Here is a 57,671-nt window from a genome sequence, read left to right on the forward strand (position 1 = left end):
AAATGGTTGTGGTAAAAGGTGAGCTGATATTTCAAAGACCGGGTGCTGATGTCGTGACAGCCGCCGGTTTCTTCGCCGAGGTGGATGAGGTTGGCTTTGGGGTCGTACCAAATTTTGAGACCGGTCCGACGAAACCGCAGGCAAAAGTCCGATTCTTCACGCACGGCACTGCCTTGAAACCGTTCGTCGAACCGGAGGCCGTGGGTGGAAAAGACATCGCGCCGAAAGGACATGTTGCAACCCCGGGCGGTGAGCACCTGCTGGGGTTTGACGGTGTGCACCAGGTCGATGTGGTACCAGGCGATGCCGGGATCCATGGCCTCGGGGGGCAAGGTGTCGATCTGTTTGGCGGAGTTAGACTCGGCCAGCTTCATCCGGTCGAACACGCGCCCGGCTACGGCGCCAACGTCGCTGCGGGTTTGGTAGGTGTGGGCGTGGGCGGCAAGGAAGCCGGGGGGCAGTTCCACATCGTCGTCTAAAAATAGAATGATGTCGCCGTGGCATCGTTCGATAGCGTAGTTGCGGGCGGCGGGGAGGCTGGCCCAGTCAACGGTGTAGAGGCTGACCTGGGGATTGGTCTGGAGGCTGTTGAGAAATTCTACGGTGGCAGGTTTGTGGTTGCGGGTCTGATCGACGACGATGACTTCGAAGGCCGCATAGGTTTGTTCTAGAACATTTTTGATGGTGCTACACAGAACAGCTTCTCGCCCATAGGTGGGAATAACGACGGATATGAATAATTCTGAAACCATAGGGGTTATTAATTAAGCTATTTGGGGTTCTTCCTGGGGGGCTTTCTTTTTACGCGATCGCGATCGCCGTTTCTTTTTCGGTTCCGCCGCTTCCCGTTCCTGCTTATCCAGGGTGGGAATTTTCAGCGTAATGCCAGCGGCCAGCCAGTAATAGACCGACACCGGGTCCACATCCAAAGGATAGTAATAGGGAAAGAAACTAATAAACAGCACAAATACCCACATTGAGGCGGCATAGCCCCGCAGGTTTTTATCCTTCGTTTTGCGATAGGCCTTAAATGTGGCCACCGACAAGGACGCATATAAAATCAACATCGTCAGCAGCCCGAGGGGGCCTAGTTCGTATAGCAGCTTGGGGTGATAGGTTTCCAGCAACCGCACATCCCCAAAAATACGAGCCGCGTTGGTGGCCCGCGCTACCCCATTACCTAAAATTCCCTCCTGGGCGTGGGATACCTCTTCAAATTGTTGCATCACAAAGGCATGGGGTGGGGAGGCGTTCCAACGGTCCTGGAAACTGGCAATGCGCTCCTGCACCACCTCCGGGTTGCGGAGAGATAGCCCCACCAAAATTAGCGCCAACACCACCCCCACCGGCAAAAACCGTTTCAAGTTGGCCACTTGCCCTGTCATCACACTGAGCAACACCACCACCACCGGCACCAAAGATAGGGCAATCCGCTGGCCAGATACCACCGACATGACAAACACCATCACCAGGGACACAATGCCCACCAATCGCCAAATGGGTGAGCGATCGTTAAACGCCGTCCCAAAACTAAAAAAGGTACTGGAAATTAAAAACCATCCCCACTGCCAGGGGGCCACAAACGTACCCGGCAAACGGATTTGCCCCTGGGACGGACTGTATAGCAAGGCCCCTCCCACCAAACAGCGCGATTGCAGCGAGGCCTTAAACAGTTCATCGCCCTGGGCCCCCAGCGATTCAGTGCTGGGGCAGATGCCCGTGAGCAACATAAAATATTGGCAAAAGCCTAACAGGCAGGCCACAATCACCAGGGCCGCCTGGATCCGTAGCAAAAAATATAGATCCTTCGACGTGCGCATCAAATAATAGATGCAGGTGATGACGGGCAAATAGCCCAACAGCACCTTAATGCCCAGCACCCCCATCAAAATGGGTTGATCGCCGCCCCCTTCAAACTGCTGGGGCACATTCACCAGCAGTAGGTTCATAAAAATCATGGTGAGCGCCAGCACCAGTGGAAATTTAATCGCTTCCGGCAACAAAATCGGCAGACGTTTTTTCTGGCACAGTTGCATCACGCCAATGAGCGCCGGCACATAAATGCCATCCTTCGCTAGCTGCAGCAACGAATTGCCCCCGAGCATATAGGTGACGGTGCCGGAAAACGGAATATAGATAATAAAGGCGTAGAAGGCCTCGCGCTGGTACTTAAACGATAGGGCGAGGCAGAGCAGGGCGGCGGTGGCCGCCACCCCCAGGGTGGGGTCCACTAGCAATCCCATAATCAGCCCCACCACAGCGGCCAATACAAATGTGGTGACCGTAAACTGCACTAGCTGGGCCCGGGCCTTGGCCGCCGCCCGTTCATTTCTCCGTTGCTCCTTGGGGCTCAGGGTGGAAACCGCAGTATCGTCTGCTTTTTGGTTTTTCTTTTTAGAGCGCTTCTTAAGCTTTTTAGGCAGCTTTTTGGAGGCCATGGGCGGGTAAAAAAGGGGCAATCGGACGGTGGTGCCCACCTTGGCCACTATTAGAGCGGCCGAGGGGCAAGTCTAATTTACCCAAACCTGACTTGATTCATAGAGAAATCAAGTCGGAATTGCATCAACCTTACAAAAAATTTTTATACCAGCAGATTTCCGTAGGGTCACCCTGGCTAAATGTTCTAGAATGCGGCCCCCGTAGGGGAGACCAAAAACCTATCTTCCTAGGCGGTTGGGAATATCCCGACAGCCCCCTGGCACTGTGGCTCGGGTTTTGCTGCCCCCCCACTGGCACAGGTAGCAGCGTTGGCTTTCCGATAGACGTTGCGCCCCGGATAGGTCCATGCCTTCTACCACGGCTCCGGTAAATTCCCCGGTGTCGTAGTCCGGGGTGTCGGTGCGGGTTCTGGGGGTGGCGGTTTCCGCTGTGCCGTAGAAAAATCGGGTGCCCATGAGGTCGGCCCCCGCCAGGCTGGCGTCGCACAGCACCGTACGGGCCAAATCGGACCGCACCAGGGAGCATTGGGATAGGTCAGACCGGATCAGGTTAATGCCGCTGAGGTCCACCCAGCGCAGGTCGTTACCCGATAGATCCCCAGCCGCCAGCATGACCCCCAAATCAATGACCCGAGTACCATTGAGGCGATCTTCGGCGTAGCCCCCGGACCCATCCAAAATGGGACGCCCCAGTCGCTGGTCCCGCGCTAGGGGGGTGAGTAGCTTAGACCGGGACAAAAACCGCAGCACTTTGGCTTTGCCTTCGCCGTCGATGCTGCCCAAAATGGCGGCGGTGCGGGCCTCGGCAATGATGCGTTCCTGGGGCCAGTCTTCTAGCAGGCCTTCGTCATCCAGCACCAGTTCGGAAATGCCCTGGAAGTAGGCATCGATGGTTTGCTGCTGGGTGATCAGGTTTTGCTGGGTGGTGAGGTCGCGGGAAATTATAAACTGTCGCCAGGCAACATATAGGGCCAGTACGGCGATAAAGATTTGGCCCAGGGCACCGAGGAAATCGCCCAGGGCGCCGATGGCTTCCCATTCCCATTCGCGGGTGGCTCCCCAGCGCATAAAGCTGGCGTTGATGCCGCTGACCTGCATCAGGCCAAAGATGCCTAGCACCAGGCCAGGAATGGCGATGATGAGCGATCGCTGCTCTGGGGATAGGTCGTTGGCGATGGCCCGCATGGTGGGCATGGCCAGCCGAATGGAAATGGCTAGGGCGGCCAAGGACCCAAAGCAAATTAGCCAAAAGCTATTTAACCCCAGGCCGATTAGGGTAATCAGGGTGGATGCGATCGCAATAAACAACGGCACTGGCAGTTTTATTGGGCCACGGGGCGGCGTCAGAGCCATTTCCTCACTGTGGGGTTCCGCCAGGGATGCGAAATCGGGATCTGGGTTGTAGTCCAGGGTAAAACGTTCCGAAGATTGAGGTGATGGAACTGGTGGCATGGCATCAGCAGACGAAGGCTCCGCGGTGGGCGGCTTTTGGGCAAACGGCTCTTGGGCGCTCATACAGGAAAATGTCTTAGGGCTGCAGCTGTGCGCAGTTTATCCCGAAAGGTGGGGTTAGGGGTATTGACTTAATGCTTAATGCGTAATGTTTCTGGAAAATGGGGTAGAAAGTTGGAATTTTGAATTTTGAATTCGGCAGCTGGGAAAAGGTTTGGGGTTAGTTTTGGTTACATGGGCGTCCCATGACTAGGCGACCGTTGGCTAGTTGGTAGATGCTGTGGGGTTCTTGGATGGGTTGGGCTGCTGTGGAAGACGCTTGCACGGTGCCGGTGGGGTAGCTAATTCTTGGGGGTTCGCCGGGTTGTTGGGGCAGACCGCCAGCTCCGGTGAGTAACAGGCTATTTTCGTTATTGTCGCTGCGGGCAATGCAGCTGGATGCGACTAGCTGATCGGCGTTAACAAAGTTATCGGGTAGTTCGTCTAGGGCTTGGGTTTGTTCAAAGTCGGCGTTTAGGTCAATGGTGCCCGACCGACCGGATTGGGAGCTGGCGCTGATATCGCTGATGCCGTTAGCGCGCAGCTCAGGTGTGGTGAGGTCTGTTTGTTGTTTTGGGCCAAAGATGCCTGCGGCATTGATTTGGATATTGCCGCCGTCGCCGCCGATGGCATTGGCGATGATGTCGCTGTTTTCGGCTGGGATGACGACGAGGGAACTGGCATTGAGGTTGATGTTGCCGCCGCTGCCGCTGCCAGGTGTAGCGCTGGTGGATTCGGCGTTGATAAAGCTGCCTCGGCGGAGAATGATGCTTCGGTCTACGTCGAAATTAATGTTGCCGCCCCCTTCAATGGAGGCAGTTTGGGTAGACAGTTCAACGCCATCGTCTAGGAGGACTGAGTTGGCGGTAATGTTGAGATTGCCTGCGGAGCCGGTGTTGGTGCCGAGGCTTTCGGTGGTGAGTTCCCCTGGGCCTTGAATGGTGAGGGTGCGATCGCTTCTAATAATTAAGTCACCTCCATTTTTCTGACTGTTTGTAAGAGTATTAATCGAACCGTTCTCTGCTAAAACTACATTGAGATCAGTATCAGGATTAGACTGTAGGCGTAAAACGCCAGCGGTACCATTACCATCAGTACGAGTTGTCACAGATGCGCCATTGCGCAAAGAGAGATTACTAGCTGTAATTGAAACCCCTCCACTATCGCCAACCGCACCTTCTCCCACTTGACTATCAATAGAAGAATCGGTTCCATCCACCGTGACATTGCCTGTGACCAAAATTTCGACCTGACCTGAGTTGCCCTCTCCAAAGGTACTCGCACCGACTTGTGAATTATCTTGAACAGAAAGATTGCTTGCTATAATTGAAACTCCTCCACTATCACCAAGAGCATCTCCGTCTACTCGACTGTCTATAAAGGAGTTGTTTCCACTAACTAAAATGTCACCTGTAGCTAAAATCTCGACTTGACCTGAGTTGCCATTACCAAAAGTACTTGCGCTGACAATCGCATTATTTTGAACAGAGAGATTGTTGGTTTTAATCGATACACCCTCACTATTACCAACCCCACGTCGAATTACTTCACTACCAATAAAAGAATTGTTTCCATCAACGATGATGTCGCCTATGGCTGTAATTTCAACTCGTCCTGAATTGCCTACTCCACCAGCATTCGTGCTAATAGCCCCTCCATTGAGTATGTGGAGATCGTTCGTTGTAATTGACACACCTCCGCTGTCTCCAACCGCACGTCGTAATACTTCACTTCCGATGCCAGAGTCGGCCCCATCAACTATGATATTGCCTGTAGCTACAATTTCAATCTGCCCCGAGTTGCCATTGCTAAAGGTATTTGTACTAACTTGTGCATTATTTTGAACAAAAAGATTGTTCGTTGTAATTGACACACCTTGACTATTGCCAACGGCACCTGGAATTACTTCACTAACAATAAAAGAGCCAGTCCCATCAATTATGGTATCTCCTGTTGCTGTAATCTTAACCTGCCCTGAGTCCCCCTCTCCACCAGTACTTGCAGTGACGACTGCGTTGTTTTGGACAGATAGATTGTTCGTTGTAATTGACACACCTCCACTATTGCCGACCGCTTCTAGTGAGCCTACTTCACTGGTGATTCCAGAATTAATTCCATCAACTGTGGTATTGCCTGTAGCTAGAATCTCAATCTGACCAGAATTACCCTTGCTAAAAGTACTCGCACTGACTACTGCCGCGTTTTCGACCAATAAGTTGTTGGCTACAAGCAAGATACCTCCACTATTGCCAACCGCACTTCCGCCTACTTGACTGTCAATGAAAGAACCAATGCCACTAACCGTGATATCGCCTCTGGCTACAATTTTAACCTGACCTGAGTTGCCCTCTCCAAAGGTACTCGAACTGAGTATCGCTGCATCAAGCACAGACAGATTGTTAGTTATAATTGAGATCCCTTCACTATCGCCAATTGCACCTCGAACCACTTCACTACCAATAAAGGAGTTAGTTCCCTCGACTATAGTATTACCTGTGGCTGTGATCTTAACCTGACCTGCGTTACCCTGCCCACTTGTATTACCACTGACTTGTGCACTGTTGCGGACGGAAAGATTGTTGGTTGTAATCGAAACACCCCCACTGTCGCCAACGGCATTTGAGCCTATTTCACTGCCAATAAAAGAATCAGTCCCATCAACTATAGTGTCATGTGTGGCCGTAATTTCAACTTTCCCCGCGTTGCCATTACCAAAGGTGCTTGTAATTATGGCTGCACCACTTTGGACAGAAAGATTGTTGGTTATGATTGAAATACCTTCACTATCGCCTACTGCTCCTTCGCCTACCGTGCTACCGATGCCAGAACCGCTCCCATCAACCGTGATATTTCCTGTGGCGGCAATATCAACCTGACCCGCTTTGCCATTACCAAAAGTACTCGAATTTACTGTTGCACCATTTTGGATAGAAAGATTGTTGGTTGTAATCGAAACACCCCCACTATCTCCAAAAGCATTTGAGCCTACTTGACTGATAATAAAAGCATTAGCCCCATCGACGATAATGTCATTTGCCGCTAAAATTTTAACTTGTCCTGAATTTCCTTCATCAGCAGTAATTGCACCAACAACACCGTTGTTTCTGATTAATAAGTCATAGGTGGTGATATTCATATCTCCTCCCTCTGGACTAGGACTAAAAGCTACACTGTTCAGAACTTGTCCTGCTTCTACTAGAATAAAGTTACCGTCCACTTGGGGCGTCTCTAAAACAATATCCCCACCTCCAAACTGTCTTAAACGAGCACCAAGTACCCCAATAACGGAAGCTCGCAGTCTTAGTTGATTCTCACTAAACAAATTTATATCATCTTCAACAAGAATAACATTTGTTGCTTCCAGGGTCAGATCATTCAACGCCAACAATGCCTCAACAGTTCCCGGCGTCAAATGACTGTTCTGCCCTTCATCTTCCAACGCGCCATACAAAAAATCAGCCAATACCCCATCCGTCTGCTCCACCGTCGTAAATCCCGCATCAGGTGTCTCCGCAATCAAAATATTCACCGGATCCAACAACAGTTGCCCGGACTCTCCCGCCACCGCCTGAGTATTCACCACCCCACCAAAATCCAACACCGCCAGCCCCGACACCTCAACAAATCCACCATCGCCACCCTGGGGTCCCCCCTGGGCCCTAATCTCCCCCAAAAACTGCGTGGCATTATCCGCCCACACAATCACCCGACCCCCATCGCCAGTCTCCAACGCATCCGCCGCAATCACCACATCGGCCCCCACCGTGGTCCGCTCCGCCGTGGTTCCCTGCCCCTGGTAGTCCCCACCAATCAACACCGTGCCGCCGCCGTCCGCACCCGACACATCCACCGTCGCCTGGTCCACTAAACCCACCAGGTCCCCTAAAACCTGCACCGTCCCCCTCGGCGCAGACAAGGCTCCATCGCTGAGCACCGTCGCCCCAAATAGCGTCAGTGTTTCGCCGCTACCCACCGATAAATCGCCGCTATTGCTGATATCCCCCAACCCGGTTTGTAGTCCAGTTTGTAAATGATTAAAAAATGTCACCGTTGGGTCCACCGTCAGCAAACGACTGCTGCTTGGCTCAGTGGCACTAAATACGCCGTCACCTAAGGAGATTGCCTCTGCCGTTGAAGCGTAAAACGAACCGTTCACATCCAGCGTTGCCGCTTCCCCAAAAACAATGCCATTGGGGTTGAGTAAAAATAAATTAGCGTCCCCCTGCACCCCCAGTCGTCCTAAAATAGTGGATGGGTTGTCCCCCGTTACCCGCGTCAAAATTGACTCGACGGCTGCCGGGTTGGCAAAGTACACACTGCTGCTTTCTGGGACGTTAAACTCCCAGAAACTATGGAATAGGTTGCTGTCTCGGATGGCTCCGCCTGCGACAAGTTGGGTGAGGGGATCTAGGCTGTTGAGCAATGAACTTTCGGCACCGAGGGTATTGTCGGGGATGGGTGGGCCATCGGCCCGAACCTCTTGATTAAAGGGCATTCCCACCATCAGGCAGGCACTTAGCAAGCAAGGACCGAGCCGTCCATTCCCCTTGATGTTATTGTTCATCACCGCACACCCTTGACAGACTTAAATCTTGTTTAGGTCCAAGTTCTTAAAAGACCAATTTTGGTCAATATACCACCGCATTTCTTCCCATTGCTGAAAAATGCTGAAGTATTACGGTTTGGAAAGTCTTGGGGGGCCGTCCCCCGCTCGGCGATGCCCCAATCTGGCCAGGGTATGGCTGGGGCTGCTGTAACGGTGATGGTTAGTGGTTTTTTCTCTGGTGCCGTGATATCTTGAAGCCCTTGATACACCTAATTTTTTGAGTGTATTTGTCGGGTTTCGATAACGCTCTCAGGTTTTCTGCGCAATGGTAACGGTCCTAATTTTATTAGCTGCAGTTGGCATTCTGGTTTGGGGATTTATTCGCGCCCGTCCCGATGGCAAACTGGGCATGTATGCTTGGCTGCAGTCGGTGGTGCTGATGGTGCCCTGGCTCGCCTTTTTTGGGTTGTTTACCTTTGGCATTTATTTGAATATTGCCTGGGTACTCACCCTGGTGGTGCTGTCCACTGGCATCTATATATATTTGGGCCGACAGCTACGGGCCTTGGCCGAAGCTGCCCCCCGACCCACCGTTGTGGAAACCGTTGCCACAGCTACAGTAGAGTCTTCTGGGGATGCCGCTGAGCCCGAGGGCGACAGCGGCGAAGCGGCCGAAGGTAAGACCGAACCTAAGATTCCGCCGGTGATCCCCCCTGAGGATCTGGCTGAGATTGAATCTATTTTTGGGGTGGATACGTTTTTTCGGACGGAAACGGTGCCCTATCGGTTGGGGGTATTTTTTAAGGGCAATCTGCGGGGGGAACCGGAGGCTACGGTTAAGGCCCTGACTGCCCAGTTAGAAAATCGGTTTGACGATCGCTACCGGTTGTTTTTGATTAACGGCCCTGAAGATCGGCCCGCCGTGATTGTGCTGCCCAGTGAGATGGATCCGAAACCGGCCACGGTGCCCCAGAGGATTTTGGTGGTGGCCCTTGCGATCTCAACATTTATCACCAGCCTGGAAACCGGTGCCCTGCTCAAAGACTTTAGCCTGTTCGATAACCCACAACGCTGGACTGAGGTACTGCCCACCGCCCTATCTGTGATGGCCATCCTCGGGGTGCACGAAATCGGCCACTGGTGGCAGGCCAACCGCCACAACATTAAGCTGGGCCTCCCCTTTACGTTGCCCGCCTGGCAGATCGGCTCTTTCGGTGCCCTTACCCGGTTTGAGTCCATTCTGCCAAATCGCTCTGTCTTATTTGACATTGCCTTTGCCGGTCCCGCCGCCGGGGGCCTGCTTTCCCTGGCCATGCTCATCGTGGGGCTAATGCTGTCCCACCCTGGCAGTCCCTATCAGCTACCGGTGGAGTTTTTCCAAGAATCTGTGCTGGTGGGTGCCTTAGCCCGCACGGTGCTGGGGGATACCTTACAAACCGTCGATTTTGTTGATGTGGACCCGCTGGTGCTCATGGGCTGGCTGGGGCTGGTGATTACGGCCCTAAACGTGATGCCCGCTGGTAAGTTGGACGGTGGTCGCATTGTCCAGGCCATCTATGGTCGCAAAACCCTGGGTCGCACCACCGCCGTTACCCTGGTGGTGCTCACCCTAATTGCCCTGGCCAATCCCTTGGCCCTCTACTGGGCGGCGTTGATTCTGTTTTTGCAACGGGGCGACGAACGGCCCTGCATCGACGACCTGAGCGAACCGGACGATGCCCGAGCGGCCCTAGCCCTGCTGATCTTGTTTTTGATGTTGGCCACCCTGCTGCCGTTGACGCCCAGCCTGGCAGGGCGATTGGGAATTGGGTAGGTGTGAATTCTGAATTCTCAAGCTTCCGGCTTCCCAAGTCGCCTAAGCCCGATACCTTAACAGAGCGGCCACATTGCAAGCTTCGTAATCTACCTTGATGTTAAACGTATAGCCTTTGGGTTCTCCGGGCGTATGGTGGGGGGCATAATCCGCCGCTTGTGCCATTTCTAGGGCCTTGGCATCGAGGACCTCGTAGCCTGTGCTGTTTAGCAGTTGGGGATCTCCCATGAGTGCCCCATCGGCATCGACGTTAACCATAACGCTGACCGCATCGCCTGGCTGGTCGGGCAGACAGTCCTGGAGCGGCACCACGATGGACGATAGGGTGCCCTCCAATGCCCTCAGCGGCAATGGAAAACTGCCAGTCTGTTGAAAAATTTCCGTTAGTCGATTGGTGGTCACCCCATTACCCATGCGGGTGCCATCAAAGTTGCTATAGCTATCCCGCGTGGCGATGCGGTCATCTAGGGTGGGTGGTTCAGGCGGTGGCAGCGTGTTGTCCTCTTCGGGCAGTTGGCCAACTGCGGGTTCGGGCTCGGTTTCCGGCTCGGGCTCTAGGTACTCTAGAATTTCCGGCTCCGTGACAATAATTTCTTCGACGATGGCCACCTCCGTCGGTGGACCCTCCGGCGGCAGTTCCAGGGGGGCTTCTTCCGGCGGTTCTGGTAGGGGCAGCGCGTCGGACGGCCCCGTTGCCAATTTTGGCAATGTGACCACCTGGATTACCTTGGGTTCCACCAGTTCCGTCTTTTCGGGTTCTTCTTCTACCAGCCTGGGCATTGGTAGGGCCAGCACCAAACCATGTAAGCCAATGGATGTGAGCACCAAGGGCGTTAGCCAACGATTTAGTTTTGATAGATAGGACTTGGCCATGGAGTGACGCAGGAACAGGATTTTGCTGTAGTTACTAATTAAGGCAACAACATTAACGTTTGGCTAAAAGAAATTAGGACGCTGTTTTTTTCTGGGAGAAGGCGATCTTTTACTTCGGTGAAAAAGACTGTCACATTTAATCATTCCTTGTAGATTTCAGAATTAGCGATGGCTTTAGACAATTTTTTAATTGGGTTGAGGAATCATAGGGACGTTTGCCATAGGAATTCGGAGTTTGGAATTCGGAAAGAGTGTCCTTGCTGACTTCTGACTTCCGACTTAACTTAACTCCTGCTTATCTAATTAAGACTTTAATTAGTTTGGTGCAGTTCCTTTATTGTTCCCTTAACTTAACCAGTTCCTGGCTCAATTTCATTGATATGGTTCACTAATTGGCTACTATCTATGGGCTATTAAGGAACTACTTCACGGTTTAAGCCTAAAAAGCTTGTTAAGCCATGATTTGAATGCACAAGACTATGATTTTAATTTTTAACAAGCCCTAGACTGAAATCAGCCAAATAAACCTGATCTTCAGCAACTTTCAGGAATCTGCCATGGCTTCAGCCAACCCCGGCCCCCATCACGTTAATTCAAAGATCGGCACATTAGTCGTCCTAGGCCTATTGTTTTGCCTCGGTGTGGTGTTATTTGTGCAGCTATCCACCCATCCACCGGAGGCCACTGTGGCACCGTCATCTATGCCCGCATCAGAAAATTTTCTCACCGATCCTTTTTTGCAGGCCCCCACCGAAAACTCGGTGCGGGTGGTGTGGTTTACCGAATTTGAGGGTAGTGACCACAGCGTTACCTACGGCCCTGCTGAAACCGTAGTGGCGGCCAACACCACCCAGCTGAGCCGCACCCGCGAAGATGCCCAGTCCCATACGGCCACGGCCTACGAGCAGGTGACTCTCCGGCCCATCTGGCGCCATGAGGCCGAAATTACTGGACTGCGGCCTGGTTTGGACATGGCCTATTTTGTTACGAGCACCGGCCCCTCCGGTGAGATGTTGCGCAGTGATGCCTTTCGCCTTAGCGCTACGCCCCCCGCCGGTCAGGGACTGAAAATTTTGCTAACCTCCGACCACCAGCTGATGCCGATGACGGCGGCCAACTTGCAAAAAGTAGAAGAAACCATGGGCCAGGTGGATGGTGTGTTTTTTGCGGGGGATTTGGTCAATGTTCCCGACCGGGCCTCCGAATGGTTTGACGATAGCCGGGGTGGGGCCTTTTTTCCCTGCCTCCAGGGGCGGGGCTCCTACACCCTAGAAAAAGACGGCACCGCCACCACCTACAAAGGCGGGCGCATTATCCAATCGGCTCCGCTGTTCACCGCCCTGGGCAACCACGAAGTGATGGGGCGCCATAGCACCACCGCCGCCCTCAACGACCAATTTAACGACCCGGTGCCCTGGGCGGCGGCCAATGGCCTTTATGGGCAGTATGCCGAGGCCTTTAACCCCGCCAAGACCGCTGAGGGCAAACGTCGCTGGCTCAAAAACAACTCCTTTAACATCGACACCTATAACGAGATTTTGTCGTTGCCCAAAGCGGCCCGGGACCAGGGCCAAACCCAGCGCTACTATGCCACCACCTATGGCGATGTGAGGCTGGTGTCGCTATATGTCACTCAGATTTGGCGTATGTACACCGTGGATGGGGAGACGCGGGGACGCTATCAGGAGCGCACCGCAGATTTGAACAATCCTAAAAACTGGGGCCACGGTCAGTTTATTTTTGAAAGTATTGAACCCGGCAGCCCCCAGTATGAATGGCTGAAAAAAGAGCTGGCCAGCGACGACTTTAAACAAGCTAAATACAAAGTTGTTATGCTGCACCATCCGCCCCATACCCTGGGGGGCAATGTGGTACCTGCCTTTACCACGCCGGTGCCGGTTTACGATCAGGATGGGGATGGCAATCTTGTGGGCATTCGCTACGAATATCCCAAGGACGACGACCACATTGTTAAATATCTGTTGCCATTGCTGGAAAAATCTGACACCGATCTGGTTTTCTATGGCCACTCCCACCTTTGGAATCGGTTTGAAAGCGACAGCGGGCTGCAGTTTTTGGAATCGTCTAACGTGGGCAACAGCTATGGGGCGCACCTAGGCAACAACCCCAGGCCCGTGCCAGAAGATAGCCGCTATACGGAAACCTATGCCGCCACCGGCGACCCCAACGGTCTGAGGCCGGTGGTGCCCACCCTTGCCCCCCTCACCGACGATGCGGGGCAGCCCCTGCCCTATATCGCCAGCAACGACATTACGGCATTTTCCATTTTGGATACGGGGGCGGGCACCGTTAGTAGCTATTACTTTGATACCCGCAAGCCCCAGTCGGATGTGGTGAAGTTTGATGAGTTTAGGATTGGCCAGCCATGACCCTACCTTTTGATGCGATCGCAACCCAACAGCGGGTGAACAACTTTTGGAAGCTAGGCGCGAGCTTTGGCATGGAGCGCAATGCGTACCACAATTATTTGAATGAAATTGTTAGCGATCGCTACGCCCTGATCAAGGGATTGCAAATATTGCGGGATGAGCTCCAGTTTGCCGCCTCTAGCCAGTCGGACATAAAGGCCTGTGGGGCGGACCTGAGTTTGCCCAGCGTGGTCACCACATTGGCCTATACCAACTGTGGCGATCGCATCCACCAAGGAGAAGCCACCAAACGCTACCGAGACGTTGTTGCCTCGCGGTTTGCCACCCTATCCGAAATTGGCGAACTCAAACTAGAGGCCTTTTTCCCAGCGGGGGGCGGCACCGACAACGGGGCCACCTTGGCCCATGTGACCGTGGCCCACGAACTAGACGAACAACTCAAGCAGCGAATATATGCGGGCAATCCCAAGTCGATTTCGCTGGTGGCCATTGACCTAAAAACCCATGTGGGTCGGCTGCGGGATGGGGAAAACCAAGTCTATGGCAAAACGAGAGAGTCTCCCTGGCGCGAACCCCGGGCGGCCTGCGGTGCCATTGTGGGTGCCCTAAAGCATTACAACCAGCACAACCTAATCCATCGACGCATTCGCGACGATTTGCGCGAGAGAAATTTTCAGTTTCTGTCGAACAATCACATTTTGACCGACGACGGGGTGGACATCACCATGGCGGTGGCCGCGGCCATTGTGGCCATTCGGGGCATTCGCAATACGGCCATGGCATTGCCCCAGGAACTGGATGAACGGGGCATGGCCCACCTGACGGCCAGTGTGACGGTGAATCGCCCCTCGCGGGATGATTTGGTGATCTATCTGGCGCGGGCAACGGTGTTTAATGGCAAGATTCGGATTCAGGGGTTGGGCACCGAGGCGGAAAAGTATGGGGGCCAACTGGTGGAGTATGCCAAGGAGCGCAGACTACAGCTACGGTATGGCGATTGGGACTGTGAGAATCTGCCGGTGGAGGAAATTGACTACAAGGTAAGGGATTCGGGATTGTAAGGGCGGACTTACTAAAACTTTTAGCCATTTGCATAATTTTCCTTCCTGGTTTCTGAGTAACCCGTGTAAGGCATAAATAGCCTGCCGGGCATCTCCCTGGCGCAAGTCGCCCCCTTGGCCCACGCACACTTACTCGAAACCAACCATGTCCTTCACTAAACTAACCGCCGCTGTCCTAACCGCCGCCACCCTCGTTAGCCCCCTGCTTGCCGTACCCGCATCCGCCCTAGATCAGGTAGCTGCCCCCCAGACCGTTGCCCAAAACACACCCACCGCCAAATATGCCGCCATCTGGCGCAAAACAAACCGCCAGGTGCCCTGGGTCGCCCACCACGGTATGACCTCTAGCCAATACCAGGCTAAGTTTGACCAATATGTGGCCGATGGCTACCGTCTGGTAGATGTGAGCGGCTACAGCGTCGGCGACCAGGCCCGCTACGCGGCAATTTGGGTAAAACGCTCCGGCCCGGCTTGGGTGGCCCGCCACGGCATGACCTCTAGCCAATACCAAGCAAGGTTTAATCAATATGTGGCCGATGGCTATCGCCTAGTGGATGTGAGCGGCTACAGCGTCGGTAACCAAACCCGCTATGCCGCCATCTGGGAAAAGCGTTCTGGCCCGGCTTGGGTGGCCCGCCACGGCATGACCTCCAGCCAATATCAGGCAAGGTTTGACCAATATGTGGCCGACGGCTACCGCCTAGTGCATGTCAGCGGCTACCGGGTGGGCAACCAGGCCCGCTACGCGGCGATTTGGGAAAAGCGTTCTGGCCCGGCTTGGGTGGCTCGCCACGGCATGTCTTCCAGCCAGTATCAGGCCAAGTTTGATGAACTCACCGCCGATGGCTATCGGTTGGCCCATGTGAGCGGCTACCGGGTGAACGGTCGCGATCGCTACGCCGCTATCTGGGAAAAACGCTCCGGTTCTGCCTGGGTGGCCCGCCACGGCATGTCCTCCAGTGGTTACCAGTCCGCATTTAACAACTATGTGGATGACGGCTACCGCCTGATCAGCGTCAGCGGCTATGGCCAGTAGGATTTTCCTGAAAAAGTTGTGATGCGCTCCTAGGGTGTGTGTTTCCCAGTTGGCTATGAGATTACGGCCAACTGGGATTTTCTTAAGTTGCTGCCGCCTCAAACGGTTTAACAACTTTTCCATATCGCTCACAAAAAAATCTTACACATTCAGGAGCTAAATCAATTGCCCGTTCATCGTAGTTACCGGTTTCAGGATTTGGCCAGATCAATGCCCCGTCTCCTTTAACAAATTGAAACCGCTCTAACTCTTTTAGGGGGACTAATGCTGCTCCCGGTTCCTCAACCATTAGCAACGGTTCAAAATCTAAATCAAAAATTGAAACATCCAGTATTTCTTCAAACCACAGGCGCAATATATATCCAGTTAAATACTCAGCCTTAAGCAGTCCCTTTTCTTGAGACTCTAGCCAATGGGATTCATCGCTGGCATAGGCTTTCCACGCTTCCCACAACATTGTTTTACCCTACAATTTCCACGACTTCGTTATTCATTGCCCGCTGCCACTGCTCCAATAATGCATCTTCATGAGCTTCTACCCAAGCTTCTATTAACCGTTTGAACTTAGGTGGCAGATCTTTTCCCGGCTTCAGCCATTGACGGGCTTTGATAGTGATGCGATAGCTACGAACATCCCCCTGATATTTCACATGGACATGGGGCGGAGCATGATCGTTATAGTTCATTAAGACAATTAGTAGACCTTTGCTAAAGGGATGAGAAACCGGCGGCATAGAGGTAAATCCTTGTCTTTGTATGCTTTTTTCATCTTACGCAAACACCCCTTCATTAATCTACACTAGGAGCCTATGGAAGGCTCTTGTTGCGTGGCGCAATGAATACTTCCCCCACCTGCGGCAATGCCGTCAATGTTGATAGCAACAATATCGCGGTCTGGAAAGACCTGCTGCAACGCCGCTTGCACCGCATTATCAGCGGCAGCATCCCCAAACTCTTGCATAATCACCGCCCCGTTACACACATAAAACCCCCCATAGCCCGCTGCAAAGTCTGAGGTTTCGTAGGCGGGGCGAATGGTACTGGGGGCCTCTAGCACCACCACATCAAGAGAATTTCCCTGGGCATCGATGGCGCTGTTGAGCATGGCTATATGCTGTTTGGTAATGTCATGATCGGCATAGGCTGGGTCTGGTTCATAGCCCGCTAGCACCACTCCTGGTCTGGCAAAGCGAGCATAAAAATCGGTGTGGCCGTCGGTAATGTCCTGCCCCCTCACCCCCGGCAGCCAAATGATTTTTTCGAGTCCCAATAGGGGCATCAACAGGTCTTCAAACTGGGCCTTGGCCATGCCTGGATTGCGATTGTCATTGAGCACACAGCTTTCGGTAATGATGGCGGTGCCGTGGCCATCCACTTCGATGCAACCGCCCTCTAGCACCAGCTCTGTGTTAATCACCGATACCCCGGCCTGCTGGGCCACAAACTGGGCGATGGCCGCATCGTGCCGATGGGGTTGTTTCTCTCCCCAACCGTTAAAGAGTTAAAGTCAATGGCGGCCTTTTCTCCTTGGTCAGAAAATACAAATAGGGGGCCGGTATCTCGCATCCATAGGTCGTCTAGGGGGGCGACCTCTAGATCAATGTCGTTTCCGAGCATATTGCGCGCCAGGTCATATTCCTGTTGCCGCACCACCATGGATACGGGTTCGTATGGGGCAATGGTGTGGGCGATGGTGACCAAATTGCGGCGCACTGCGGGCAGTAGCCGTTTTCCCCAGATGCGATCGCTAGCTCCAAATGCCATCCAGGTCCGTTCGTGGGGCATGGCTTCATCCGGCATGCGCCATTGACCCGTCGCGCTAGGGATGGAGCAGCCCATGGTTAATCCCCCCGTAAAGAGTGCTGTATTTTGCAAAAACCGTCGTCGGGTGACCATGGTGGCTATGGGGAAGTGATGCTCAACATTTTGTTGCCATTGCGCTGGAGTTCATAGGCAACAGTTTGCACCTCACAACGGTAGCCTAGATTTGTCAGGTTTTCGATGACGAATTTTAAATGGGGAGAGGGCTGTGAACCAAGGGTGAGCAAGGGGAAAATGCGTACTTCTTGGCACACCCGTAGCATGTCGCGAATGGAGTTTATGTGAAAGGTGCGGTCAAACTGTTGGGAATATAAAAATAGAAAGTGGGAACATAGCCCCAGGTCGTAGCTGTTATCGGGATAGGCCAGCCGGGGCAGTTCGCCCACGGCGTAGCGGCCTGCGGCTTTGCCCTGGTCGAAGTCTCGACAAAACCATTCCATGGCCCTTTCTCGGTTGTGGCGCAGCTCCCTAGGAGATTTGTGGAAGCCCCACACCCAGTCGTCGGGGCTATTTGCTATTTGGGCCATAATGTTGTCCACCACGGCATCGAACCGTTGTTTGATTTCTGGGGCGGTAAAGCCATATAACGGATCGACGGACTGAATGCTATATCCTAGACTTGTCCCCTGGGCATTAAACCCCGCCGGACCGTCGGCCACGCTCAAAATTGAACCCTGTAGGTCTGCCGGTGTTAGGGTAAACATGGTTCGATATTCTTCAAAGAGTCGGCCAAATGGTACTACATGGTCCAATTGCATTGCCATTAAGTGGTCCTCATAGCTGTGGGATTGGTGAGTTAGCTGATCCCACAGCTATTGCAACAGTGGGGGGGAGAGATGCAATGGCTGGGTATGGTTGTTAGCTATGTATTTGTTGACATCATTGATATTTAAGTCAGATATGGCAACAGCGTCATCCCATAGCTAGGTTTTACCAAACTCTAGCCATTTGGAGAGAGAAACCAGATAGTTCAGGGTCGCAGCTAACGCTGTCAGGATTTGTCAAAATTTCGGGTGGTTGACCAGGGCGATATACATGTACATTACGATTTTTACGGTCAATAAGTAGCCCTAATTCTGCACCGTTGTCCACATATTCTTCCATCTTTTCTTGCAATGTTTTGACGGCATCGCTGGCAGAACGTAGCTCTACAATAAAGTCAGGACAAATCGGAGCAAAGGATGCCTGTTGCTCTTTGGACAGGGCATTCCATCGTGCCAGTTTTACCCAGGCAACATCGGGCGATCTGGTGGCACCATTCGGTAAGGTAAACCCTGAACTTGAGTCGAATACTTCCCCAGTACCGTTTTGATCGGACCAATTTGCTACCTGCTGAGCAATTTTAAGGTTTCGATTGCCAGTATCTGAAAAGGCTGGAGGCATAACGATTACTTTACCTGCGGCTGTTCGCTCAATGCGCAAATCTCGATTTGACTGGCAAAAGGCATAGAACTGCTCCTCTGTCATTCTGGCCTGGGACATCAAGGATGATAAATCCACCGTCAAAGGGGTGAGGTCGGATTTTACCTGCATACTGGTCATGGCAACTTGAGTCCTGGACAGAATGGAGCTTTTATCAATTTTAACAAAGGCTAAGGCAAACTTCCTACCATGGGGATAGTGGATGAAACTATCTGAACATACAGACGCTATTGTTATGCAGGGTAGTTAAAGAATCTGGCATGGCACCCCAACAGCTTAAAAATTGCTGGGGTTTATCCCAATTCTTCTGTTTGTCCGCTGGCTTTATGTTCGTCGTCGTTTTCCTGCAGGCCTAACAATGTTTCCACAGTCATTGCTGTTCCCGGTGCCAACAACACCCCATTGCGATAGTGGCCCGTGGCTAAAATAACATTCTCAAACCCTTCTAGGGGTTTAATCACCGGGGCGCCCTGGCCTTGGGGGCGGGGGCGCAGGCCACTCCAGTGCCGCACAATGCGAGACTTGATCAACGCTGGGCAATAGTCCGTTGCCACCTGGCGCATGTGCTCTAGCCGTTCTGCCTCGGGCAGTAGCTCCACTTCTAGGGGCAGCTCCACCGCTTCTCCGCCGGGGGGGAATTCCACCGTAGACCCTAGCCAATAGCGGTTCTCTCCTAGGGGAATAATGTGGACATCGTGGCCGTTAATCACGGGTTGGAAGTCGTCATTCCCCAAGGGCTGTTCCAGTTCTAGTTCCAACGCTTGCCCCAGTACCGGAATCATCGGTAGTGGTTCGGTGCCAATTTGGCTGAGGTCGGCGGAGTCGAGACCGGCGGAGATAACAACTACGTCTACATCTAGGTTCTCTTCGGGAAGCTGGAGCTGGCTACAGGCACCGGCTTGGGTTTTGAGGCCTAAAACGGGGCTCTGCCAGTGGGTCGTTACCCCGCGCAGTTGGGCCGCTTCCACTAGGGCTAGGGTAAGCTGTTGGGGATGGACCTGGCCATCTTGGGGCGAGTAAATGGCGGCTGCCACATTGTGGGCGGCAATTTGGGGGCAGTGCTGCCGTAGCTGATCTGGAGTCCAAATTTCTAGGGGATAGCCTTGTTCGGTCCGCTTGGCCTGTAGCGATTGCCAGCGGGGTAGTTGTTCTGGGTCAAAGCATAAGCTGAGGAGACCTTGGATGTGGGCAATGGGCCTGCCCAGGGTGGTTTCTAATTCTGGGATCAGGGTTTTGTAGCGCTCGATGCTATCGCGGCGTAGTCGCCAGTTGCGGCCTTTGACTTTGTGGCTAATGATGCCCATTAAAACGCCCAAGGCTGCCTGGGTGGAGCCTTGGGCAGGATTTTGTTGATCGATGAGGTGAATATCCAAATGGCTATGGTGGCTTAATTCGTAAGCGAGGGTGGCACCCACAATGCCACAGCCAATAATTGCAATTCGTGTCATCGATTTGTATTCCCGATAAAAGGGAGATGGGTCTAGGCGTCTGTACTGTCTGTTGGCTCTGTAGGAACCATATTTAGAAATGTGCTCAGATCCTTGGCAAAGCGAATGTAGGCTTTGTTGGTACGATTGCCGTCAAACGCTGTTACCGCTGCACTCATGGCTTCTAGATCGTTGGCAATTTCGTCCGATAGTTCTAGGGCCTCGGCTTTATCGTCGGGCAGTAGCATAAATGCCAGACGGTTCATGCCGGTTCTGAGTTCACCCAAGGGACCGTGGATGAAGTTGTCGATGTTTGCCCAGTTTTCGTCGCGGATATAGCCAGCGAGTTCGGGCAGACGATCCTTGGATGTTTGAATGCGATCGCTATAGATGGCAATCTGCGCCAGATTATCAGCAGTGTAGGTGGGAGTGGCAGCGACGTTATTACCACCGCAGCTGACGAGCAGCGTGGCAACCGCCACCAAGAAGATTCCCATAATCGATCTGCTCAGGGATCGAAACCGTTCCATACCAGCAATACCTCCTATAAAATGCGTCAAATAAATCTAGTTTGTGGGGCACTGGCCCCAAATCAAACCCCGCTAATTATAGCCTCAAATTAGTGTTTCGCTGGGTTACCATGGGCTGCCAATTGTGGTGAATGACGCCCAAAAATAGGGATGGGAAAACAAACTGCTGTCCACCTGGGCTAGTTCGTTGGGGAGGGGCAGGGTGCCCCCGGTCCAAATTAGCTGACCATCCCGCACCTGAATTTCACCATTGAGCATGGCCAATTGCGCTTGGCGTAAGGCCTCGGCCTTGATCGGCTCGGTTTGTAAACTAGTGTAAAACTGGGTCATTAGTCCGGCGGTGCCCACGTCATCCACTTTCCATAGGCTGGCGATGGCTGTTTTTACCCCGGCCTGGATGGCCAGCCCGGCAAATCCGAGTTCCGCTTCTTCATTGCCGAGGGCCGTGCGGCAGGCGCTGAGCACCATCAGTTCCACGGGGGGATTATTTAGGCCTAGGGCCCTCACCTGGTCAAGGCTCAGCCGCTGGTCCCAAAATTGAATATAGGACTGGTCCAGGTTGCCGGCTTTAAATTCTCCGTGGGTGGCCAGGTGCACAATGCCGTAGGGCTTGCGGGCACGGCTGGCAACTAGAGCATCGAGGGTAAAGGTTTCGTTGATAATAAAGTCGCCGGGCCATAGCTGTTGGGCAATGGTGTTGAGTTCCAGGGGCACCGCCGGTAGCTCTGGCTGGTCGGGAAAAACGGAGGCTCCCATTGCCAATACCTCAGCCCCGCGCACATCCACATAGCGCAAATCAGTGAGGCTAACGCTGGGCATCAGGCCAACGCTAAAGCGCTCGACTAAAAATTGTTCCCCATTGTGGAGGGCGGCCATGGGTAGCGATCGCAGACCTGCGGGCATAACAAAGGCCAAATTGGTAATGCCCCGGCCATCGAGCTCAGTTTCCAGGGGGGCAATCAGCCACTCGTCCAGCTGTTGAGCCGCCCTTAGGAAGGTCCCCTGGTTTGTCCGTCTCAGGGTGGTCACACTGCGCAAAAACTGTTGGGTGGTGTCCTTGACCTGGGCTTGCGTCACGGGCACGGTTTTTAAAATGGGTTGTCCGTTCGGTGTCACCACCACCAGTTCCAATTGTTCGGTGCCCTCAATGGGGGGGGCCTGTTTAGGCAAGACCTGATCTTGGTTTTGAGCGGTGGGGGAGGCAAAAGAAACATAGACAATGGCGGTGGGTTCGCCGGTTTGTTCTGCGGCCAGCCTTAGCTGCCCCTGCAATTTTGGCACCTCAGGGTTCACCGATTCTTCGGACTCAATCGCTAGGTGGCCACGGAATTCATCGGTGTACTTCTTTTCGTTAATGAGCAACACCTGCTCGGCTTCGGGCAGTAGCTGCGAATCTACATCGATGATCAGGTCTGGTTGAGTTTCTTCGGGGGGATCGGGTTGTGATTCAACGGTGGTGCAGTCAGCCGTGCAATCATCGGCGTTGGGGAGTTCGGGCTCGGGTTCGGGTTCGGGTTCGGGCTCGGGTTCGGGCTCCGGCTCTACCTCAGGGGCATCGGTGTCGATGGTAATATCTCCCTGGACAAAATCTTCTAAAAAAGATTGGCTGGGAGAGATGTCATCTGCGGTGGCAACAATGGCGGCGGCGGTTCCATTTTCGCTGGCATCTCCAACAATAAAGGGGGTTTCACCATTGCCACCATGGGTAATCGCGACCTGGCCTTGGGTGCTAATGACGCTAGCGGTGCCGTTGGATGCTGCCCTGGCTTCGGTGGTGCCTAAGGCTCTAAAAAACGTTGGTGTGGTAACGGTAATGTTGCCATCCGCCACCAGGGTATCCACTTCAATATCTTGGTTGCTCACCAGGGTGATGGTGTTTCCCACATCAAACCCGGCATTGCTCTCCAGCTTAATCCCCAGGCTGTCGTCAGCGGCGGTGCCGTTAAACACGACGGCACCACCCACAGGGAGTCCATCACTATCAAAGCCGTTGGTGCTAATCACGTTGTCGGCGGCTAGGGTAATGGCGGGGGTATTGGCCAAATTGCTACTGTTGGCCGTCACCGTTAGGTTGCCGCCGGATGTCTCAAGGATGGTCAACGGCAAACCCGGTATACTTTCTGGGCTAGTATTTTCGAAAACCACCTGGCCATTGCCGGTATTGTCTACATCGGCGGCAAGCTCAAGGTTAAGGGGCAAGGCGATGGACGACAGGGGGGAAATGGCACCGTTGATCAAAATACTACCGGCGGCCTGAAACGATAGGGTGGCCTCACCGGTACTGGTTTCGTAAAACAAATTGCTAGACAGGGTAATGTTGCCAGCTTCTGTGCCATCGGTGCCTGTGGTGACGGTGACGGTGCCCCCTTGGGCAATGGCGTTGGTGATGACGTCAACGTTAATTTGAGCCATGGGGGACACCGGCGAAAACACACCATTGTTTTCTTCAAAGGGGGTGGTTTCAAAATTGCCAATTTCCACATTGAATGGGTCGATTAGCCATTGCCCTGCGGTGCCCTGGGGCGCAGAAATATCGGGGGTGTAGGCCCCCAGAACAAATCCTTGCAGACCGCTGGTTTCAATAAAGCCCCCGTTGCCGCCGTTGGTGCCACCGCGAGCTAAAAACTGCCCTAGGGCGCGGGTGGTTTGGTCGCTCCAAATAATAATCTCACCGCCGTTGCCACGGTCTGTGGCACTGGCATCGAGGATGGCATCGGCGCTGATGTAGGTGGTCTGGGCAGTGGGCAGTGGCCCTTGTCCTTGTTTACTGCCGCCAATGTGGATGGTGCCCCCGCCCCTGTTGGCCCTGGCCTCTAGTCGGCCACTGACAACGCCGATGGTATCCCCCAGTAGGGTGATATTTTGGGCGGTGACATCGCCATTGACCAGGGTGGTGCCGGGGCGATCGGGAATGGCTAAATCGTTGTTGACCAGGCTGACGGTGCCATCGCCATTGACTTGTAATGTGTTGGCGATATTGCCGGCCCCGGTCAATAGATCGGGCAATGTTAGGGGAGAGAGTTCTAGGGGGGAGATGCCATGGCCAGGGACAACGTCATAGCTGAGAAGAGACCCATCGGGGCTGAGGCGAATTAGCTGATCCCCAGGAACAGATGCGATCGCAACATTTTCCGCCACCATTGTCCCGGTGGAGACCACGGTGCCACCGCTAAAGTGCAGGGCGCTGTTGCCCGTCAGGTTGGCTGCATTCACAATCGAGCCAGGGCGACCCAAGCGAAAGGCAATTCCCGTTGGGTTACCCACCAGGTTGCCATAGTCCGGAGTCCCCACCACGTCTAATGTATCGTCGGCAAAGGTGAGCCCATCCCCCGTGGAAACAGTCAGATCTCTCGGCAGCGCTAATGTGGCATTGGCCCCAAACACCACCCCCACTGGGTTGAGCAAAAAGAGATTGGCCGTGCCGCCCGTTACCCCGAGCTGCCCATCGATTAGCGAAGGGGTGCCACCGTTAATGCGACCCACCACGTTTACGACATCGGGTTGGGTAACAAAGGTGGCCGCCTCACCCGTGGCTAAACCAAATTGTTCAAAGCTATGGAATACATTGTTGCCGTCGTTGGAGCGGGTGCCCCCAGTAATCTGATAGTCGCCATTGGCATTGGTGACCGTCGTATTGGCCCCATTGGGCACTACCGATTGGCCCAGAGCGCGTTGGCCCAAAGCGATATTACTGGCTAGCATCCCCCCCAGGGTGAGGATTGCACAACGTTTGACTGTTGCCATCAATACCGCCTCCAATGCCGAGCATCGCTTATCTACTTTTAGGGAAATCCGTATTTTCACCGGATTACCTCAGTATTCCCCTCGAATGGCCCCGCGCAGCTTGGTTAACAAACAGGCGAAGGCATTATGGGCAAAGGGCAAACCCGTGGCGTTACATTTAGTATTCTTTTGTAAAATAAAATAAAATAAAATGTCAGCGGCAGCCTACGTATCCTGACGGGTGTAACCATTTTGCTGATACCACTGCACCGTATCCTTGATGGTGTCCTTAAACGGGCGATAGGTCGTTTTCAGGTTCTGGGCGGCCTTAGATGCATCAAACCACTGGCGCGACAGCATCACGCGCACCATATCACCATGTAAAAATGGCTTTTTGCCCTGGAGGCGCCCCATCAAATTGTGTAAAAAGGCCCACATGCGCACCGCAAACCGAGGCAGTTTCTGGCTAGGGGCTGGCTGACCGCTGGCCTCCGCCAGGTTACGCATAATTTCTCCCACCGAATAGTAACCGCCGGTTACCAGGTAGCGCTCGTTGGGCTGTCCAGAATAAACGGCGGAAAGCATGGCCATGGCCACATCGCGCGCATCGACAATGGGGAATCCACCGCTGGGTATTAGGGGAGCCTGTCCCTTGAGATAGCTCAGAACAAACCGTCCCATCTCCGTTGGGCCAGCATCATTGGGGCCTAACATCCCCGCTGGCAAAATCAGCACCACCGGTAGCTCATGGGTTTTTATAAAATTAGAGATGGCCTCTTCCGCCATCAGCTTGCTCTTAAAATAAGGATTTTTGTAATTAAATTCTTGGAATGGCGTGGATTCGTTGCTAGGTGCGCCGCCACGGATAATGCCGACACAGCCGCAGGCGCTACTGACATAGATAGCCTTAGATACCCCTGCCTTTTCCGCCGCTTCTAGCAAGTGAATAGTGGCGTCTACGTTAATGGCCTTGAGTTTGCCCCAGTGATCGCCATATTCAAAGGACTCTCGAAAGTAAGATGCCGTGTGAAAAAGAACATCGCAGCCCTTTAGGTGCTGGGTAAATCCCTCAACCTCTTGCAAATCTCCTTGAACGATTTTGAGGTGAGGGTGCTCCCCTAGCAGCTTGCTTGCCTTAGTTAGTTCACGCGTTAGTGCAGTTACTTCAAAGCCTTGCTCGAGCAGTAGTTTGGTTAGATTGCTGCCAAGTAGACCGGTACTGCCAGTTACAAACGCTTTCATAAAAACTCCTAAATCTGGGTTAACTGGCTGGGATAGTAATCATGCCCACATGGGCAAGGCTTACCGACGCTGCTAGGTATCCTAGAGTCAGTCGGTCTTAGTTTAAAGCACTTCTGGAATTCCACAGCATGCCTACAAGATATTAATCAGGCCTTACTTACCAGCACCATATACAAACTTCAATAGTGACAATCCTGATTCAATAAAAATTAAATGGTCAGGACAACAGGACTTTTAACAAAAATATTTCTGTGATTTTGGAATTTTAATGGGCTCAGGGCTTGTTAAAAAATCAAATCGTGGTCTTGTTCCTTGAGATCATGGCTTAACAAGCCTGTGTGGATTAAACCGTGAAGTCGTTTCTTAACAGTGCCTAACGGATCAAAGGTGCTTGTTGTGGTTTACTACGGACATATAGGTATAGATAAATATATAAACAGCTGTTAAATCTATAAGACCAGTTTTAGGGCGTTTTTAGCAGATCCCCACCTAGCAGAGCGAGATAGGATGCTGCAAGATATAGACTACCCATCTCACTGTTAGGAGTTGACCATCATGGACGCTAGATGCCCATGTTTGGTTCCGGGGCACCTATGGAACAGTTTGGGCCATTGCTGCTTTAGGGGATGAAACGATCTGTAAAGCGGGCTATTGGTCTGGGTATGACCTATAAAATTACCGATCCTCGGGCCGATCCTCGGTGCCCAGGTTGTTAATCGGTCAATACATCCTGTAGCAGGGGGGCCAGTTCATCCTTAATTTGGCCTGCGCGAATAAATTCGGCATAGGTGTCGGATTCGATGGCTAAAAGTTCTTCCTTGATTTGCTCTGCGGCAAAGGCTTGTAAGTCGGGGTTGGTGGCTTGCATGGTTTGCATTTCTTCTTGGAGTTTATCGATTTGCCCCTCTACGAGGGCCAGCTGATAGCGGCCAAATTCAGAGTCCACTTCCTGGCGTTCGATCAGTTCCTTTAGCCGACTGATGACGCGGTTTAGGGCCACCCGCCGGGCGATACCCTGCATATATTTTTGGCGTAGGGGCTGATCCCCCAGTAGGTTCAGGCTTTCTAGCAGGGGTTTGGTGGTTAGGCCCTGGACCAATAGGGTGAATAGCATCACCCCAAACACGGTGGCGATAATCTCTTCCCGTTCGGCTAGGGCCGCAGGGACGCTCAGGGCTAGGGCGACGGATACGGATCCCCGCAGACCGCCCCACCACAGCACGGTTTGCCCCTGCCAGCTAATATCTTCGTTGTCCGGGGTGATCATGTTGCTAAAGAAGCTGAGGCCAAATACGCTGACCAGTCGGGCCAGGAGCATGGTTGCGATCGCAATGGCAATGGAATCCGTATAATTGCTCAGGCTACTAAACTGCACCTGGTCGCCAATCAGCAAAAATACGATGGAGTTTACAAAAAATGCTAAAAACTCCCAAAATTCTGACACCACTAGCCGCGTCCTAGGGTTCATACCGATGCGGGAGCCAAAATTTCCCAAAATCAATGCTGTTGTCACCACAGCAATAACGCCCGATCCCCCCAGTTCCTCCGCCACAATATAGGTGCCATAGGCCGACACCAGTGTGAGCGACTGCTCCACCAAGGGCAAATCAAACCGTTGGGTCAAAAAGGAAATGCCAAAGCCGATTAGGGCCCCCACACTCGCCCCAATGCCGGTGAATACCAAAAACTGAGCAATCGTCACCGACAGGTCAAACTGTTCTACACCTAGGGCAATACCCAGCACCAGGTTAAAGGCAACAACCGCCACCCCATCATTAAAAAGACTTTCCCCCTCCATCAGGGTGGTCAGACGTTTATTCACCCCCAGCTCTCGAAATAGGGCCACCACCGACACCGGATCCGTCGCCGATAGGCTAGCCCCCACCAGCAGCGCCGTCGCCAGGGATGCACCGGCCACATTCACCAACCCCCACAGCAGGGCACCGATACAAATCACCACACCGATGATGGCATAGAGCACAATCGGCACCCAGTCGCGCTTCAGGTTAGACCATTTGATATTCCAGGCCGCTTCAAATAACAGCGGCGGCAGAAAGATAAATAGGATCAGCTCTGGCGATAGGTTCACCAGTCTGACATTGAGTACGGCCAGCCCCAGACCCACCAGCAGCAGCAGCAGCGTGTAGGGAATATTGCGCAGCCAGCTCACCACCCGTGACAGGGTGGCCACCCCCAAAGACACTGACAAAACCAGCAAAAACTGACGTAAATTTTCTTCAATCACGTCATTTTCCATGGCCATTTCCGCAGCGGCGGCGGCAGTGGCCAAAAAGCCATGGTAGTGAGGCAAAACGCTATCTAAAGGCATGGCAAAGGGGTACCAGTTGGTCAGGCTACATCATAAGGATGCACCGCTCTATCGACAACCTATCCGATGACAAACTTACGAATTTGGTCATCGATCGTTAGTTATTCTCCTCTGGCTGAGCGGAGTCGAAGCCAGCGGAGTCGAAGCGTCTCCCTAGGAGTTAGCCACACCCCAACCGATTCCCCCTCCTCCGCTCAAGGTACTAAGAATCCCTCATTTTTTGTTTTCTCGTCCAACCATTGAATTGTTGTCGCTTTTCCAGGAGACAATATTTTGGCGTAAGGCCAAGGTCAATCCGAGCGATCGCAACCATAAAAATCTTGTTGTTGAGGTGGCCATTGCGTAATTCAATCTTCTGCTATGTAGGCAACTGCTGACTTTACAGCTGCTATAAAGACACGTAAACGTTTGGTGTGATTTGCGGTACCCCTAAAGCAAGATACTGATGATCGATGTAGACCCTTGGACATGGGAATAGCTGCCGCTATTTATCTTCCTATAAAAGCTCCTATGGTCGCCTCTCTGCACACGTCTGCCTATCGTCGGTTTCTAGGACAACAAAACCCAATAGACGAAATTGCTTTAGTGTTTTTTGATAGCCGTGTGGATAATTTACCACTGCTATTGGCAGGGCTGCGCCCCGGTATCACAGCACACATTCTCGACCCAGATCGGGATGGCATTGAACAGATTAGTGAGATTGTATATCAGCAACCCACCATCTCCTTAACCCTAGTGGGTCATGGCTTTCCCGGCGGTTTGCAGTTAGGGGCAACGCACCTGGAGCTTGGTAATTTAGAAGCCTATGCACTACATCTAGGTAGCTGGTTCCAGGCAGCCACTGCGCCGCGACTCAATCTGTTGGCCTGCCATGTGGCAGCGGGGGATGCCGGTGTGGAGTTTGTGGAAACCTTGGCACGGTTGACGGGAGCCCAGGTGACGGCATCGGCAACCGTGGTGGGCAACGGGCAGTGGCCCCCGGTGGCCGCTCGCACATTTCAGCCTACGGTGCTAGCGCAATATCCCTCTACCCTGGTGCTCACCTTCCAGGACGACATTAAGGATGGCACCTTTGATGGCGGTAATCCAGATTCTAATCGGTTATTTGGTGCCGCTGGCGTTGCCATCAGTCCCGATGGCTCACAGATTTTTGTGGTCAGTGCGGTAGAGTCGGCTATATCGGTGTTTAACCGCGATGCCTCAGGCAATATTAGCTTTAGCCAGGTGATTCGCGATGGTTCTGATATTGGCAACATTCTCGGCTCAGAACTGCTGGCGGGGGCCTTTGGTGTGGCGGTGAGCCCCGATGGCAATCAGGTGTATGTGGCCAGCACGGGGGATGATAGCCTCAGTGTTTTTAGCCGCGATGGTGCCGGGGGCTTGACCGAGCAACAGTCCCTTCGCAACACTCGCCCTGACCCCAACAATAATGTGGTTGACAGCCTTGCCGGGGCCGTGGATGTGGCGGTGAGTGCCGACGGTTCCCAGGTGTTTGTGGTGAGTTTAACGGACTCTGCCATTACGGTGTTTGACCGTGATGGGGCTGGCACCCTCACCCTGAGGCAGTCGATTAAGGATGGCCAGGGTGGGGCCAATCAGCTCTTTGGGGCGGCGGGGGTGGCCCTTAGCCCCGGTGGCGATCAGGTGTATGTGGTCAGCCATGTGGACTCTGCCATTACGGTTTTTAATCGAGATTCGTCGGGCAATTTAACCTTTCGCCAGTCGATTAAGGATGAACAGGGGGCGGTGCAAAGTCTCTTTGGGGCCTCTAGTGTGGCGGCGAGTGCCGATGGCAACCAAGTGTATGTGGCCAGTGCTCGGGATGCGGCCATTACGGTTTTTGATCGCAATGCCGATGGTAGTTTGAGCTTTGCCCAGGTGATTGGCGACGGTGAAAACGGAGCCCAGCTCTTTGGGGGAGACAGTGATATTTTTGCCGGCACGGGCATTACGGGGGTGCCGGAAATTCGCGGGTTTAGCCAAGTTACCATCAGCCCCGATGACAAACAGATTTTGGTCACCAGTTTTGCTGAAAATGGGGTGACCGTTTTCGATCGCGACACCGCCGGGCGGTTGACCGTTAACCAGGTGATTCAGGACCAGGATGGCAATGGGGCCAATCAGCTGGCCGGGGCCCTGGGCGTGGCCGTAAGCCCGGACGATCAACAGGTGGTGATCACCGGGTTTACAGATGCCGCGATCGCAGCCTTTAACCGCGATTTAGCCCCTAGCCTTTTGAGCATTGCGCGGCAACAGCCCACCACCGCTGCCACCACCGCTGACAGTTTGGTTTTTCGGGTCACCTTTGATGAGGCTGTGCTCAATGTTGATGCCACCGACTTTACGGCCACCGGTGGGACTACGGCGGCCATCACCAATGTAGTGGCGGTGAGTGCCAGTGCCTATGATGTCACCTTAGGGGGGGGCGACCTGGCAAATTTTAGCGGTGTGGTTGGTTTAGACCTAGCCAATGGTCAAAACATTACGGACCCGGTGGGGAATCCCCTGGGTACCCAAGCGCCGGTTACCGACGAAACCTATACGCTCAATGGTGGCAACCCGGCTAAACTGACGTCCCTGTCGGGGCTGGAGGTGACGGGGCTAGGAGTGGCGAATACCCTGCGGCTACAGGTGGACCAGGCTGCGATCGCAACCGCAGGGGAGATTCTTATCTTTAGTGCCGATGCCAATAGTCGCACCCAAATTGCGAGCTTTTCTATCTTGGCCGGGGGCCAATTGCCGGAGCGCTACAGCCCTGCCTTCAGTCTCGATGGTGTCCAGGAAGGCCAATTTCTAGAATTTGACTTAATAGTAGAGGACGTTGTTTATCAGGCAACACCGTCTCCCCTAAACGATACTCAAATCTCCTTAGATTTTGGCAATGGCACCCAGCTAACGGCGGAAACCTTTACCCGCGATGCCACCACAAATTTGTTATTGGAAGATGCCACCGCCATTGATCTCACCGGTCAAACCGGCACCGTTAACGTGGTGTTTGCCGTGTATCGCGATGCGTCTATAGATAGTACCGTGGGGCTATATGCCACTGACTTTAGCGATGGTGGCATTCTCGATGGCCTCACCGGTGAGATTTTGAGGCCGGGGGATGCGGGATATAAAGCCGCCGCCCTGGCTAACCAATTGGACACCCAGCTGACGGGAAAAAATGGCCAGGTGAACCAATTTTCAGCGGCGTTCACCGGCGGCGGCTTCCTGGGGACATTTCTCGTGGCCGGTGGGGGCGATCCGGCCACAAGTACTGTGTATTTTAGCTACGCCGGCGAGAATAACAACAATGACCACGCCAAGCTCTTGGGGGACAACATTTTTGGCTATGAAGACCTGGGTAACTTAGGTGATCGAGATTTTAACGACATCGTTGTTGAATTTGCTGTTGTGTAAAATCTCGACATTGCTGGATCCTCAGGATGATTTTAGCGGTCATAGCTAGACCATTCGTCCGTTTGTAGATCGTGGCATCCGGCCAATCAACACCGGCAACATCTCAGTAATTACACGGATTTGAACTATGAAATCTTGATATTAAAAGTCGGTATAAGTTCTGTGAATACGGGGTAAGATTCCATAAATCTGCTGGTTACAATTCCGGGTATCTCGGTATTATCACCATAGTCACAGAAATTGGAGTTCAAGTCGGTGCAAACACCTGAATCACTCAAACTCAATCCGATCAATGTAGTGCACCCCCAGGCTCAGGCTGAGTATGGTCCGAAAAAGCTCATTATTTTGGAAAATAATGGGGTTAGTTTAGAAAAATCTACGCTGACTCAGAACTATGTCCTCGGCGGCCACATTGACAGAGATCCCCTAAATACCTCCTTTGCGCCTCAACATGAGCATCGGGCCGTTTCCATGGCGGGGGCCCAAATGTCTGAGGTGACCTTTATTGGTCACTATCCTGGCTTAAATGGGGATGCCGTGGCTGACAGTCAGCCCACTAAGCTACGGAATAGTCGGTTTATTTTGGTCGGGGAACAGGGTCGGGGATATAAGTTTGAGGTGATGGCCCCCATTGCCCAACCGATTACTCAATATGTCCCTACTGCGGTTGGGAAAGGCTCAAATCTTGCCGGCAGTAGTTTTAAGCAGGCCGATTTGCAGGGCACCGATTTTTCTGGATGTAATTTGCAGGGCTCTAATTTTACGGCGGCGAATTTAAGCGGCTGCAATTTTACCGGGGCGAATTTGACCAGATGTAATTTTAATCAGGCCAATCTTTCCAATGCGAACTTTACCGGAGCGCGTTTAGCCCTGAGCGAGCTGAGTGCTGCTGTGACATCAAAGGCAACAGATTTTAGCCATAGCTATTTGGTGGGGGCCAGGTTCCACTGTCTACTGGGTGAAAAGTTTGCCTACCTAGGACAGTTCAAAGGTAGTATCTTTGCCGATGGAAATAACCGAATTGAGGTGGCAAATACCGACTTTAGTCGGGTGTCTGGTTTGGTGGATGGTCAGTTTGTTTGCTATTACAAGTCGGACGTTACGTTGCCCAAAGGGGTGGAATGTGTGTCCACTAATCGGTTTAGGGAGACGAGGGAAACGATTGCGAGGAACTCGGATACGCCAACAACGGCACCGACCGCCTGGAGTGATGGCTATACCAATTAGGGGTGCGGGGTGAAGGGCAATGGGGAAACTCTTGCGGCTAAAATCGGGTCTATGTTCCAGGCTGTGCTGTTCCTAGGCTTGAATACCGTTGTTGCCTTACCCTAGCGTTGATGAAGAAAATCCATAGTTTTTGGCGTAGGGTACCCCATGGGAAACGCTTGTTGGGCGCTGTCTTAGGTGCGATCGCAACTGCTTTCTCCTGGGTCTGGTCGCCCAACAAGCAGGTGGTGAAACAAGCCCCGGTGACGTTTCTAGAAAACGCCGTCGGCCAGCCTGTGGCCCATACCACCGCCGGGGATGTGTTGGGCTACACCCATGCAACGGGCGTGCTACGGTTTGCCCGCATTCCCTTTGCTGCCCCACCCATAGACCATCTGCGGTTTTTGCCCCCCCAACCAGTGGCCCCCTGGCAAGGCATTTTAGATGCCCGCCAGCCCGGTCCCATTTGCATTCAACGATTCACCGCAACGAATAAAAAACATCCAGCAGGGCAGTCCGAAGATTGTCTATCCCTAACCGTCACCACCCCTAAGTTAGATCAGGCCAAACGCCCGGTCATCGTCTGGCTCCATGGCGGTGGTCTGGCCAATGGTGGCAACCACGACGCCACCTACGACGGCGCAAACTTTGTCACCCGTGGGGATGTGGTGTTTGTCAACGTGCAATATCGTCTCGGTGCCTTAGGGTGGCTAGATGTATCCCCGTTGGGAGACGAACACGTAAAACAATCTAAACAAAATGGGCAGTTGGATGTCATTGCTGCGCTAAATTGGGTGCAGCGCAACATTGCACAGTTTGGTGGCGACCCTAATAATGTCACCCTGATGGGGGAATCGGCTGGAGCCTATTTAGCCGCCTCCCTGCTGTTGTTGCCCGAGGCCGAACCCCTATTTCATAAAGCGATTTTACAAAGCGGCGTGTACGATGCCTGGGAAATTCCTGCCGATCGCCAGGAGCTGTTGCAACGAGTGCTGACTAAAGCTAAGGCCACCACCTTAGAGGAGTTACAACAGGTGAGTGCCAAAACACTCCAAACAATAGAACAGGACATTTACCAATATGGTCGCTCTAAAGGATGGCCAGATCCAATGCCTTGGTACAGCCTACAAGGCATCACCAGCGATGCTTTTGCCGCTGCCGCCCACCAGGGCAAACCGGTTCTCCATGGCACCTTGAAACACGAATACCATCTATTTTTACTGTCCTACGGCAAAAACAACCCCCATGGGCAAATTGTGAACGGTTTTCTAAAGATCCTAGGATTAAACAACCAACAAATTCAACAACTGATTGAACAGATTCAGCCTTTTTCCCCTGACCGTAGCCAGCAAGATTTACGGGTTGATCTGATCAGCGCCATTTATATGCACTACCCCCATGCCATGTTTGCAGAAAACTATAGACATGCGCCGACCTATAGCTACCTGATTGACTGGGCGGCCCCCCAATACCCAGAATTGGGGGCGATCCATGCCCTCGACTTACCGTTGGTGTTTGGCAACTTTGATAACTGGACCTGGGCCCTAGGAGATACCCATCCCGAGGAGCTTTCCCATAAAATGCAGAATGCCTGGATTGCCTTTGCAAAAACGGCTAATCCCAACCATTCCGATATTCCCAGCTGGCCAACCTATGGCCAATCTCAACGCGCTACCATGGTGTTTGGTGAAACAACCAAAGTTGTTGAAGATCCTTTAAGCTGGGTGAGGGATCTAGGGCCTATTCTAGATACAATGTTGATGGATGCACAGTGATGGTTTTTCCAGTTGTGTTGATCATCGGTATAATCTTGCCTATAAGAGACTGGAAAATGGCATCCTTTACGGCCCGTTTCATCCTTTCAATCAGCAACGGCTAAGGAGCTGTTAAGCAACTAATTCACGGCTTAATCCGAAAAGGCTTGTTAAGCCATGCTTTTAAGGAAAAAGACCATGATTTTAATTTTTAACAAGCCCTAAGGTCGTTCTATCTCTAGTCGGTTTTGCCAGCTCAAACACCTGTTGCCATTGATGCATCGGTAGACAGCAGGTTGGGGACGATCTCAAACCTATATTTGACGAATGGAATACTTGTTCTGGGCATCTTTAGACTAAACACCGCCTCCTCGCTTGCATTGAGCATATGACCCACGTTGCCGAACCACTATACTCAGCTCTATCGTTGTCTGGTTATACCTTGGCTGAGTGTATTTATCAGGGCACTCAAACAGTGGTCTACAGAGCAATGGAGACAGCAACTCAGCGACCGGTGGTCGTCAAATTGCTAGTTCAAGAGTATCCAAGTTTCGCCGACTTAGTACAATTTCGGAACCAGTATACGGTTGCCAGAAATCTACCCATAGCAGGTATTGTCCATCCCCTCAGCCTAGAGACCTGGGGCAACAGCTATGCGCTAGTCATGGAGGACTGTGGCGAGATTGATCTAGAACAATATGCTCAGCAATATCCCATGGCTCTGGCTGACAGCTTGGATATCGCCGTTCAGCTAGCCACCATTGTGCACCACCTACATCAGCATCAGGTGATGCACAAAGATATTAAACCAACCAACATTCTGATTCACCCGGTCTCTAAGCAAATAAAACTGATTGACTTCAGCTTGGCCTCCCTGTTGCCCCGAGAAACCCAAACTATCCAAAGTCCTCAGCGCTTAGAAGGCACCCTGGCCTACATGGCACCGGAACAAACCGGACGCATGAACCGGGGAATTGATTATCGCACCGACTTTTACGCCCTGGGGGTGACGCTATACCAGTTGCTCACCGGTCGACTGCCCTTCATCAGTCAAGATCCGTTGGAGCTGATCCACTGCCACCTGGCTCAGATGCCAATGGCCGTAGACCAAGTCAATCCAAGTATACCAACCACAGTGGCCACAATTGTGGCCACCCTGATGGCCAAAAATGCAGAAAACCGTTATCAAAGTGCCCTTGGGCTGAAGTATGACCTGGAGGAATGTCTTAGCCAATGGCGTGGACAAGGGAAGATTGCTGAATTCGCGCTGAGACAACGAGACTTAGTTAATCGATTTCTCCTGCCCGAAAAACTGTATGGCCGCGAAACAGAAATTCAAGCGCTGCTAAATGCCTTTAACCGAGTCACATTGAGCACATCGGAACTAATGCTGGTGGCGGGTTTCTCAGGAATTGGCAAAACCGCTGTGGTAAACGAGGTACATAAACCCATTACCCGACAAAGGGGATACTTCATTAAAGGCAAATTCGATCAGTTTAATCGCAATATTCCTTTATCCGCATTTTTACAAGCCCTACAAGATTTAATGGGCCAACTGATCTCCGAGTCTGATGCCCAATTGGCAACCTGGAAAGCCCATATTCTTGATGCGGTGGGTAAAAATGGTCAAGTTTTGATCGATGTGATTCCAGGACTGCAACAAATTATTGGCCATCAGCCACCGGTCATTGCCCTCTCGGGGGAGGCAGCTCAAACTCGTTTCAATCAGCTATTTCAGAGCTTTATTGAGGTTTTTTCCACGGTAAAACATCCCCTAGTTATCTTTTTAGACGATTTACAATGGGCAGATACCACATCCCTCCAGTTAATTAAGCTGTTGGTCACCAATAATCGATATTGTTTACTAATCGGTGCCTATCGAGATAATGAAGTCTCATCGGTGCATCCTTTAATGCTGGCTGTAGATGAACTTAAGCAATCCCGAGCTATTGTTAACACCATTCCGCTTAAACCTCTGGCTTTTGACGATACCAATCACTTAATTGCAGATACATTACAATGTTCCACCGATTTGGCCCGGCCTTTAACCACATTGGTCGATGGCAAAACCCGAGGTAATCCCTTTTTTACCACACGATTTCTCAAAGCACTCTACGAAGACGGTTTGCTGAGCTTTGACCAGGCTGAAAGCCATTGGAAATGTGATCTTTCCCAAGTTAAAGCGATGGCCCTTACGGATGATGTGGTGGAATTTATGGTGGCACAGCTACAAAAGCTTCCCCTAGAGACACAACAGATTCTAAAATTGGCCGCTTGCGTTGGCAATCAATTTGACTTGAACACGTTAGCCGTTGTGGTCGAAAAAACTGTTGATGATGTCGCCCAGGCCCTATGGCAGGCCTTAAAAGAGGGGGTAGTACTACCCACGAGTCAAGTTTATAAATTCTTTCAGTTCGAAACCAACCATCGAAAAAGGGAAATTAACCCAACGTACCAGTTTTTGCATGATCGTGTGCAGCAGGCGGCGTACTGTTTAATCCAAGCGGACAAAAAACAGACAACACATCTAAAGATTGGTAAATTACTGCTTGATGCCACAGATGTTGCCGATAATCTCTTCAGCATTGTCAATCATTGGAATATGGGGGCAGCCCTGGTTACGGACGTTTCTGATCGAGCTCAGCTTTGTCAGCTAAATCTAAAGGCCGCCGATAAAGCCAAACGTGCAACGGCCTATGATGCGGCCTATCGATATGCTGTGGTTGGTATCCAGTCGCTGGGGGCAGAGAGTTGGCAAACTAACTATGAACTGACGTTGGCACTCCATGACCTAGCTACAGAATCTGCGTACCTCAAGGGAGATTTTGCCAACTCACAGCGTTGGGCCCATATAGTGCTGAAACATGCAAAAAACATTTTAGACAAGGTGCAGGTGCAGGAAATTAATTTACTCGCCTACACAGCCCAAAAACGTACTTCAGACGCGATTGAAATAGGCTTAAAAAGCTTAGAAAGATTAAATATTTCAATCCCCAGTACCCCGACCCAGGGCGATATTCAAACAGCTTGGGCAGAGGTTGGTGCGCTCATTGCTCAGACAAAAATTGAATCCTTGTGTGAGCTGCCACAGATGGCTGATAACAGTTCGTTAGCTGCACTACGCATTTTAAATAGCATGGCAGCAACTGTGTATTTAACTCAGCCACAACTATTTCCCTTAATCGTTCTGGCCCAGGTTAAACTTTCTCTTCTAAATGGGAATACGCCGGTGTCGGCGGGAGCTTATGCCCGCTACAGCTTTATGCTGTGTAGCAAAATCAAGGATATTGAATTGGGGTATACATTTGGTCGCCTTGCCCTCAGCCTCGCACAGAAATTTAATGACAAAGCAATTAACACACGGGTGCTACTGATGGTTGGGGCCTTAACTTTGCCCTGGAAGGTCCACCTCAGGGAAAGTATCCCACTGTTGAAAACGGCCTATCTAAGTGGCCTAGAGTCAGGCAATTTAGATGGCGCAGCGCTAAGTCGCTATTATGAGAGTCAATCGTCTTACATTATCGGTGGGCGGCTCCAGGAACTAGCCAAAAAAGTTGCAACCCACAGTCAGCAGATTCGTGGGATTAAGCAACAACTTCATTTATATAACAACGACCTCCTACATCAAGTCATCTTAAATCTTCTCGGCACGTCTAAAGAGCCCTATCGAATCGTAGGTGAGGTTTTTGATGAGACAAAAATGTTGGCTCAGTACCATGCATCCAGTAACGTACTGGGATTGTTTTGTCTCTATTTACATAAAGCGATGCTTTGTTACTGGTTTGGAGAGTGGGCGACCTCCATCGAGTATACGACTGAAGCCGCTAACTATTTGGCTGGAAGCACCGCCCAGGCAACGATTCCCCTGTTTTATGTCTATGATTCTTTAGCGCGGTTAACGCAATATCCTGAGGTTGCTAAGGTGCAACAGGATTCTATATTGGTGCAGGTTAATGAAAATCAAGAAAAAATAGGGCATTGGGCAAAACATGCGCCCATGAACTTTCAACATAAATACGATCTGGTGCTAGCGGAACAACACCATTATTTGGGTGAGCGGGCCATTGCCATCGACCTGTATGAGCGGGCCATTGCGGGTGCTAAAACCCATGGCTATATTCAAGAAGAAGCCCTGGGTAATGAACTTGCTGCCAGATTTTATCTGAATTGGGGCAAAGAGAATGTTGCGGCCATCTATATGCAAGAAGCCTATTATGGCTATTCGCGCTGGGGGGCAAAAGCAAAAGTTGCAGACCTTGAACGTCGCTATCCTGAGCTGTTGAGGCCGATCTTAAAACAGACAACCAGGCCAATGAATATATTCGAATCAAAGGATTTGGTTCATTCCACCCTGCGATTAAAAACGGATGTTAATAGCTTTAATCAGATATTTGATTTTGCTAGTATTTTGCAGGCATCCCAGGCACTTTCCTGTGACATGCCTTTGCATGAGCTGCTAAATCAGCTAATTCAAATCATTTTGCAAAATTCTGGCGGAGATCTTTGCGTACTACTGCTCCCTAATCAGAGCGGTGAACTGCAGGTGCGGGCCACGGCTACCCTGGAAGCTGTACAGCTGACGACTGAGCCAGTTAATAATAATCCTAATCTTCCGATAAAGTTAATTCAGTATGTTAAAAATGGTCGAGAAGCTATCGTTATTGACGATCTGGAAACAGATTTGCCTGTTATAGATCCGTATCTGAAGCAGAGGCAGCCCAAAAGTCTGCTATGTTTGCCAATTTTCAATCAGGGCAATCTTATTGGCGTCGTCTACCTCGAAAATAGTTTTGTTAGCTGTGTGTTTACGGAAGAACGTATCGTCATTCTCAATTTTCTCTGCACCCAAGCGGCTATCTCCCTTGAAAACGCCCAGCTATATCAGCAGGCCCGTGTCCGTGAACAAGCGATGCAGCGGCAGTCCATAGCGTTAGTTCAGCTTTCCAAAAGTGTGAGTGTTTCTCAGGGGAGGCTAACTGATGCCTATCGAGAGATAACAGAAACTGTTGCCCAGCTTTTAGATGTTGAAAGAGTCAGCATTTGGTTGTTGGATCCAGAGAACAGTAAAATTCGCTGTGTTTCCTTGTTTGAAGCTGCCCAAAGACAACATAGCTCGACCAATACTGAACTTTTAAGGGTGGACTATCCAGCCTATTTTTCAGCTATTTTGGCTGAGCCAATTTTATCGGTGGAAGATGCTTGGCATGACCCGCGAACCTATGAATTTAAGCACGGTTATTTAGGTGTGTTTAATATTGTGTCTATGCTTGATGCGGGATTTAACTTGGATGGCGAAATTAGTGGCATCATTTGTTGTGAAACCATAGGTAAGAAACGTGTTTGGAATCAATCTGAGCAAGCCTTTATTCAATCTGTTGCTAACCTAATTGCCCTAGCGGTAGAAGCTAACTATAAACAGGAAAATGCAAAGCAGCTGAAGCTTGCTTTAGCAGATTTAGAGCAGTCCCAACTGCAGCTAGTTCAAAGTGAGAAAATGTCAGCATTGGGGAATTTGGTGTCGGGCATTGCCCATGAAATCAATAATCCCATTGGCTGTATTCTTGGCAATGTGGATACAACGGAGGAATATTTTAGTGATTTGCTGGGACTACTTGATCGCTACGCTCAACAGTTTCCTGACCCAGGACCTGAGATCGCTAATGAGTTAACCGCACTGGACTTGGACTACATTCGTGAAGACCTGCCTAAATTGATGCGGGCAATGCAGGATAGTAGCGATCGCATCACCGATATCAGCAGCAGTCTGCGTATTTTTTCCCGAGCTGATACCGAAACCCGACAGGTATTTGACCTACACAAGGGGCTGGACAGCACGATCTTAATTCTGCGGCATCGCCTAAAAGTCAACAAATATCGGCCTGATATTGCCATTATTAAAGAGTATGGCGATATTCCCGACGTTAATTGCTTTCCAGGGCAGCTCAACCAAGTATTTATGAATATACTAGCCAATGCTATTGATGCCCTAGACGAAGCGAGTCAACGGCTTAGCGCCGCTGAATTGGCAGCCCATGCTCCACATATTTCAATCCGCACTGAGGTAGATTCCCCACAGCATGTGAAGGTTTTTATCGCTGACAATGGACCAGGTATTCCCGAAAATATTAAAGGTAATATTTTCGATACGTTATTTACTACAAAAAGTGTTGGAAAAGGAACAGGGTTAGGGTTAGCAATTTCCCATCAAATTGTTACCGAAACCCATCTGGGAAGTTTGACAGTAGAATCAGAAATGGGTAAAGGTACTCAGTTTTGTATACGCCTGCCCATTTTGGCTGATTAGTTTGTTCCACCTTATTTTGTAAATGCCTGCCCATTTTGGCTGATGAGTTTTCCCAACGTTCCTGATCCCCACGCTGATTTTGCCTATAAAGTATTGATCAACTGCATCTTTAACAACGGGGTCGTCGCCTAAATCAGCCGTGATGTTTTCTCTGTTTGATAAATATTCATAAGGATTTAAGGGGATCTAACCCCCATGGAATTATTCACTTAACCCTGTTTCGGGCACATTGAAGGTAGACTCTACTGCTTTTCCAATGAGCGTATGACTCGTGTTGTCGAACCATTTCCTGCCATAGCTATGCATTTGCCTGGGTATACCTTCGTCGCATGGATTTATCGAGGTGCCCGGACCATGGTGTATCGGGCCGTGGAAATCGGAACGCAGCAACCGGTCGTCATTAAGGTCCTAGCCCAGGAATATCCAAGCTTTATTCAACTGGTGCAGTTTCGCAATCAATATGAAATCCTCAGGCACCTGACAATTCCAGGCATTATTCATCCCCTGGGCTTGGTCCCCTGCGGTAATGGCCATGCATTAGTGATGGAAGCCTTTGAAGGTATTGACCTAGGCCAATACCTTCAGTCCCACCCCCTCAGTGTGGATGACGCCTTAGATATTGCGATTCAACTGGTCGATACCCTCGGCAATCTCCATCAACAGCAGATTATCCATAAAGATATTCAGCCCGCCAATATTCTGATTCAGCCCGACTCAAACCAGGTAAAACTGATTGACTTTAGCATCGCTTCGCGGCTGCCTAAAGAAACCCAGACTGAGCAAAGCCCCAAAAGCCTAGAGGGCACCCTGGCCTATCTCGCCCCAGAGCAGACGGGGCGCATGAACCGGGGCATTGACTATCGAGCAGACTTTTACTCCCTGGGGGTGACCTTATATCAGCTATTTACGGGGCAGCTGCCGTTTCCCAGCAATGATCCGTTGGAACTGATCCACTGCCACATGGCCCAGCTACCCAGGGCCATTGACCAGGTTGATCGGGCTGTGCCGTCGATGGTGGCGGCCATCGTGGGTAAGCTGATGGCCAAAAACGCAGAAGATCGCTACCAGTCGGCCCTAGGCCTCAAGCACGATTTGCACCATTGCCTCACCCAGTGGGCAGAGCGGCGGCAGATTCCTCGCTTTGACCTCGGTCAGCAAGACCTGTGCGATCGCTTCCTAATTCCAGAAAAGCTCTATGGTCGAGAAGCGGACGTGCAGCTGCTGCTGGATGCTTTTGAGCGCGTGGCCCAGGGCGCTGGCGAACTGACGCTGGTGACTGGGTTGTCCGGCATGGGCAAAACCTCTGTGATCAACGAAGTGCACAAACCCATCGTGCGCCAGCGGGGATACTTTATCCAGGGAAAATTCGATCAGTTCAATCGCAATAGTCCCTTTTCTGCCTTTGTTCAGGCCTTTCGAGACTTGGTCGGCCAATTATTAAGTGAGAGTAGTACGGAATTACAACATTGGAAACGGCTGCTTTTAGATGCCTTGGGGGAAAATGCCCAGGTAATCATTGACCTGATTCCAGAATTAGCCAAGATTTTAGGCCCTCAGCCCCCGGCCCCAACCCTATCGGCCCCGGCCACCCAAAATCGTTTTCACCGGCTCTTTTCAAACTTTATCCGGGTCTTCACAACCCGCGACCATCCCCTCGTAATTTTTGTCGATGATTTGCAATGGGCCGACTCAGCATCGTTAAAACTGATTGAGAGTCTGATGGCCGATACCCCAACGGCGTATCTGTTGCTGCTGGGGGCCTATCGCGATCGCGAAGTCTTGTCGGCCCATCCCCTACGATTTGCCCTGGATGCCCTCTGCCAATCCCAGGCCCATGTCAGCACGATTGCCCTCACGCCGCTACAGGCCAATAGCCTGACCCACCTGATTGCCGATACTCTACACAGTTCGACGGGCGCTGCCGCCCCCTTGGCTAACCTGGTGATGCAAAAGACCCAGGGGAATCCGTTCTTTATCAACCAGTTTCTGACCGCCCTGCACAGTGACCAACTAATTAGTTTTAATCGCGCTGCCGGTAGCTGGCAGTGGGATATCGCAAAGCTCCAGGATGCCGCTTTTAGCGATAGCGTCCTGGAGCTGATGGTGCAGCAACTGCAAAAACTGCCAGACACCACCCAGACAGTGTTAAAGCTGGCGGCCTGTATCGGCGCACAATTTGACCTGGCAACCTTAGCCATTGTGTCAGAACAATCTCAAGCAGAGGTTGCAGTTGCCCTGTGGAGTGCCCTACAACAGGACTTAGTTGTGCCCCAAAATGACCTTTACAAATTTTACCTAGGGGATATAGACGCAGCCACCACGTTTTCCGAAACCCTTCACTATCGGTTTCTCCACGATCGGGTGCAGCAGGCGGCCTATGCCCTCATACCCACCGATCACCATCAACGGGTCCATCTACGCATTGGGCAGCTGTTACTGCGCGACACGCCTACGCAACAACAGGCGGATAAGATTTTTGACATTGTGAGTCAGCTCAATTTAGGTTGCCCTTTAATCACCGATGGCTGCGATCGCACACAGTTAGCAGAACTCAACCTAATCGCTGGACAACGCGCCAAACAATCTACAGCTTACGAGGCGGCTACGGAGTATCTGACCCTGGGCATTGAGCTTTTAGACCCGGATAACTGTTGGCAAGAGCACCATGAACTCACCCTAGCGCTCCATCAAGCAGCGGCAGAATCTTGTTATCTGGGGGGCGATTTTTCCACCATGGAAACCTGGATAGCTAAGCTACTCGACCATACCCATGAAGTTCTAGAACAAGTCAAAGTATACGAAGTTAACATCCAAGCCTGCATTGCCCAAAATCGCCTACAGCAGGGCCTGCACATCGCCTTTGAGATCTTAGAAAAACTCGGCGTACAGCTACCGGAAAATCCTACCCCCGAAGACTTCACCGCATATCTCCAGGAGGTCCAGACGACTATTGGGGAGCGTTCCCCCGCTGATTTATTAGATCTACCGCCGATGGTAGACCAACAATATCTCGCCATCCTGCGCATTCTCTCTAGCATGTTTGGATTAGCCTACAACGGGCATCCTCAGCTATTTCCACTAATCATTTTCAAGCAGGTTAGCCTGTCTGTTCAGCATGGCAACGCTAGCTTTTCCGCCGCCGCCTATGCCAGCTATGGACTCATCCTGACAGCATTTTTAGGGCAAGCTCAGCAGGGGTATGATTTTAGTCAACTGGCCACGAACCTCCTACACCAGCTCGATGCCAATGGGCTCAAAGCCAAAACTCTCTGTATAGCCAATTCTTTTGTCTGTCACCACCAAGAACATCTCAAAAATAGTCTCCAGCCTTTACTGACAGGGTATGGGGCGGGGGTAGAAACGGGCGATATTGAGTGGGCAGCTTGGTGTATTTTCCCCTACGGCATGCACGCTTACCTGGTGGGGACCGAGCTAACGGCCCTGGCCCAGGAGATGGAAAAGTATGGACAGGCCCTCGCCAGCCTCAAGCAAATGACGCCCTATAACTATTTGAGCACTTACCACCAGACTGTGATCAACCTGTTAGGCCAGTCCGACAGACCCCAGCAGCTCCAGGGTGAAATATACGATGGGGCGAGTATGCTGCCCCAGCATCACCAAGCCAACGATCGCCCTGCCATATATCACTTGCATATCAACCAGGCAATGTTGTCGTATTGGTTTGAAGACTATGGACAAGCCATTCAAGCCCTCGACATTTGTCGCACCTATTTAGATGGTGTGCCTGGCCTTTACGTGATCTCCCTCCTCTATTTTTATGACTCATTAGCCCAGCTGGCACTGTATCCCACCCAGCCGCCCGCCGCCCAGACACAGACCATGGAGAGGGTGGAGCGTAATCTAACCCATTTGCAAAAGTGGGCCAACAACGCTCCGATGAATCATAAACATAAGCAAACGTTGATTAGGGCTGAGTGCTGTCGTGTGTTGGCCAAGTATGCACTGGCCATTGAACTGTACGACAGTGCCATTGTAGAGGCAAAGGCTAACGGTTATCCCCAAGAAGAGGCCTTAGCCAATGAACTGGCGGCCAAGTTTTATCTGGATTGGGGCAAAGAGAAAGTTGCCGCAGACTATATGCAAAATGCCTACTATGGCTACTCTCGTTGGGGCGCCCAGGCCAAGGTTACCGATTTAGAACACCGCTATCCCGAACAACTGCGTCCCATTTTACAGCCGTCGGTGTCGTCTCAAGACCTATTGACCACCCTGATAACGCTGAGCGAATCAGCGGTCACCCCCCATCCAGGTGCCGGCAGCCCCAGCCTCAATCAAACCTTTGATTTAGCCAGTATCCTCAAAGCCTCCCAGGCTCTTTCTAGCACTATTCAGCTAGATGAATTGCTGCAACAATTCACCCAAATTATTCTACAAAATTCGGGGGGCGATCGATGTGGGCTGATACTTCCCGATCAGGATGGGGGGTGGCAGGTGCGGGCGATCGCCACGCCAGCAGATGTTCAATTCTACACAGAGCCGCTCAATCATAATCCTAAGCTGCCTGTAAAGCTGATTCAATATGTCATAAATACGGAAGAGACGGTTGTTATTGATGATTTAAAGACTGATTTAGCGGTCATCGACGATTATTTTCAGCAACAACAGCCCAAGAGTCTGTTGTGTTTACCCATTCTTAACCAAAAGCGCTGCATTGGCATTATCTCGGTTGAGAATCATCTCACTAGTGGGGCGTTCACCCATGAACGTATTTTAATCCTTAATTTTCTGTGTACCCAAGCGGCGGTTGCCATTGAAAATGCCCGGCTATTTGCTGAAAGGTTAAAGGTGGAAGACTCCTTACGGGACAGTGAAGCCAAATTCCGCACCCTTTTATCCAACCTGGATGGTGTGGTGTATCGCTGTCAGAATGATGCGGACTGGACCATGGAGTTTATGAGCGATGCGATTACGGCGCTATCGGGGTATCCGGTCACTGACTTTATTAACAATCGCAAGCGCACCTATGCCAGTGTTATTCATCCCGATGATGTTGTTTTGGTGGATGTAGCTGTTGCCCAAAGTTTATTGTTGCAACAGTCCTTTGCCATGGAGTACCGCATTCTTCACCGGGATGGTTCAGTGCGGTGGGTTACGGAAAAGGGCAAAGGAATTTTTAACAGTGCGGGGGAGGTCCAATGTCTAGAAGGGGTAATTTTTGATATTAGCGCTCGCAAAACGTCAGAAATTGCGCTGCAAAAAAGCGAAGCCCACAATCGCGCCTTGGTTAGCGCTCTTCCCGATTTGCTCATGCGGCTGAGTCGAGATGGCATTTATCTAGAATGCGCGGCGTCGCCTCAATTTAGGGTGGTGGGCAATGTTAATGAGTGGATTGGCAAACATGTGGGCGATGTATTGTCCCCGGCACTGGCTCAAAAGCGCCTAGCGTTTATCCAAAAGGCGTTGGATAGTCGAACCATTCAAATGTATGAGCAAACATTGGTGGTGGAGGGCAAAACCCAGCAGGAAGAAGTGCGCGTAGTTCCCTATGCGGAGGATGAAATCCTGTTGCTTGTGCGGGATATTAGCGATCGCAAAGCCGCCGAACAAAAATTGCTGGAATCTCAAACCTTCTTAGAAACGGTTTTAGATACCTTTCCCCTGTCAATTTTCTGGAAAGATCGAGAATCTCGCTACATTGGCGTAAACCAAAATTTTGCCCAGGATGCTGGCTTTGAAAAAACTGAAGATTTAGTGGGTTTAGACGATTTTGACATGCCATGGGCAGAGACTGAGGCCGAGGCATTTCGAGCGGATGATCGGCAGGTGATGCTAACGAATGAACCCAAGTTAGGCATCGTCGAAACCCAAGTTCGGGCGGATGGAGCCCAGGTATGGTTAGAAACAAACAAGCTGCCGCTCCATGACCTCAAGGGAAATGTGATTGGGGTGTTGGGCACCTACCAAGATATTAGCGATCGCAAACAGGCCGAGGCAAACTCTCGCCTATTGGCCTCGGTGGTGGAATCATCCGACGATGCCATTATTACCAAAAGTCTAGAGGGCATGATTACCAGTTGGAACCAGGCGGCGGTGAATCTATTTGGCTACACTGCCACAGAAGCCATCGGTCAGCCCATTACCATCCTATTCCCACCCGATCGGCTCCAGGAAGAAGCCCAGATTCTTGCCCAGCTGAAGAACAAAGAAAGTATTGAGCACTTTGAAACAGTGCGGCTACATCGGGATGGGTCTCCCATTCATATTTCGGTGACCATCTCGCCGCTGGTCGATCGCTATGGCAATGTGGTGGGCGCTTCTAAGATAGTCAGGGACATTCGCGATCGCAAACGGGCAGAAGCCGCCCTACTGCAAAAATCCCACGATTTAGAAAAAGCCCTGGCCGACTTACAAAATGCCCAGCTACAAATGGTACAAAATGAAAAAATGTCTGCCCTTGGCAGCTTAGTGGCTGGGGTTGCCCATGAGATTAACAACCCAGTCGGCTGTATCATTGGCAACATTGGCGCAACCCAGGATTACTTCGGTGATCTATTGGAAATACTCGCCCTTTATCAAGACCATTTTCCCCAGCCGGGATCTGAGGTTGAAGATCTTTTAGAAACTGTTGATTTAGATTATCTTACCGACGATATCCCCAAACTCATCAAGGCCATGAAAGATGCTGGGGACCGAATCAAATCCATCAGCAAGAGTTTACGCACCTTTTCTCGGGCCGATGCAGAAAACAAACAGCCCTTTGACCTGCACGAAGGCATTGAAAGTACCCTATTGATTTTGCGTCATCGGCTCAAGGCCAATGACCATCGACCAGCCATAGACGTGGTAACAGACTATGGCGACATACCTGAGGTGGATTGCTTCCCTGGGCAGCTGAACCAAGTGTTTATGAATATTTTGGCCAATGCCATTGATGCCCTCGATGAGGCGAGTCGAAACCGCAGCTATGAAGATATGCAATCACAGCCCCATCGCATTACCATTGGCACGTCCCTGGAAGATCATCAGGTAAAAATTGTCATCGCTGACAATGGCCCAGGCATTTCAGACACGATCAAGTCCAAAATTTTCGATCACTTGTTTACCACTAAAGAGATTGGCAAGGGAACAGGATTAGGCCTGGCCATTGTGCGGCAGATTGTGATGGACACCCACGGGGGTGATTTGGCCGTGAACTCTACCATGGGCCAGGGCAGTGAGTTTTGTATATATCTGCCGCTTTGATCAACCGCAGATCCAAAAACCAGCGGCCCGGCCACCCTGATGGTAAATGCTCCCAGACAGGTCGCACGATTGCCTGAAAATTATAGGCAGTCGGAATGCCCCCCTTTTCTGACCTGCGACTGCCAACCTCATTTCCCGCAATCAACAGTTTTGCAAGGTTTCATCTGGGGCTGCTTGGGGGACAATTTTCTTAGCTGAGCGAAACTTGTCGGTCTCTCGCAGTTGCTGACTCATAAACCGACAAATTTCTAACAAAATGTGAGGCCGCTGGGTAGTGAGGCTAATAAACCGCTGTTTTTCTAGCTTTAATAACAAACAATCTTCCTTCGCAATGGCGCCATTCCATCGGGGGGCATCATCAAAGAGAGCAATCTCACCAAAGTAATTGCCGGTGGTTAGCAGTTTAATCTCCCGCGGATCGTCATCTACCGTTTTGACCAGCTGCACTGTGCCCGCAGCAATAATATACAGGTGGGCGCCCCAGCTGCCTTCCTCAAATACGGTTTCACCGGCGATCACCTGCTGGGGTTCGAGGGCTTCATCAATCAGCAACAGTTCATCTAAAGAGAGATTTTGAAACAGGGCCACATCTTTAAGAATCAGCAGACGGTTCATAAGCGTGTCGGGGCGATCCGGGTCGAGGGCGGTGTACACATCTTGCAAGAGGGGGGCGGTGGGAAATAAATCGTGGGCAACGGTCTGCACTACGGGATCCACATCACTGAGGGAGGCCCGGGGGATTTTGGCTAGGGCTATTAGCGCCCCGGCCCGTAGCCAGCGATCTTTCGATTCAATGGCTTCCAATAGAATTTTATAGCCTTTGTTCCGTAACCATTTGAGCGATGATTTTGGGATGCTGGTGGTCTCAGCATTGTCTTCCAATAGGGGCAGCAACGGCAAAATAAACCGCCGGTGGTTGAGGGATGCCAGCACTTCTACGGCGTTGGACCGGTCCCTACTGTCGGTGGTGACTAAAATTTGGTTGACGGTGTTGACGGTGCGACGATAGCCCAGGCTGGCGATGACGTAGAGCACCTTTTGGATCAGTCGCTGGTGATAGTCTGCGATCGCGACCGCTAAAGGCTGCCAGCTTGGATCATTGTGGGGAATTTGGGTTTGCCACCGACGGGTGTGTTCTACCTGGCGAAAATCTGAAACCAGATGGGCATAGAGAATGTCGCTGGCCTGTCGGGTCCGAATCTGACCGATGGTGGCGATGGCCCCATTAACGGTGTTGCGATCGGTGGAATCTAGCTGGGCTTGGGCCGCCTTTAGGCCACCCTTTTGGGCCAACCAGGTGGCGGCCTGGTCCCGCACCCGAGGATGGGGGTCGCCGAGGGCGTTGGCCAGCGGCCCAAGGTCGTCACCGCAGCGCTGCCACAGGTCTAGGGCCGCCAGTCTAACGCCGGGCTGATCGTGGCCCATATGCTGCTGGGCGATGGCCTGGGGGCGAATATGGTCGGGTAAATTGTCACTTAACTTCACCAGGGTGTTAAGTCCCTGTTCCTTGGTGTCTGCGGTGCCGTTGGGCAGGAGTTTAGTCGCTAGGAGGGTTAGCAACGTTTCATCCCCACTGCGGGCCACCACGCGCATCACGGCTTTGGCAATGCCGTCATCGATATGGTCTACGGAGAAAGGTTCTGTGTCGCTGGTCGGGGCGCCCTTTAAACGCGCCACCGTGGCCAGCGATCGCAAATTTCGGTCGTCGTGGTTGCTTAGTTCTGCTAAAAGGTCTTGGGCAATGGGCTGCTGTTGCGCCATTAAAATTTCTAATGCGGTCAGTCGACAGGCCAGGGGCTGCGGCTCCGCCAGTTGATCTTGCCACACCGACCATAGGGCGGTGTTCCCTTCGACGGCTTCAATCCCTTCCACCCGCACAGTTTCCTCAAAGCCATCGCTAAATAGGGTGACCACCGCTGAGCGCACCTGGCGATCGGCCCCAGGCAATAGGGCGATCACCTCGTCCAAAAATGCCATGGGTTCCCCCAATCGGGTGGCCAGCTCCAGCCCTTTAATTTGGTCGTAGCGATCCTGCGACTGCAGCAGGGTTTGAATAGTGGAGCGCAGGGGCAAAATTGCCTGGCGGCTGGCCAACTGGTCTAGCTCGATGGCGTCGGTGCGGATTAAGTCTTCTAAACCGGCAGCGTAGAACTGCCCCATGGGGATGCGGACCACCAAGAAGACGCCCACCAGACCGCACACCACCCAGGTAATTTGCGACAGACTCAGGCTGTGCTCACACAGCAACAAAAATATACCGGCGCAGGTGAGACCCACCGCGTAGATAAACCCGTCGCTCAGGGACCGAATTCGGCCTAAAAATTCTGATGGAATGGCATTGTAGTTCAGCTGATGCACCGGCAGGTTGATGGCCTTATACAGGGCATCGCCGTTGAGCTGTAGCCCAATGGCTGCGGGGAGCTGACCGTTAATGCCTAGGCCAATAAACGCGGCCAGGGTGGTTAGGGGAAACACCACATTCATCCGGGCCACCCCGAGCCACCGCAGTAGGGGGCGGGTGAGTCCGTAGAGAATGGCTATTTGCAAGATGCTCACCACCACTCGCATTAGGCCCAAAAATCCCGTCAGGGTGCGTTCGCTAAACTGCTGGCCGTAGATGCTAAACCACAGATATTCGGAGCTGAGGTAAATAATGACGAGCAAAAAGCTGCTGGCGGCTAGAAAAATCACCAGCGGATAGCGTTTGGCCAGGTCTGGAAAAGATTGCAGTGACTCAAGAATGCCGACGGTTTCGCTGGGGGCGGTGCTAAGGGGGCGCTGGGTGCGGTCCAAATAGGTGAGCTGCACCAGGGCGATCGCAATTACCACCGGCATACATAGCAGCAAATCCTGGGTGTCGATCCAGTGGGAGAGGCCGCTGACTAATCCACCGCCCACCAAGGTGCCTACCGCCTGGGCAATGCCAATGTAGGGGGCATATTGCTTATATTCCAGGGTATTGAAATAGTCCGTCAGCAGGCTGGGGTAAAGGATATTGTTGCAAATATCCCATTGAAAAAAGCTAACAACCAGCAGCCCGTAGTAAACCGGTGTGAGATCTAGGGGCAAGGCCAAGCGCAGGGCGATGATCAACATCATCAACACCACCAGCGCCCCCCGAAATAGCTGCGGGCTGCGCACCCGCTGCACCACCTGACTAATGGCGATATATGCGGGCATGGAGCACAGGCCGATCAAAATAAAGGCAACGGGTAGCTGCCTTGCCCCTAGCTGACTGACAAAGATGGAATTGGCCACTGCGATCGCCATCACACTCTGCACCAGCACCGTTACCGCTAGCATTAGCAGCTGGGTCAAGCGACCATCTTGTAAAAATCTAAACGCAGTGAGCATTAAGCAGGATCAGTCATAGCCTTTCCATATTAAATAGCCATGACTAACAGGACTAAAAAATATAGGAACTAGGATAGCGTTAGGCCCAGGGTTCACAGTTTCCTTGTCAAATATGCGGCCTTGGTCCTCCAATAATGGGCCTGATGGGCCCCCTGTTTAATCAGGTAAAGGGTTACCACGATCCTGCTCCCCTCCATTGACCCGTCGAGGCACCCGGTCCAACGGCTCAACGGCCCCCAGCTCATCTCCCGCCGCTGCCCCCAACCCCTTAAACTTACGGGCACTTACCAACACCCGACTCTCCAACGACCCCACCGCCTTATTAAAGGTATCCACCGTAGTTTCTAGACCCCGCCGCATTTTTTGCATATGGCCGGTAAAAACCCGCATGCGATCGTATAGCTCCCGGCCCAATTCGCTAATGTGCTGGGCATTTTCAGTGACCGCATCCTGCTGCCAGCCGTAGGCCACCGCCTTGAGCAGGGCAATCAGGGTGGTGGGGGTGGCTAAAATAACCCGCTGGGCAATGCCCGCTTCAATCAGGCTGGGGTCCTGCTCTAGGGCGGCACTAAAGAAAATCTCCCCTGGCAAAAACAACACCACAAATTCAGGACTGGGCTGAAACTGGTCCCAATAGGACTTTTGCCCCAACTGTTGAATATGGCGACGCACCTGCTGGGCATGGTCCTTGAGTTTGGCCACCCTTTGGGTTTCATCGGTGATATCCAGGGCCTCTAAATAGGCCGCCAGCGGTGCCTTCGCATCAACCACAATGCGCCGTTGCTGGGGTAGCTGCACCACCATATCCGGGCGCAGGGCCCCGGACGACGACACCTGCTGGTTAAAGTCGCAATGCTCCACCATGCCCGCAATTTCCACCACCCGCTTGAGCTGAATTTCCCCCCACCGTCCCCGCACATTGGGGGCCCGCAACGCCTTGGTTAAATTGGCGGTTTCTGTTTGGAGCTGCAATTGGCCGGTGGCTAGCTGGGTGATTTGTTCTTTTAGCTGGCTGTAGGCCGATAGCCGATGGCGTTCTAAATCTTGTAAATAGGTTTCTACCTTAGTTAAGGAAGACCGCAGGGGCTGCACCAGTTCATCAATGGCCTGCTGGCGCTGTTGCAGCTCTCCGCTGGACTGGGTCTGAAACTGCCCGAGCTTGGTTTGGGCCAGGTTGAGAAACATTTCATTGTTGGTTTGCAGGGCTTCTGCTGAAAGCGCCTTAAACGCAGCGGCCATGCCCTCCCGCGTTTGCTGCAACAGGGTCATCTTTTCGGCGGTGGTCTGCCGTTGCTCGTGGAGCTGGGTGCGGGCTTCGGCTAGCTGCCCCGTCAGTTGGTGATGCTCGGTCTGTAGCTGCTGTAGCTGTTGTTGCAACTGCGTCGTTTGCAAGGCTTTGGTTTCGGCTGCCGCCTGCTGGGCGACGGCGGCGGTCAGCGACTGCTGTTGCTCAGCTAGGTTAGCGTGCAAACTCTGGTTTTGCTGCTGCAGGTCTTTGAGTTGGGCATCCCTATGGTGCAGCTGCTCCACCATGGTGGCCCGTTCCGCCACAAGATCGTGCTTTGCCCGCTCCCGCACGGTTTGATAACGAGCCTGCCACACGAGCCAACTGACTAAACTGCCAACACCTGCCCCTGCCAGAAAAACAACCGGCCACTGCATAAGGTTAAGTACATAATTACTATTGCCCCACAGGTTAGCATCCCAGGGTTAAATGTCTAACTCTGAGCCAAATTATTTGAGCAAGGCTACAGAGTTGGCTATGGGACACCCTAGCCAAATTCTGAGCAAAGCTACAGGGTTGGAGAAGGGGCACCCTAATCAAATATCTGAGAAAGACTACGGGGTTTGGCTAATTGAGTTCATTCCTTTCCAGGTAAAGGGTACCTTCATAGGGAATAGGAGTAAGCCTAGTTGATGCATGTTTCTAGGACACCGCCTACTCACAGGGAATCCTTAATGTTTTCCTTAGAAAAACTCAGGGTTTCAACATGTGTGTGGTTTATGTTTTGATAGGAGCTGGTCTTTGAGGCCTGTTCGTAACGATTCGCGCTGATTGTAGCAAGCGACCAAATTATTAAGAGTCTTATAGGGAATGACCGTTAAAAGCCCACCCGAAAAATCTGTCAGGCCGCCGATATTGGACAAGCTGCCAGATCCTGGTGTTCAGAGTAATGAATGTCCTCGTCGAGCCAAAACGCAGTTGGACTTTATTATGCTTGCCATTGAGGCCCTGGAGCTAAATGCGTCCCAGGCCATGTTAGCGGCTATTAATGAGCTGGGTTTACAGGATGTGCTTAGAAATCGTGTCCATGTGTGGCGGTTGCGTAGTACGAATCCTTTGCGCAAATTTAATCAGCGTCAACCCCTCACGTTAGAAGAGGCTAAGGCCTTGGTTCTAGTGGTGTGTCACCTATGTCGCAAGCTGACCGGCCTGATTCGTCAGCTGTTTTTGGGCTATCAACAGCTCCAGGATCAAGAGCTATCTCTGGAGCATCATTTTCGTTTGGCCAAGTACCTCAAGCGATTTCGGGCCCATTTTCGGGCTCGGATGAATCCGAAGCGGGCCATGGTGTTAACCTACAGCACCGATGAAAAGTTAGATGAGCTGGCGCTGGCACTATTAACTCAGTTGTTGGTATGTACGGGCACTCGCGGAGAAGAACGTCTGTGGGCTAGCCTCTTTGATGGGGAGGTATCATGACCATTCAACGTCAGTATGTATTGCCCAATTGCAGCCTGTTGCTAGAGGGGCTGAGCACGGACACATCCAATGTGCTGTCGATTTTGGCCAATGCTGAATTCAAGATTGTTGGGATGGAGCAGTCCTTAGCGGGGGGGCTGGATTTTTTTAAGGCGATTGTTGGTGCGGTTAACGCTTACTGCCAGCGATTGCTCAGTGGCATTGATCATCCTGACCATATGCCATCCCAGTCTTCGCTGATTTCGGTGGAGCCGGGGGAAGGGCAGTATCACCGGCTGTTGGTGCAGCCTGAACTGCTTAATTCAGAGGATAAGGAGCGTCAGCCGAAGACGATTACCCTATCGACGGTGCAGCTGTTTGATATGGCGGAAGCCATCGATCAGTTTTTTGCGGATGGTCAAACCTTGCCGGAGTTTGTGGTGCCCCTAGCGCCCTTGGCCCGTCGCCATGTGCGATCGCAAGAACCCCTAGCGCAGCGCGCTGTGCCCCCCATTATTGGGGTGGCCACCCTGGCCGCAGCTGGGTTGGGCCTCTTCTTTATGCCGATCCCAGAAGGATTGGAAGAAAGCTTAACTCAACCCGCCGCCCTGGAGGAAACCACGGGGAATCCGTTGGAAACATCGCCCCCTGGCGATGACATTTTGCCCGATGACGCCGCGCCCCTGGCCGCAGAGGAGCCACCCGATGTTGTTTCCAGCGCCAGCGAGCCTGCCGCCGCCAGCGAGCCCCTGAGCGCAGAACAGCTGGCCACCTTGCAGCAGCAGATGCAGCAGCAAATCAGTGGCGCATTGGCCGCCGACACCGCCTTTGAGCAGCCCCTGAGCTATGACATTTCTGTGGCTGCCAATGGCGATATTCTGGGCTATAACCCATTGGACAATGCCTCATTCGATGGCCTAGAGAGTACGCCACTGCCCAACCTCACCTATATTCCGGTGGATTCAGACACCGTTAACCCGGTGGCCCAGTTTAACCTCACCTTTGACACCGATGGCACGGTAACGGTGGCCCCTCAAGAATCTGGCGGTTTGCCAGACATCGTGACGCCAGAGGCGGTGGTGCCGGAGGTGGTGACCCCAGAGGAGCCGGAGGGTATCGATGAGGCGCAATCGTCGGCCCCTGCGTCGTCTGAGCCGAGTTCTGGGACGACGGCCACTGACCTATCCAGTGGGGAGCTGCCCAGCTCTGTGGCGACTGACATTAGGGACCCTGATTTGATCTACGACCTTAACCAGGGGCTGCGCAAGACCATTGTTGGCAATATGAATGAAGAATGGTCTGGGCCGGAAGTGCGCTATCGCGTGCGGTTAGACGATAGTGGCCAGGTGGTGGGCTATGAGCCGGCCAATGACGCCGCTGAGGACTATGTTGACGATTTAAATCTTGCGAGCCTGGTGGAAGCGGCGGATAGCCCCCATCCCCAGCTGGATTTTCTGGTGGTTCTTAGCGGTAGCGAAACTGTGGAGGTTAATCCTTGGGATGGTTGGCCCTAGGGCTAGGTTGTCCGCTACTATGTGACGCAATTCGCAAATACTTGGTGCGATCGCTGTGTCTTCAGATCAAATTCCTCAACTACCGCCAAATTATTCAGCGCCTGAACTGGCGCCCACCTTGGAAACGGTGCCCGCGCCGCCGCGTCCGCGCTGGGTGCGCTACGGTGCCAATACGTTGCTGGGCCTTTGTTTGTTGCTGGCCAGCTTGCCCATGGCCTGGCTGGTGGGCATTGGGGCGGCTGGCATTTTTGCCGGGCCTAGTAAACGCATGCCGTTCCAGGAAGTGTTGCTGCGACGGACCAATCGGGTGATTACGGAAGTCTATCGGTTGCCCAGCCGGTGGCGACCGGCACCGCCCCCAGAAACTCGCATTGAACCGATTCCCATTCCCACTGAGCGGGTGGAACCCTTAACGACACCGCCCGCTGCCCTCAATCAGCGCGATCGCAAACTTGCCGAAGAGGAACTCGCTGCCCTGAACCAAGAGTTCGACACCATCCAAAAACGGCTATTCGACTTAGAAAGCAAACTGGGACAGGCCCAATCCACTGCCGCCGTAGAAAACAGATTGGCCAACCTAGAACAGCGCCTGACCCCACCCAAAGAAATCTCCCCTGCCGCCACCCTCCCCGACCTACCCTCCGCCCCCTCCGTACCAACCAGTTCACCAGCCCCGGTCTCCCCCCGGTCTCCGTTGCTAGAAACGACAGAACTTAAAATCACCTTGCCCAGCGATGCCCTATTTGCCCCTGGAGAAGCCAGATTACTCACCACAGCTCCCGCCTTACTCAACAGCATTTTTGAAGACCTGGCCCAATATCCCCAATCGACCGTTTTAATTGGTAGCTATACCGATAACCATTTAGAACCATCCCAAAGTGTCAGTCTCGCCTTTCAGCAAGCCAATGCTCTCCGGGCATATCTAGCAGGACATGTGCCGAATCAACGCTGGGTCACCGTTGGCTATGGACAGCACCAATCTCTCAGCGACAACAGCACCCCCCAACTTCGACAACGCAACCGCCGCATCGAAATTGCTATTGATCGCCGTTAACGGCATGCTATAACAAGCCCTACCCCCTAGATATCCCTCCGTACCTAATGAATGTTGTTTATTTTGGTACTCCCCAATTCGCAGTACCCAGCCTAGTTCGTCTGCTTAAAGATCCCGACTTTAACGTCATTGCCGTTGTTACCCAGCCCGACAAACGCCGTGGCCGTGGCAGCAAAGTCACCCCTTCCCCGGTGAAAACCGTCGCCACCGAAGCTGGCATTCCCGTTTGGCAACCAGCCAAAATCAAAAAAGATGCCGAGACTCTACAATTTTTAGATACCTGCCAGGCCGACGCCTTTGTCGTTGTTGCCTACGGTCAAATTCTCTCCCAAGAAATCCTAGATATGCCTAGGCTAGGCTCCATTAATGGCCATGGCTCCATTCTGCCTGCCTACCGTGGAGCCGCCCCCATTCAGTGGAGTATTTACAATGGCGAGACCGAAACCGGAGTAACGACCATGCTAATGGATGCCGGCATGGATACAGGGCCAATGCTTTTAGAAGAAACTATTCCCATTGGCTTACAGGATAACGCTTGGACCATTGCCGAAAAACTTTCCAGCTTAACCGCCGAGCTGTTGCTAAGCACCCTCCACAAACTCGATGGTCAAGCGATTCGCCCCATTCCCCAGACCGATGACCAGGCCACCTACGCACCGCTGATCAAAAAGGAAGATTACAGTATTGACTGGCAACGCTCTGCCCTCGATATTCACAACCAAATCCGTGGCTTTTATCCAAGTTGTGTCACTCAGCTACGTCAGCAGCCACTCAAAATTAGCGAAACCATTCCCCTGTTTGAAGACGTTTGGTCGCAGCTCCCCGACGAACTGCAATCCCTGAAAGCCCCTTATATGGCCCTAGATCCTGTCCAACCAGGACACATTGCTGCCATTTGGAAAAACCAGGGACCGGTAATTGCCACCGGCAATGGGCATTTGCTACTGCGACAGCTACAGCCAGCGGGTAAAAAAGCTCAGTCCGGTTGGGCCTTTGCTAATGGCAGCCGCTTAGAAGTCGGAGAAGTTTTGGGGGCATAAAACCCCCATGTGACT

The 57,671-nt window shown here is 52.1% G+C and carries 30 protein-coding genes and 1 pseudogene (1 of these 31 only partly in view); 14 read left to right on the forward strand and 17 right to left on the reverse strand.

The features are described from left to right. The 4 genes from hpsN to IXB28_RS11450 form a co-directional block, all read right to left on the reverse strand. Positions 1-752 carry the 5' portion of a hormogonium polysaccharide biosynthesis glycosyltransferase HpsN gene (gene hpsN / locus IXB28_RS11435; protein WP_215618731.1) on the reverse strand. Its footprint begins 283 nt before the window's first position, so the window shows 752 of its 1,035 coding nt (coding positions 1-752); it begins with the start codon at positions 750-752; the stop codon falls past the left edge of the window. Between the two features lie 12 nt (positions 753-764). After that, positions 765-2,438, reverse strand: a complete 1,674-nt coding sequence (hpsL, locus tag IXB28_RS11440; RefSeq protein ID WP_215618732.1) for a hormogonium polysaccharide biosynthesis protein HpsL — start codon at positions 2,436-2,438, stop codon at positions 765-767. A 219-nt stretch (positions 2,439-2,657) separates the two neighbouring features. Further along, positions 2,658-3,953, reverse strand: coding sequence for a pentapeptide repeat-containing protein (locus IXB28_RS11445; RefSeq protein WP_215618733.1), 1,296 nt, complete (start codon positions 3,951-3,953; stop codon positions 2,658-2,660). Positions 3,954-4,110: 157 nt separating this feature from the next. Continuing rightward, positions 4,111-8,493, reverse strand: coding sequence for a beta strand repeat-containing protein (locus tag IXB28_RS11450; protein WP_215618734.1), 4,383 nt, complete (start codon positions 8,491-8,493; stop codon positions 4,111-4,113). Positions 8,494-8,800: 307 nt separating this feature from the next. Between IXB28_RS11450 and IXB28_RS11455 the strand changes: the two genes are divergently transcribed. Continuing rightward, positions 8,801-10,288, forward strand: coding sequence for a site-2 protease family protein (locus IXB28_RS11455; protein WP_215618735.1), 1,488 nt, complete (start codon positions 8,801-8,803; stop codon positions 10,286-10,288). 42 nt (positions 10,289-10,330) lie between these two features. Here IXB28_RS11455 and IXB28_RS11460 read toward each other — a convergent pair whose 3' ends face one another. Then, positions 10,331-11,161, reverse strand: a complete 831-nt coding sequence (locus tag IXB28_RS11460; protein ID WP_215618736.1) for an energy transducer TonB — start codon at positions 11,159-11,161, stop codon at positions 10,331-10,333. A 557-nt stretch (positions 11,162-11,718) separates the two neighbouring features. On the opposite strand from IXB28_RS11460, the gene IXB28_RS11465 reads away from it, so the two are divergent. The 3 genes from IXB28_RS11465 to IXB28_RS11475 all read left to right on the forward strand — a co-directional run bounded on the left by IXB28_RS11465 (position 11,719) and on the right by IXB28_RS11475 (position 15,648). Beyond that, a complete protein-coding gene (locus IXB28_RS11465) occupies positions 11,719-13,551 on the forward strand; it encodes a purple acid phosphatase family protein (RefSeq protein WP_215618737.1) in 1,833 nt (610 codons plus the stop codon). Then, on the forward strand, positions 13,548-14,612 hold the full coding sequence (locus IXB28_RS11470) for a hypothetical protein (RefSeq protein WP_215618738.1): 1,065 nt from the start codon (positions 13,548-13,550) through the stop codon (positions 14,610-14,612). Before IXB28_RS11465 ends, IXB28_RS11470 begins: the two co-directional genes overlap by 4 nt. A gap of 145 nt (positions 14,613-14,757) precedes the next feature. After that, on the forward strand, positions 14,758-15,648 hold the full coding sequence (locus IXB28_RS11475) for a hypothetical protein (protein WP_215618739.1): 891 nt from the start codon (positions 14,758-14,760) through the stop codon (positions 15,646-15,648). Positions 15,649-15,730: 82 nt separating this feature from the next. On the opposite strand, the gene IXB28_RS11480 is transcribed toward IXB28_RS11475, so the two are convergent. From IXB28_RS11480 to IXB28_RS11525, 10 genes and pseudogenes are all read right to left on the reverse strand, one after another. Continuing rightward, positions 15,731-16,105: a hypothetical protein gene (locus tag IXB28_RS11480; protein ID WP_215618740.1), complete on the reverse strand. Its 375-nt coding sequence runs from the start codon at positions 16,103-16,105 to the stop codon at positions 15,731-15,733. A gap of 4 nt (positions 16,106-16,109) precedes the next feature. Continuing rightward, positions 16,110-16,382, reverse strand: a complete 273-nt coding sequence (locus tag IXB28_RS11485; RefSeq protein WP_215618741.1) for a DUF4160 domain-containing protein — start codon at positions 16,380-16,382, stop codon at positions 16,110-16,112. A gap of 65 nt (positions 16,383-16,447) precedes the next feature. Further along, positions 16,448-17,544: pseudogene (locus tag IXB28_RS17075) on the reverse strand (agmatine deiminase family protein). Between the two features lie 5 nt (positions 17,545-17,549). Beyond that, positions 17,550-18,233 (reverse strand): SAM-dependent methyltransferase, encoded by a 684-nt coding sequence (locus IXB28_RS11495; RefSeq protein WP_215618742.1) that lies wholly within the window; start codon positions 18,231-18,233, stop codon positions 17,550-17,552. A gap of 166 nt (positions 18,234-18,399) precedes the next feature. Next, entirely contained in the window at positions 18,400-19,011 is a 612-nt protein-coding gene (locus tag IXB28_RS11500; RefSeq protein WP_215618743.1) for a Uma2 family endonuclease, read from the reverse strand. Positions 19,012-19,184: 173 nt separating this feature from the next. Further along, the gene (locus tag IXB28_RS11505; RefSeq protein ID WP_215618744.1) at positions 19,185-20,339 is read right to left on the reverse strand and encodes an NAD(P)/FAD-dependent oxidoreductase; all 1,155 of its coding nucleotides are present in this window, start codon (positions 20,337-20,339) and stop codon (positions 19,185-19,187) included. Between the two features lie 32 nt (positions 20,340-20,371). After that, positions 20,372-20,848 (reverse strand): photosystem II protein PsbQ, encoded by a 477-nt coding sequence (gene psbQ, locus IXB28_RS11510; protein ID WP_215618745.1) that lies wholly within the window; start codon positions 20,846-20,848, stop codon positions 20,372-20,374. A 105-nt stretch (positions 20,849-20,953) separates the two neighbouring features. Next, positions 20,954-24,652: a CHAT domain-containing protein gene (locus IXB28_RS11515; RefSeq protein ID WP_215618746.1), complete on the reverse strand. Its 3,699-nt coding sequence runs from the start codon at positions 24,650-24,652 to the stop codon at positions 20,954-20,956. Between the two features lie 144 nt (positions 24,653-24,796). Then, positions 24,797-25,813 carry an NAD-dependent epimerase/dehydratase family protein gene (locus IXB28_RS11520; RefSeq protein ID WP_215618747.1) on the reverse strand — a complete coding sequence of 339 codons (1,017 nt, stop codon included), beginning with the start codon at positions 25,811-25,813 and terminating at the stop codon, positions 24,797-24,799. A gap of 712 nt (positions 25,814-26,525) precedes the next feature. Further along, the gene (locus IXB28_RS11525) at positions 26,526-28,142 is read right to left on the reverse strand and encodes a cation:proton antiporter (RefSeq protein WP_246559752.1); all 1,617 of its coding nucleotides are present in this window, start codon (positions 28,140-28,142) and stop codon (positions 26,526-26,528) included. Between the two features lie 220 nt (positions 28,143-28,362). Between IXB28_RS11525 and IXB28_RS16820 the strand changes: the two genes are divergently transcribed. The 6 genes from IXB28_RS16820 to IXB28_RS11550 all read left to right on the forward strand — a co-directional run bounded on the left by IXB28_RS16820 (position 28,363) and on the right by IXB28_RS11550 (position 48,011). Next, positions 28,363-28,488, forward strand: coding sequence for a hypothetical protein (locus IXB28_RS16820; RefSeq protein WP_274609693.1), 126 nt, complete (start codon positions 28,363-28,365; stop codon positions 28,486-28,488). Between the two features lie 164 nt (positions 28,489-28,652). Further along, complete coding sequence (locus IXB28_RS11530) at positions 28,653-31,544, forward strand: DUF4347 domain-containing protein (RefSeq protein ID WP_215618748.1); 2,892 nt, start codon at positions 28,653-28,655, stop codon at positions 31,542-31,544. A gap of 255 nt (positions 31,545-31,799) precedes the next feature. Beyond that, the gene (locus tag IXB28_RS16940) at positions 31,800-32,771 is read left to right on the forward strand and encodes a pentapeptide repeat-containing protein (protein ID WP_215618749.1); all 972 of its coding nucleotides are present in this window, start codon (positions 31,800-31,802) and stop codon (positions 32,769-32,771) included. Positions 32,772-32,932: 161 nt separating this feature from the next. Next, the gene (locus IXB28_RS11540) at positions 32,933-34,525 is read left to right on the forward strand and encodes a carboxylesterase/lipase family protein (RefSeq protein ID WP_215618750.1); all 1,593 of its coding nucleotides are present in this window, start codon (positions 32,933-32,935) and stop codon (positions 34,523-34,525) included. A gap of 367 nt (positions 34,526-34,892) precedes the next feature. Beyond that, positions 34,893-40,808 (forward strand): AAA family ATPase, encoded by a 5,916-nt coding sequence (locus IXB28_RS11545; protein WP_215618751.1) that lies wholly within the window; start codon positions 34,893-34,895, stop codon positions 40,806-40,808. Positions 40,809-41,072: 264 nt separating this feature from the next. Further along, entirely contained in the window at positions 41,073-48,011 is a 6,939-nt protein-coding gene (locus IXB28_RS11550) for a PAS domain S-box protein (protein ID WP_215618752.1), read from the forward strand. A gap of 141 nt (positions 48,012-48,152) precedes the next feature. Here IXB28_RS11550 and IXB28_RS11555 read toward each other — a convergent pair whose 3' ends face one another. Both IXB28_RS11555 and rmuC read right to left on the reverse strand, forming a co-directional pair. Next, a complete protein-coding gene (locus IXB28_RS11555) occupies positions 48,153-51,365 on the reverse strand; it encodes a cyclic nucleotide-binding domain-containing protein (RefSeq protein WP_215618753.1) in 3,213 nt (1,070 codons plus the stop codon). A gap of 156 nt (positions 51,366-51,521) precedes the next feature. Beyond that, positions 51,522-53,027, reverse strand: a complete 1,506-nt coding sequence (rmuC, locus tag IXB28_RS11560) for a DNA recombination protein RmuC (RefSeq protein ID WP_215618754.1) — start codon at positions 53,025-53,027, stop codon at positions 51,522-51,524. A gap of 433 nt (positions 53,028-53,460) precedes the next feature. Between rmuC and IXB28_RS11565 the strand changes: the two genes are divergently transcribed. The 4 genes from IXB28_RS11565 to fmt are packed head-to-tail and all read left to right on the forward strand — an operon-like array spanning position 53,461 to position 57,656. Beyond that, positions 53,461-54,069, forward strand: coding sequence for a DUF3038 domain-containing protein (locus tag IXB28_RS11565; protein ID WP_215618755.1), 609 nt, complete (start codon positions 53,461-53,463; stop codon positions 54,067-54,069). Further along, positions 54,066-55,562 carry a DUF4335 domain-containing protein gene (locus IXB28_RS11570; RefSeq protein WP_215618756.1) on the forward strand — a complete coding sequence of 499 codons (1,497 nt, stop codon included), beginning with the start codon at positions 54,066-54,068 and terminating at the stop codon, positions 55,560-55,562. The genes IXB28_RS11565 and IXB28_RS11570 overlap by 4 nt, the downstream gene beginning before the upstream one ends. A 55-nt stretch (positions 55,563-55,617) precedes the next feature. Continuing rightward, the gene (locus IXB28_RS11575; RefSeq protein WP_215618757.1) at positions 55,618-56,616 is read left to right on the forward strand and encodes an OmpA family protein; all 999 of its coding nucleotides are present in this window, start codon (positions 55,618-55,620) and stop codon (positions 56,614-56,616) included. A gap of 47 nt (positions 56,617-56,663) precedes the next feature. Then, positions 56,664-57,656 (forward strand): methionyl-tRNA formyltransferase, encoded by a 993-nt coding sequence (fmt, locus tag IXB28_RS11580; protein ID WP_215618758.1) that lies wholly within the window; start codon positions 56,664-56,666, stop codon positions 57,654-57,656. Positions 57,657-57,671 lie beyond the last annotated feature (15 nt).

This window comes from Leptothoe kymatousa TAU-MAC 1615 (assembly GCF_018739865.1).
GTDB lineage: Bacteria > Cyanobacteriota > Cyanobacteriia > Phormidesmidales > Phormidesmidaceae > Leptothoe > Leptothoe kymatousa.

Coding starts and splice junctions, on each gene's coding strand:
- IXB28_RS11455 (WP_215618735.1), top strand. CDS start 8,801: ATGGTAACGGTCCTAATTTTATTAGCTGCAGTTGGCATTCTGGTTTGG.
- IXB28_RS11450 (WP_215618734.1), bottom strand. CDS start 8,493: ATGAACAATAACATCAAGGGGAATGGACGGCTCGGTCCTTGCTTGCTA.
- IXB28_RS11550 (WP_215618752.1), top strand. CDS start 41,073: ATGACTCGTGTTGTCGAACCATTTCCTGCCATAGCTATGCATTTGCCT.
- IXB28_RS11555 (WP_215618753.1), bottom strand. CDS start 51,365: ATGCTCACTGCGTTTAGATTTTTACAAGATGGTCGCTTGACCCAGCTG.
- IXB28_RS11445 (WP_215618733.1), bottom strand. CDS start 3,953: ATGAGCGCCCAAGAGCCGTTTGCCCAAAAGCCGCCCACCGCGGAGCCT.
- IXB28_RS11530 (WP_215618748.1), top strand. CDS start 28,653: ATGGTCGCCTCTCTGCACACGTCTGCCTATCGTCGGTTTCTAGGACAA.
- IXB28_RS11570 (WP_215618756.1), top strand. CDS start 54,066: ATGACCATTCAACGTCAGTATGTATTGCCCAATTGCAGCCTGTTGCTA.
- IXB28_RS11485 (WP_215618741.1), bottom strand. CDS start 16,382: ATGCCGCCGGTTTCTCATCCCTTTAGCAAAGGTCTACTAATTGTCTTA.
- IXB28_RS11465 (WP_215618737.1), top strand. CDS start 11,719: ATGGCTTCAGCCAACCCCGGCCCCCATCACGTTAATTCAAAGATCGGC.
- IXB28_RS11520 (WP_215618747.1), bottom strand. CDS start 25,813: ATGAAAGCGTTTGTAACTGGCAGTACCGGTCTACTTGGCAGCAATCTA.
- IXB28_RS11460 (WP_215618736.1), bottom strand. CDS start 11,161: ATGGCCAAGTCCTATCTATCAAAACTAAATCGTTGGCTAACGCCCTTG.
- IXB28_RS11545 (WP_215618751.1), top strand. CDS start 34,893: ATGACCCACGTTGCCGAACCACTATACTCAGCTCTATCGTTGTCTGGT.
- IXB28_RS11505 (WP_215618744.1), bottom strand. CDS start 20,339: ATGACACGAATTGCAATTATTGGCTGTGGCATTGTGGGTGCCACCCTC.
- psbQ (WP_215618745.1), bottom strand. CDS start 20,848: ATGGAACGGTTTCGATCCCTGAGCAGATCGATTATGGGAATCTTCTTG.
- IXB28_RS11470 (WP_215618738.1), top strand. CDS start 13,548: ATGACCCTACCTTTTGATGCGATCGCAACCCAACAGCGGGTGAACAAC.
- IXB28_RS11475 (WP_215618739.1), top strand. CDS start 14,758: ATGTCCTTCACTAAACTAACCGCCGCTGTCCTAACCGCCGCCACCCTC.
- IXB28_RS11500 (WP_215618743.1), bottom strand. CDS start 19,011: ATGACCAGTATGCAGGTAAAATCCGACCTCACCCCTTTGACGGTGGAT.
- rmuC (WP_215618754.1), bottom strand. CDS start 53,027: ATGCAGTGGCCGGTTGTTTTTCTGGCAGGGGCAGGTGTTGGCAGTTTA.
- IXB28_RS11495 (WP_215618742.1), bottom strand. CDS start 18,233: ATGGCAATGCAATTGGACCATGTAGTACCATTTGGCCGACTCTTTGAA.
- hpsL (WP_215618732.1), bottom strand. CDS start 2,438: ATGGCCTCCAAAAAGCTGCCTAAAAAGCTTAAGAAGCGCTCTAAAAAG.
- fmt (WP_215618758.1), top strand. CDS start 56,664: ATGAATGTTGTTTATTTTGGTACTCCCCAATTCGCAGTACCCAGCCTA.
- IXB28_RS11480 (WP_215618740.1), bottom strand. CDS start 16,105: ATGTTGTGGGAAGCGTGGAAAGCCTATGCCAGCGATGAATCCCATTGG.
- IXB28_RS11525 (WP_246559752.1), bottom strand. CDS start 28,142: ATGCCTTTAGATAGCGTTTTGCCTCACTACCATGGCTTTTTGGCCACT.
- IXB28_RS11565 (WP_215618755.1), top strand. CDS start 53,461: ATGACCGTTAAAAGCCCACCCGAAAAATCTGTCAGGCCGCCGATATTG.